Raw genomic sequence first — 57,671 nt, forward strand, 5'->3', positions numbered from 1 at the left:
TGTCCAGCGTCAGCGCCACCGGGATATTGCAGTCGTCCGACGAAATCGTCAGATGACAGAGGTGAGCCCAAAGACGAACTCGAGCTGACCAAATGGTGCGATAGGCATATTTGCTGTAAACTAGCATCGAAAAGGCATCTGGATAGAGCATGGCGTGTCGCAAATCGATTTCTGGTATTCAATTGGCAGCACTTACAGCTAACTGACCGTTATGCGGCTTCCCGAGGTCGAACGCGCGGCTGGCGTCAAGGTTCGGTGGCGTCCGTTCGATGTGCGGCACGTGATGGTTGAACAGAACAATATCCCGTTCAAAGACAAACCCGTGAAGACAGCTTACATGTGGCGCGACCTTGAACGCCGCGCGGGTCGGTATGGTCTCGCACCGCGTATTCCGGCGCCCTATCCGCTTCCGGGACTGGTACTTGCCAATCAGATTGCCACACTTGGAGCCGAAGAAGGTTGGGTCGCGGAGTATACCCGGGCCACGTATCGGCGCTGGTTCGAAAGCGGCGAGCCAGCTGGCGAGGAACCGAACATCTCAGAAAGCCTGCAAGAGATCGGTTGCGATCCAAGCCAGGTACTGGCGGCTGCTCAGTCAGAGCGGATCAAAGGTGCACTTGTATCAGCCACACATGAGGCCATGGAACTCGGTGTTTTTGGTTCGCCTACATTCGTGGTGAATAGGGAGGTTTTCTGGGGTGACGACCGTCTTGAAGACGCGTTACTTTGGTTTAACGAAGCCTGACTCACCGAAGGCAGCCTTTATCCACATTCTCCCGTTCGCTGATTTTTGCGAGTGTCCTACATCATAAAAACGACCGCTTTAGGCTGACATCAGCATTTACAATCCTTCATTTCCAGAATGCGTTTTGAGATGAGTTCAACGGGGCCGCGTAACCGATCGACGTTGATAATGATATAACCGCCAGTAACGTCGGCGGATGAGCGATGGTTCAGCAACCGCTTGAGCGCATAGTGTGGAATGTCTAGGCTCTCAGCAATCGTGATGTAAGTTCTACGTAAGTCATGCAGTGTGAAATATACGCCTGAGGCAGCGCTGACCCGTTGAGAGAACTTTTTCGGCTCGACAAGGTGACCGGCGGGTCCGTTGCCGGGAAACACCCACGGGGAAGTCCCCGCGCCTTCTCTTCGGTCCCGAAGCAAATTGAGCAGAAAGTCAGAAAGTGGAAGCATAAGCGGATCGCCGTTCTTGGTCGTCGGCAAGTGCAGCTTGCGCTCATCAAGATCGATGTTCTCCCAACGCAAACGTTGCAATTCGCCGCGCCGCATGCCTGTGAACAAAGCCATGAGCAGAAAGTCCCGCGCATAACGCGGCTCCGATAGGACAGCATTCCACCATGCGGGAAGTTGTTTGGCTTCTATAATCGTCTGGCGTCGCCGCTCCTTATTCCAAGCCCTCGCTTGGGTAAGAATACTCACCGGATTTGGCGGAAAGTCATCTTCCGTTGCCGCGATGAAATTGTAGACCGAGCGAAAATGACGAAACGAGTCGTTAGCAGTAATCTTTCCATTCTTTCGCGACATCTCTTGGTGCTTTTTCAACACCATCTGACGGGTAATCTCATTGACAGGCTTATTCGCCCAAGACTTGAAGTAAATGAACCCGGTGCGCGAATAGTTTTCTACCGTCGCGTTCGCCAGATCTGGCCTGGCTTCAAAGAATTTGTTGAAGGCCTTCTCAACCGTCATCTTTTTTACAGCTTCTTTGCGTTTCTCAGCTGTTGGATCCAAACCCTCCGCCATATCACCCAACACAACAAGCGCTTTGCGCCGCGCCGTTTCCGGCGGGAAAAGGTCTGCCCGGCCGATTGTAACCCGTTTGGTGCGACGATTTACCTGCCCTTCGACAATGTATGTTTTTGATTTTGCGCCAACGCGTACACCGAACCCCGGCAACATCGTATCTCGATAAATCACCTGCCCATGTTCGGGGTGCGGTATGTCATCAACACTGCGTCGAGTTAAGCGTAGTCCTGGCATCGTGACCCTCCTTTATGGCCACGAGTCAATATAAGCATAACTCTAGAAAAAGCTCGACTTTTCTGATGGTTATGCGATTATAGCACGCTGCGTCTGGTAAGATGAAACACCATCCAAATCCTTGGTTGCAACCATAATACTAAATAGGTCCGATCATGATCGTCTAAGCCAATTTTAGCGGTGCCGCCCAGCCTGTTTTTTACCTTGCACTATTTTGAGAACCTTGCGCTTTAAGGTTACGACTTTTCAAGCGCGAGTAAAACCGACCGGAAATTCAAAAGCCCGGCCTCCATCTCATCAATTATCTCAGCCGCAAGAACGTCTGGTTCTGGCAAATTCTCAAGATCATTCAAGCTCTGATCTTTCAGCCAAAATATGTCGAGACTAGCCTTATCGCGGCTCAAGACTTCTGCCACATCGTAGCATCTCCAACGTCCCTCTGGATGATCTTCGCTCCAAGTCTCTTTACGCGCTTGTCTTTCGCCGGGACAATAGCGAGTTACGAAGTCTCGCAAGTGCTCTTCTGTCATGGGCTTCTTTTTGAGAGTATGGTGAACGTTTGTCCTATAATCATAGATCCAGATCTGCTTTGTATGGGTTTCTTTGCTCGCTTTCTTGTTATCAAAAAACAGAACGTTCGCTTTTACCCCCTGAGCATAGAAGATGCCGGTTGGAAGTCTGAGAATCGTATGCAGGTCAGTGGCTTGAAGCAGCTTTCGACGCACTGTTTCGCCGGCCCCACCTTCAAACAGCACGTTGTCAGGCACGACCACTGCAGCCTGACCGCTAGTTTTAAGCATAGACCGTATGTGCTGCACAAAGTTCAGTTGCTTGTTCGACGTTGTAGCCCAGAAATCTTGTCGATTGTATGTAAGCTCGTCTGTTTCCTGTTCATCATCGTCATTTGTGAAGCTCATCGAACTTTTTTTGCCAAATGGGGGATTTGCAAAAACATAGTCGACGGTCACTGAAGGCGAAGAAACAAGTGCGTCCGTAGGTAAAACCAAGCTTTCCCCGTCGATCTCTCCGATATTGTGGAGAAACATATTCATGAGACACATACGTCGAGTGTTGGCGACGATTTCGTGACCATGAAATGTCTTGGACTTCAAAAACTCTTTATCCACTTTGTCAAGCTTGTGATTTTGTGGATTGTTTAAGAAATCGTAGGCGGCCAAGAAGAAACCACCAGTCCCGCATGCAGGGTCCGCAATGGTTTTACGGGGTGCTGGCCTTACGCACTCTACCATGGTTTTGATTAGGGATCGGGGCGTAAAATACTGACCTGCACCAGATTTTGTGTCTTCCGCATTTTTCTCTAAAAGCCCCTCGTAGATGTCACCTTTGACATCAACCGTTTCCATTACCCATTCAACACTGTCGACCATATCGATGAGGCGGAAAAGCTTAGCTGGGTCTTGAATTTTGTTCTGCGACTTCGTGAATATTTGGCCGAGCATGCCCTCTCGGTTCCCCAATTTTTGAAGGAGCTTGACGTAATGCTCTTCCAGAGCAGCGCCATTTTTGCTTGTCAATGAAGGCCAATCCAGTCCAGCTGGTACTCCTACGTCCCTGTTGCGCGGTGGCCGCTTGTACTCGTCGGCCATTTTCAGGAAGATCAGATAAGTCAGTTGCTCGAGGTAGTCGCCATACCCGACACCATCATCACGAAGCGTCGTACAAAAGCTCCAAACTTTGGAAATTATTGGTGCAGTATTCATGATTTTTCCTAGGCCCCCGCCACAATGACATTGACCAATTTCTTGTTTTTGTAGCCCTGCACCGTACGGATGGAGAATTTTGACAGTTCGGCCTGAGGGGAGATAGCTCGTTTTAACTCACGTACAGCTGAAGAATAAGCCTTCCTAGCTCCCACTTCGCCAGTTTGCATCCTTATCTGTGCGTCCTCGGCATCGACGACTTTCTCTAGCAAGGTAACCGCGTGTTCCATTCTGGCCTCAATCAGCTCGCTTTCATTGAGGTGATAGAACTCTATCGATTGGGCGGCACGTAGGCAGTTGAATTTATCATCTTCTTCAGCACAAGTAGGGACTGCAGAGCCATCCTTTTCGAAATCCAGAAAATCGGAATCTCCCGCAATACATGGATCCAAAAGCAATGGCTCTTCTAGAGCTTCATCAGCTTTCGATTTGGCACGTTTACCTTCGTCCAATAGCGGGAATGCGTCGCCTTTTCCAGCTGTGACACCGGTTTCTCGATCCGCGCGTCTGCTGTTGCAGAAAGTGCAGGCAAAACGATAGTTCTCAAAATCAAATGCACTCCAATGATAGTGTGATTTTGGCCTAAAGTGGTCTACGGCACCATCGGTTCGAACTGTCTTCGTTTCGCAGTAGAAGCACTTCTTGAATGAAGCCTTTCTTAACTTCTTTTTACAGCACTGCCATACGCCAGAATACTTGCTGATATTTTGCTTTCCAGCAGCTTTTGCTTTGGTAGCTTCAGGCTCGAATTTCGCTGGTGGCTTGACGAACGCAAGATCAATAAACCTCAATTTTTTGTTTCCTTGCTGATGGAAGCACGCACTTCAGTTATCAGTCTCTCTGCTGTTTCATCATCTATTTTTTTATCTTGGTTGCTCGCGGCCTTCTTCTGCACAAGCCTAAAGCGTGCATTAAGATATTCACCAAATATGGGGTCCCTCATCTGACGTCCAAACCCCATTTTGTCGAGATCTCCAGTCAGTTTTTGCAAGTGCAGCCGCTCGTCAGGACTCAAGTCCTTTTGAGCTGAAAGCACTCGCTGCTCCGCAAGTTTTTTCCGCGTTGATGTGTCGACAGAAGCGCTAAGATCAAACATCTCACTTGTCATAACCCCTGCATAGCCCATTCCCTGAGGGTCAACTTGTGGTTCTTCCGAACTAATCATCATAGTAGCCTCGTCGCGTTTCAATATTTGAACCTGCTCCTTCAGCAGCTCAGCTACCGCGATTGGATTGTGCGTGGCTAACAAGACATGGCTCGAACGCGAAGCACCCTCATCATCCTTTAGGAAGTCACGGATATGTTGGAGATATTCGACGCTCCAGCGTGGGTTGAGGTGCGTGTCTGGTTCATCCAACAAAAACAGGCTTTCTTCAGACGATGTGAACTGAAGCAAACCAAGAACTGTCAGGAGTTGTTGCTCGCCTTCGCTCAGCTCTCGAAACGTGACCGAACCATCGTTCTTTCGCAGCTTGACCCGAATGCGGACCTCATCGATCAGATCTGAAACATGTGTGCTTTCAAGGTCTCGGAAAAACGCTGCTGTTGACTTACCTTTTGCCAGTTCTCGCAGGGCATCAATGTCCTTTGCAAACAGATAAAGATATTCAAGGGTCCGCGTCCGCCGAACATCGTATTGCTCGCGGCGCGAGATACGAATTGGAGCAAGCGAAATCTCGTAAAGTTTGGCTAGGAAATCTCTGACCACGCCTTTTGAGTTCCAAAAACGCGCATCACCGTCCGTCGCTTTTTTGTTGTACCAATAGGGCTGCTTGAGCACGAACAGAACGGACTCGATGCCGCCATCTTCAAGGCCGAGCTGTTTCTGCAAGAAATCGTCCGTCTGCTTTTTGTTGTTCACGATAAACGATAGCAGCACGAAATTACTGTGCACGGGCTCTGCAAAGAACATGCGCTTGAGGCCGGGGTCTATGTTGCTGATTAGGCTGTCGTCGTAATTCTTTAGGTATTTGCGGAAAACACCTTCCAACCGGTCGCTTTCGCCGGAGTAGTAGCCGAATAAGAATTTTGGCAGGTGCGCCGAGTCTTCACCCAGTAACTGCGTTCGGCTTATTGCATCACCTTCCAAACTGGCAAAGGCATCAGTTGGATCATACGGTTTGGGGTGTTTTGTCTTACTGATCGTCTTTGCCAAATATGGGTCTTTGCGAGCGGGGTCGGCATCGATGAAAACCCAGTTGTCACCAATCTCATATGCGATGCGGTACTTGAACGATGGCACATTCTTTTTGCCGCTGCCATCCACACCCATAAGCAGGTCGCGGAAGATGATGGTCAGTGCTTCCAGCACATTTGACTTACCCGTGCCGTTGCGCCCGATCAGCACTGTGATCAGGTGGTCCTGATCGAAATCAATCGTCAGGTCCTTGAGGTTTTTGTACTTCTCCAGCCAGAGCCAATCGATCCGCATTTCAGGTGGCCTCTACCTTGGCTAAACGGAGCCAGTCTTCGTCGCCGCGTCGCTCTACTTCGATCTCGTTGGCTTCGATCCGTTCTTTGAGCTGGCGATAGAAAGCCTCGACATCATCTGACGAGGTATTATCCACAATACCCAGCCCCTGCGCTGCTTTGGACGCTGAGACCCAGTCGCCTTCCTTTTTGAGAACTTCGATCAGATCGGTCATCGTTGGTCTCCTATTCTTTGGTTTGCGAACTGGCTTTGCTTTGCGGTCGCGCTTCGCGGCAGTCTCGGCCTCGGCTTTCTCAGCTTTGATGCGTTCCAATAGTATTGAGGCAGGTTCGTCATTTGGGTCTTGGGCTACAAGTTCGCCTGCAAAGGCCCGCCTCAGGATCGATTGTCGAAGTGCCTTCGAGCGAGCTACTTGATCAATAATTTGCTTTTCAAAAGCATCCAAAGTTGAGAGCTTGGCTTCTAGTCGACTTACGATCTCAGTTTGTTCCGCCTGACTAAGCAAAGGAACAGGCAATGCCCTTAATATTGAACTGTTTAAACCGGGTCTTGTTTGGCCTTGAGCATTCTTGAACATCCCTTTTCGCGTAACCCATTCCGCCTGAAGAAGGTAATTGTAGAAGTGAGGATTCAACAAGTCTCGTTCCATCGAGATACGATAGACATGTTTCGTGATAATTGCCGTTTCGAGGTCGTCTGGCACCACACAAGATCGCCCCAAGGACGCCATCACTGTTACTAAGAGGTCTCCGGGCCTTGCGGTGTACTTTTCAAGTTCGTTGTATTTTTCTTCGCTGATGCGGTTTTGGCTTCCCATCGAAAAGGAGCCGTCCTTCACATTGTCGATACCTAAGACCAGTACGCCATCCTCAACAAACTCACTATGTTTCAGGTTGCTGCCGAATGGCCCGCTTTGCATCGCGCGCTGCTTGCCCGAAATCAATTGATCCAACGACACCCAACCCCAAGTTTCCGGTAGGTCCGGTAGCTCATCTGCTTCGTATTCTACTGGGTCCTTAGGTTTTCTCGGCTTCGCTGGCTTCTTCCCTTCTTCCTCATCATCACGCCACTTTTCCAATTTCACCTGCCAATCATCGAGGGATTGTTTGTAGCGGGCGTCGCGTTCGTTTTGGATGCGGGTGAGGAGGGTTTCAGGGTCTTCGAGTTTGTCGGGGTTGGCAGCGCGCCAGTCGGCGGTGAGGTGGCCTTCAAAAGCGTGTTTGAGCAGGGATTGCCGATACAATCCCGCCCTCGCCTTAGCAGCCTGCAAGCTCTCCCCGCCCTTGTCCAGTTCGGCGAAGAGAATTTCGATCTTTTCAACGATGCGGCGCTGCTCGTTGAGGGGAGCAACAACCAAAGGGATTTTTTTCGAAAGCTCGGTCGTCGAAATACTTGCTTGATTTACATGCTTAACGCAACGGTGCAAAAAATATCGGGCAAACCAAAGATAATGCAGCTGAAAAGCCACGAATTTGGGATCCATTAAGTGCCCAAAAGTTAATGCACTCATATGGTTCGAGAAAGCCAGGTTTTCAGCTTCCTTACCAATTATTGCTGTCTTGCCAATCAGTTCGGGACTGTTCGTATTGTTAAAAAGCACGTCGCCAGACCGAAGGCGTTTGGGATTGAAATCTGAAGGAACAAATTTGAGAGTTGAGAGGTCAATTCTCCCATCACGATCAATGTTATATGGCCGAACATGAACAACACCGATGTCTTCATCAGAGTGTTTCCCACATGCAAAACCAGATTCGGCCTTGTCCACGAACTCCCCCACGGCAGCCGAAGTCCAGGAGTGCGGCAGATCATCTAGTTTTATTGGGTAGTGCTGCCCGACATCCAAACCACTCATCCGGCGATAGCCTCATTCATCTCGGCCATCAGCGGCTCCATGTCATTTCCAAAGAGCTGATACATTCGCCCCAGACCGCCTTGCCCGTCAAAGGGGGCCATGTCCAGATCATCTGCCTCGATATGAAAGCTAGTGGCCAAGTGATCGCGCATCATACGCAGCCAATCCATCTGGGCCTCGTTGAACTTGTCGCCCTTACCAGCGTGCCGTTTCAGCACCCAGTTTTGGAAGTTCTTACGGATGCGGTCAGCGTGGGGCGTCAGCGTATCGTCCAGCCCCGCGACACGGCGGATCAGGGCAACCAGTGCTTCAAGCTCCTTGTCAGGTGCGGTGCCTTTGAATTCATCGAGATGCGCATAGGCCCGCCAGACGTTCAGCGGGGCCAGACGCGGGGCATCAGCACGTAAAGCATCCAACACCTCGCGGATCATTTCAAAGGTGATCTCTGACCGGCGCGCAGGCTGGCTGAAGTAGATCGTCAGCGCTTCTAACCTGTCGCGGTTTTCATTGAGGTAGGCTTCAAAATCTTGGCTCAGCACCTTTGCATTTTCATCGGTATCGCCAGCCCATTCTGCGCGGGTCACATGATCGAGGTTGTCGTGATCGACGGTCTGTTCCAAATCACGGCGGATGGTGTCGAGGAGGTTGATCAGCGTGCCATTCAGCGACTTTGCGGCCTGGCCAATACGTTTGGATCGTGCCTCGTCTTGCGCGGCTTCGTCCGGCTCTTGTTGACCTGTCGCCGCTTTGGCATCTTCCATGACGGCATCTGGATCGACCGAGTCAAAAAACGTCTTGATGATGTTGCGCAAAGGTTGGCCTGCGACTTCCTCGACTTTAGCCCGCTGCGTCTCATCAATCTGATGATCGATGCGCGATAGCCGTCCAGCCAACGACGACACGCTATCGATGTCGCGCGCTGCGCCCATCATGATGCCCATTGCCAAATCCTTGAGGGGTATGGATGGCTTGGTATCAAGTGGCTGGCTTGCGGTCTTAAGCGACTTGGTGACGCCGATTGCGTCAACGATCACGTAGTGTGTTTTGGCTTTTGCGGAGGGCGTGACCTTTTGCAGATCGTCGGGCTTGAGCACACGTGTCCCGCGACCTTTCATCTGTTCAAAGTAGTTTTTTGATTTCACGTCGCGCATGAACAGCAGGCACTCAAGCGGCTTTACGTCCGTTCCAGTGGCGATCATGTCGACGGTCACGGCGATACGTGGGTAGAAATCATTTCGGAATGAAGACAGGACGGACTTTGGGTCGCCTTCGGTTTTGCTCGTGATCTTCCGGCAAAAGTCGTTTCCCTCACCGAACTCAAGCCTGACCATTTGGATGATGTCGTCAGCGTGGCTGTCGGTCTTGGCAAAGATGAGAGTCTTTGGAACTTCATTCCTGCCGGGAAAAATTTCGGGGAGCTTATCGCGAAAAGCACGTACAACGGTTCTGATTTGGTCTTTGTTAACAACGGAGCGATCGAGTTTCTTGGCCGAGTAGGCTTCGTTCTCATCCTGTTGTTCCCAGCGTTTTTTGCGGGTCATCTTCTCGCGGCGTTCGACCAGTTGCTTGGCCTTCAGCTCCGCCCCTTTTTGTGTGATCTCAGTTTCAATGACATAGATTTCGTTGCCCACGTTGACGCCGTCTGCAACAGCATCTTCGTGTGTATATTCGCTGACGACGTTCTTCTGAAAGAACCCGAACGTGCGGTCATCCGGCGTTGCCGTTAGGCCGATCAAGTATGCATCAAAGTATTCGATCACTTGCCGCCAAAGGTTGTAGATGGATCGATGCGCCTCATCGATTACGATGAAGTCGAAATATTCAGGTGGGATTTTCTCGTTGTAGACCACAGGCAAGGGTTCGCGACGACGCTGCCAATTTTCAGCGGGGTTTTCGTCTTCTGACCCTTCCGGTAGCTCTTCGTCCTTGAGGATCGCGTACATCCGCTGAATTGTTGAGATGCAAACTTGGCTATCGCCCGCGATGTGTTTCGACTTGAGGCGCTGGACGTTGTAGAGCTCGGTGAACTTGCGGTTGTCGTCGTTTGGCACGAAAGACATGAATTCTTGTTCTGCCTGTTCGCCCAAGTTCTTAGTGTCGACTAAGAAGAGCACGCGCTTGGCGTCTGCATGTTTGAGCAGCCGGTAGACTTCAGTTATCGCCGTAAACGTTTTCCCCGATCCGGTCGCCATCTGAATGAGCGCGCGCGGACGATCTTCCTTCAGCGACGCCTCTAGCTTGGTTATGGCGCTGACTTGGCAGCTTCTTAGACCGCTAGCGTTGAGTCCCGGCAACCCCTGTAATGCAGTCCGAAGCGACTCAGATGCGGCGCGCCAGGACAGTAGGGTTTCGGGGCGATGAATTGCAAAAATCTCACGAGATCGCGGCTTAGGATCCTGATCATTTGTAAAGCGAGTAATTGTGCCCGTGCTCTCATAAACAAATGGCAATGGTTCGTTGTTGTTCACCCATTTGAGTTTGGCAGAGGCGTAGCTGCCAGACTGCTCCTCAACGGTCGTGATCTTTTGACCCCAAGATTCTGGCTTTGCCTCCAGTACACCAACGGCTTCACCGGCCACAAAGAGAGCATAGTCAGCTGGGCCAACTTCAGTCTGGTATTCGCGAACCGCCACTCCAAGCCCGGCGCTTAGGTCAATGGATTTGTTCGACTGAACAACCCAACCTGCACGAGCAAGTTGGATGTCGATGACATCTCTGGCTATCTGTTCTGGATTTTTGTTCGCTTGGGTCACCAGGTGCCTACAAAATAGATCAACTTTCTTAAAAGGTTATGACGTTCGCCTATTGATTGAAAGCTCTAGCGTACATCGAATTGCCTTTTATTAGTTTGACAGTAGGTCGGATCAATTGACTATCGGGCCTCTAACAAGAAGCCAAAAGCAATTGAATGAACTTCGTCTTCTATGACACCGAGACCACCGGCACGGACACAACGTTCGACCAGATCCTGCAGTTCGCAGCGATCCTAACTGATGCCGACCTAAACGAACTCGACAGCTTCGAAACTCGCTGCCGCCTGCTCCCCATGTGATCCCTGCGCCAGGAGCTTTGCTGGCTACGCGGGTCACACCGGCAATGTTGACAGACCCTAGCCTGCCCACTCACTACGAAATGATGCTTCAGATCGCTGAGAAACTGCGCACGTGGTCACTAGCAATTTTTACAGGGTACAACACCCTCTCCTTCGACGAGCCCTTGCTGCGTCAGGCATTCTACCAAACACTACAGCCCGTCTACCTGACCAATACCAGCGGCAACCAGCGCGCGGATGTGCTGCGCCTGGCCCAGGCTACAGCAGCACTTGCCCCAAATGCCATGGCTGTACCCATAAGCGCCAAGGGCAAACCGACACTGCGCCTCGACACGCTGGCACCAGCCAACGGGTTCGCCCATGAAAACGCCCATGACGCTTTGGCGGATGTTGAAGCCACCATTTATGTGGCGCGTCTGATCCGTGACCGAGCACCCGCCGTTTGGAATTCGTTGCTGCCACTGGTGGACAAGGCAGAAGTAATAGCACGCCTGAACACGAGCGAACCAAAATGCCTGGTCGAATATCATATGGGAGTTCCGTCTACGCGCGCCGTTGTCGGCTGCGGACACCATCCAAAGAATCCCACTATGCAGGCTGTGTTCGATCTCCGCCGCGACCCCGCTGAGGTTTTGGACCTGAGCGAGGAAGACCTGGTGGAAGAAACCAAGGGACCTAACCGAGCGCTGCGCACAGTTTACGCCAACAAGATGCCAGCGCTAGTCGACCCGGGTCTTGCGCCAGACCTGCTAGCCGCTGCTGGCCTGCCAATGGCTGAGATCGTCCGCCGGGCGGCTGTGGTGTCCGCTGACGGTCACTTTGCGGTGCGGGCGGGTGTGGCAATGGCACAGCGCTACCCACCCTTCGAGCCCGCCCTGGTGGTCGAGGGCCGGATGTATGAGGGTTTCCCAAGCCGAGCCGACGAAAACCGAATGCAGGCGTTCCACAAGGCAGAGTTGCCCGAACGTGCGGAGATTGCCGAAACATTCGAGGATGACAGATACCGTGAACTTGCGAGGCGGCTTGTGTTTGTAAATGCGCCCGAGGCTCTTACTGGCACGCGCCGCGCGGGATTGCAGACCTGGATGGAAAACCGACGGCATGGGCGCGACGGTGTCGAGGCCGGTCGGACTCTGGCGGATGCACTAGCCGAACTGGATGATGATACATCCGCAGACCGATCAAGTGAAAAAACCGCAATCAGATCTTGGCTTAAAAGATTGGAATAATGAGCCGCTACTTGTTCTGGACAAGAGTCCAAAGCAATGAATTGTTTGAATTTTGGGCCGGGTTTGCGGTGTTTGCAGGGTTACTTTGGCTTACGCAAACATGTGCAGCAAAACAAACCCGCAATACCCTTAAAACCAGTAGGGCGCATGCAAACCACACGCGCCCATCTGAAAGATTGAGAAAGACCTTACCCTAGAAAGGGACATCAATTGATGGTGGTTGGCCGACAGTTTCCAGACGATAGCGCTTTACTCCAGAAGGATCATCGACACACCGCAGAACCCGCCCGCCGACAACACGGTCTTTGTGTTTGCCCAGGTACCGCCCAACACTCCGGGTGTTGAACGTACCTTTGTAGGTTCTGTCAGCCAGCGCGTCGTGAAGTACTGTGACCTTGCTGTGTTGGTTGTGGACCGCAGCCTCCCCAATTTCTGCAAGCGTCGTCGGTTGTCCGCCCAGCGCATCGGCCCATAGCTCCAACAATTCTGCTAGATCACCTTTGCGCGGATCGTCTGCGATGACCCGCTCGCGGGTCGTGCATGGGTCGGCCTCTTCCAGCCACACAAGCGCTTCACGTATCATGTTCCAGCTTTCAAATGAACCCATCGGCACCATGCGGTTCGGGCGCCCAGCGGTCTCATAAGCCTGAAGGATTGTTAAACCAGCTACAACCAGGGCCGCCCGGTCAGAGCGCGCTTCCTCCACCGGGTTGAAGTCATGTTCAATTTGATCTGGGCGTTCTTCACCAGTATCGATCCAACATAGCAGTGTGCGGCGACCAAGATCCCCTAGGACTTCAAGATTGTTACCTGTTGCCATGAACACAGCGTTTGTCAGGACACGCGGCACCTCAGACTTGCCCAGTATCCTTGCCGCAATGACTTCTTGGGTCAGAGCAGAACACAGTGTGTCGCCGCCAAGGGGACGATCGCAGTTGTCAAAAACGAGAATTGGATCGCCCGCCATTAGAACGCTGGAGATACGATTTTCGTTCTCTTCATCAGTTTTGCCTTGCGAAATCATAGTTGGTTTGTGGCCTGTGGCGATGATGCCAACCGTTTCACACAACAATGACTTTCCAGATCCCGCTGTTGGTGCGTCGATAGCAAAGAGTGGAGCAGAAGGAAGAATGCGACGCACAATTGCCGTCAATGCACAGCTAAGCAGAACACTGCGATCTGCAGGGGTGGCAAACTCGAAATTACGAAACGGCGCAAAAAGAACGTCTCGTGCGCGCAATGCATCTTCACGTGTTGGTGCGTCTGGTACAGCTGGGAATTCGACGCCGTTTGGCTCGAAAAGAAGACCAGACTCGGGGTCATATCCAGGGGTTTGGAGAATGGTGCCATCTTTGCGCATGGTCGGGCTGGAAACCACACCATGCAAAACCGGCGCGTTCCATTCTCCCACGCGCGCCAAGAGTGCGGATACATGCCCACCAGGTGGATTGATCGGAATGTCCATCTCTTCACCAGGCTTGAACCAGAGCGAAGCAATCGCAAACTTTTCCTTCAACCAGGGCTGCGTCAATTCGTTGATCAACAAAACACCACCGGACCGCTTGACGCCATCTTCTCCGATACTTTGCGGAAGGCGTACAACGCGAACAAGTTTTTCACCGCGCTGATAAACACCAAGATCGGCAGCAAGCAACGCTGCTTCAGCCTGGTCAACCTCCTCAGGCGTGTGGCCAGCGCGTACAAGAATGCGTGAGCGGGTGTCACCGCTGGACGAATTGCCGTTGAGGCGCATCCATTCCCGCAGTTTGAGTTCCAACGCTTCCATACCCAAACGCTCGCAAAGCTGTGGCAACCCCCAAGTGGGTTCCTCGGCCTCAATCTTGGCGCGGGACGCCGCAGCTTTTCCACCGCGTTTTTCTGCCTCATCATCACCAGCAACAGCCGCTACAGCGATCACAAGCTTGTCTACTTCGTCATCTGACAAGTCACAGCAGACAAGCACACCGGTCAAGATAAGGCAGATTTCATCGCGTTCACCGGCCACCTTGGGATAGTGCATAGCAACGACAGACAGTGCGGCCAGCAAACCGCAACGTTTTGCAAGCTCACCGCCGTTTATTGTCGGCACTTGGTGCGGATCGTCGTGCCAGGTTACAATTTCGCCGCTTGGGTGCGTGGACGGCGGAAACATAGTCTGATGTCCATTGCCAAGAACCTCCAGCAGCATCGCACGGTCCGCGCCGATGGTTTCTGCTGCGCTAGTTGGAAGTTGGAAGACCAAGCGCCCCTTTTTCAGCTTCGCGTATGCAACGCGATGACTAAATGGAGATCCTGCGCGTCCAAAGCTTGGCAGGTCGCTAAGCACGACCTTAGCCAGTTCGGCTGCTTCTGGGCAGTCAAAATCAATGTCGATGAGGCTGCTTGAACGCTTGCCCAGCGCAATACCGATATTCACGTTGCCGCCAAATTCGGTCTTTACAGTATCGGGCGTCCATGCGCGCGGTTCTTTCCATTTTCCGCGTGGGGATTTCTCTTTGAAAGGCAGGATCAGCGGTTCCCAACCAAGTTTTGTGTATGTGAGCGCGGCTTCTGCCGCGCCCCCAATATCATGAGTAGTATTTGCAGAAGATTTTTTCATTTTTGGTCTCCCACCGGGGTGACCATATGCTCTTCAAGCCAGCGTATGACGTCGGAAAGCCAGTATAGCACGAGGTGGCCGCGCTTGATGTATTTAGGACCTTCACCACGACAGCGAAGCTTTTCCCAGTATGATTTACTTGTCTTTGTAAGGCGCGCGATTGCGCAGGTATCAACGAGTGTCTTCTCCGAATCGATAAGCATTTCTGCCTCCTTTCAAAAAGTGGAGGCTTCCCAATCATACCGAAAACGGGTTCGAAGATACGTGTTTAAATCAGGGAATTAAGTTCGCGGTCTTGATCAACCTCCGCTGAGACGGGAATTCCAAGTACCCGCAATGTCTCGGCAAGGTCGCGTACATGCATTTGAATCAAGTCTCCGTTTGTTCCACCCCAGCCAACTACGCGTCGAATGAGCTCTTCCCGCGATGCGTCGAATTTTTGTTGCAGATTTCGGAACTTCTCATCTTCGTTGTAAGGTTTGTATCCGGGATGTTGTTCTTTGCGGGCTGCGATTGCGCGCCGCGCGAGTTCGGTTTGATAACCCGCCTCCTCCTCATCGTCGTCTGAAAACCTGGGTACGTAGTCTGAATCCAGTTTGTAGTCTCCACGTTCTCGAACGTATTCTTTGGCCATGTAGACGAGCTCTGGAATGTCACGATCTTTTGGCCTGCCCCGAAAGGATTTGAATCCGAACAGGGCAGTCTTGGCATGGTTCAGACGCTTGCGTTCATCTTCTGCAGCTTCCCCCGTCATGGGCGAATGGGCTCGGATAACACTCAACAGCGCCGCATCTATAATGGCGATAATCGCTGGATTTTCACGCCAATCTTCCGCTTCAACATCGTTCTTCAAGCTACTCGGTTCCTTTGGTCTGTTTTTGGCATGGCCATTTCAATGATCTTGTTCACGGCCGCGTCGAGCAACCATCGCAAAACGCTCGGCACCGATATCAATGTAGCCTCTGGTTACATCGCCGCCAACACGGTGATCATACCACTTTTTCAACGCATGACGTGGAATGCCCAAAGCAACCGAGCAGTTAACAACATGCGCGCGCGAAGGCCCAAGTACTTGATCTCCGGCTATATACATAGTGTGGGTGCATCGTTGATTTGTGTGCGTTTCTTCTGAATGCCATCGACTGTGCTGTTGAAGACGAAAGTCCTTCGACAACAATGGCGAACCATGAGCACAGACTGCGGCGGTTGCGACGAGGCACGCCGATGCGCAGGGTGCGGTGCACTACAGCTCTGTTCCAGTGTTTTTCAGTAATAAGAAACCGATGCTGTCACCGGTAGGCTCGTCCAGATACTTAGAGGCCACCCTCCAAAGAGTGGGTAAGACCTTTCCCAACTTTGTAGATCGGGACCGCAAAATCACAATTACTTCGTTGCCGACTGATAGGTTCTCCGCAGCTTCTCGATAGCGGCCTTTATTCACTTTCGGTATGTAGGCTGTGGCTTCACCATTCTGAATTTTGTCATTCCAGACAGAGCAGACGACAAATCCATTCAGTCCGCTGTGATGGCCCCAATAGCCCCGCGCGTTTCGCGGAATATCTGTGACACCTGCAGCCTCGAAGGCTTTAGTCCAAGGTACGAATTCTGAACTGGGTTTTGCCAATGTTGCTGAGCCTCTGATGTCTGGCCGGGTGCGCTGAGCCAAAAAGATGGGTGGGGCGAATTGAATTCTTGCACTCAAATGCCGCCGCCTGGTTTCATTCTAGACGCGAGCTGACGAACTGGCTCTGAAAAAACCTCATCCATCTTTTTGTAATGATCGACCAACCATCCGATCATATCAGGCCAATTCTCTTTACTGTATCCTTGGACAGGCGTCTTGCAGACAATGATACTGACCTTTTTGTCATCCATTCTCCGCCATTCTAACTCCCCACCAAAAGCCTCTTCATACTTTTCTCTACCATCGACGAGCTGATCGAACAGCCACTTGTTCTCGTCCGGATTTGAACGGCCGAGTTGCAATTCGACCCGGACTTCATGGCGGAGAAAAATAAGCGTCAGGCCGCATCCTGAGACACCAATACTCGAATTACTCCAATGGTCTCTTGACGGTGTGATGTTTTGCCATCGCTCAAGACCAGCACTTCGGAGCGCCTCAAGTGCCTGGTCCCAGAACTCGATCCGCATTTGATGGCTCCATCGTTGAGCGCCTTTTGTGGATTTTTCTTCACTATCTTTTTCGGCCATCCGGATCATGTAGTCCGCAGCCTCAGGTGTTGGGATGACTTGTTGCAGATCGATAAAAAGCTCTTCTCCGAACTTGTAAGGCACGACCTTAATACAGCGCGCGTCTATCTGATGATCACGCAACCATAGCACGGTGGCAGTGACTTCACGTCTGAAATTCGCAGCTATGAAAACGACCCGTTGATTGGTGCCATCGTTTAAAACCACCTCATCCAAGGCATCCTCATCGAGAAATTCACATATCCTTGCCGCTGCATCGCCGCCGCCGTTGTGATCGAGATACTGCTGAAATATTGCCAATATCTCGGCCTTCTTCAGGCTCGAGCAGTAAGCCGCGTACTTGAGAGCCTGCCAGACGACATCCCGGCCAGAGTCATCAAGCTTGTTTTCGATGACAACAAGCTGCCCGCTACGGTCAAGTGCAAGCAGATCGAGCCGTTCTCGCGTACCGTCGAAGCCATCGAATTCCTTCTGGATTATAAGAAGACTATCTTGTCCTTCGCTCATTGCCTCACAAAGAGCATCCGGCATAGCTGCGAGCCATTCCTGTAGATGTTCCCGCTCTCTAAAACCGACTTCCGTGAAGGTTGTACGTTCTAGTTTGTTTAGGCGGTTGGAGGACCGGTCAATTTGAAACATAATTTGCCTGCTAAGTCGCTTTTTTGTTGATTGGCCATCACATAAGAAAGTGTCACCGTCATGGCAAAAGCCTATATTCCTGTCGATCCTCAATTGCTGCAGCTACTTATTCAAGCCTTTGAAAATTAGCGGGAAGTAGCTCTCCAGAAGTGGTGGACCGGGAGGGCGCTGACGCCCCTAGTGCCGGAAAGCCGTCGATGGGGTGGGGTTGCCCGGGTTTGCAGTGTTTAACGGGTTTGGTGCGGCCCCTGGCTATGGCGCGGCCAGCTAACATAACTGCGCTTACGCGTTTGCCCAGGTCAAAAAAGTCCAGAATCCGCTTTGAAAATAGTGCTCCCAGCAATTGGGTCTTCAGGGCATAAAGAGTGCTAGTGTGGTTTCGGAACAGGAAGGAAAAACACATGAGGGTATGCGGCTGTGAGATATCAGCAAAGGAGGTTCGGCTTGCTGTTGTCCACCTAGATGATGAAGCACGCGTGGAGATGCTTCGACTAAAAACCACACGAATAGAACTCGAAGATGACACCTCTGAAGCCGATCTACGATCATTTTTGGCAGCTCTTCACGAGTTCTCCCGCGAAAATGAAATTGATACCTTTGCAATCAAAACACGCGCCAAGAAAGGTAGAATGGCTGGTGGAGCCGTATCCTTCAAAATCGAAACGCTGATCCAACTTGTGGACGGTTGTCACACAAGGTTTGTCAGCCCGGTGGCACTCTCGCACTTTGCTAAGAAGGAAGTAGAGGCATATCCAGAAAAACTGCCTGTCTATTTGAAGAATGCGTTTCTTTCCGGCGCTTTTGTTTTGATTAGGGGTTAATAGGCGTCATGAACCTGAGGAGCAGAAGAGATTATGCCAACCGAATTCTTGGAACTCGGGCCTAGTGCAGCAAGCGCAACCATACTGCTAGCGCATGGCGCGGGTGCACCGATGGACGCACCTAGTATGACATCAATTGCCGAAGCACTGGCCGCACAAAACCTCAGGGTCGTCCGTTTTGAATACGCTTACATGGCAAAGCGCCGAACCGAAGGCATCCGGACGCCGCCGCCACGAGCCGATAAATTAAACCACGAATACCAAGCCGCGATCGAAGATCTCCATGTTGATGGCCCACTTTTCATAGGTGGCAAGTCCATGGGTGGGCGTGTCGCCAGTATGATTGCAGATGATCTGCTCGAAGCGGACCGCATCGCTGGCTTACTCTGTATTGGCTACCCCTTTCACCCCATTGGTAAACCCGAGAAGCTTCGCACTGAGCATCTGAAAAGCTTGCAAACACCGACACTGATTTGCCAGGGGACGCGAGACCTGTTTGGTTCGAAAGATGAAGTCGGCGATTACGACCTTTCACCAGCAATCCAATTGAGTTGGTTCGAAGATGGGGATCACGATCTGAAGCCTCGCAAACGTATTTCAAGCTTGACCCATGCGGACCACGTTACATCCATGAGCATGGCGGTTTCAGCATGGGTCGAGGGTCTTGTTGGTTAAAGAGCACCCAGCGCGACGGGGCTTCAGAGTTTGGTTGGCCCACCTGCAGCGTGCAGCCAGCATTTAACAAAAGGGCGCTTACGCGCACTGTTCATGCACTCCACTGGAACCTGCTCGTGCATTGATGGGTGCGACGAGCACCTCCGGCTTTACGCTTGTCGATGGCTTCCTTACCGTTGCGGTATGGATGTTTATTTCTCATTCAGTACAAGCAATAGTGGTCCCGAAAGATATTATTTTGAGGCTGTCATGAACATTGAAGATATGCTCGCGGGAGTGGGCGAAGACCGACTGAGATCGGAACTAGCTGGTTTCCTCTCAGATTTTATGAAACCGGCATTCGGATCTCTTCCCAAGCGCGAAATCGAACTACGTGTATTTGATCTTTTGCGAAATCTTGGCGTTGTAAAACGTGAGGCAACAATCTACGGCCTTATGACTGATCTAAAGGTTACTAGAACTAAAGCTTCGCAATTACTCTTTGACTTGGAAATCCGGCAGCATGGAAATGACCAAGAAAAATTAGATGAGCTCATAAAGCAAGCATTGATAAATACTAATTTTGCAAAGGATGGCGACTTTTTTGTTATGGAAGTCGAGAACCCGCTCACTCTCGCGCATTTGCGGCAAAGGATCCGTAACCTAGGTCATTTCTCGGATACATCCTTCAATTCTGCACTTGTACGAGCGCCCTTAGATACCGTTACCGATTTGATGTTAGATATTGTTCCTGACGATCAACACCAAGCGATAAAGGATGCGCTTGTTGAAGCAGGTGCACCAGATAGCAGCATTAAAGGTGTCATTAAGGGCGCTCTAAAAACACTCGGCGGGAAAGTAATCGGAGAAGCCGCAGACCAAGCGGCAGAGGGAATTGTAGATAGTTCTGCGAATTTCCTCGGACCGCTTGTCAACGCAGGGATCGATCAAATTCGTGACCAGTGGAGTGTATTATTCGCTGCTGAACAGAATGACGAATAGTGTGAAAAAACAGAAGAGAAGAAAAAAAGTAAGGCGGAGGCTCAAAGTGACCGGACTTACACAAGAGCAGAGTTTCCTCCTGGCCTTGTCGCGTATGGTCTGGACAAAACGTGATGCTGCCAAAGTGGCTCAGCTATCTTTCAGTGAAGAAACTATTACCGAAACAATACTGCTTGATCTGAAAACTCTTTACCCAGGTACTGTTAGGGTAGTTGCGTACAACAAGCCACAGGAAGCAAAAACTGGTGCAGATTGGATCTGGTCTTTCGTTAGCGCTGATCGAAGTAGATCAGCAACCATGCTAGTTCAGGCAAAAAGACTTGAAGACGCAGAACTCGAATACCCCGGCATCAAACGAAACATCGGAAATCGGACACCATCAGTCCGACAAATAGATCAGCTGCTCGATACCGCGCGGAAACTTGGCATTCCTGCAATTTATGCCTTTTATAATCACGTCTCTGACTCAAGTCGTGTGCCGCAAACATGTCGTTCGTTGAAGCCTACAGATCCAAACCAAATATTCTGCTTTGGAATCAGTCTTGCAGAAGCGTCGATCGTTGAACGTAAACTTCCAGATGAGCAGTTCGACACTCACTGCAATCACTCAATTCCCCTTCACTGCCTTCTTTGCAACGGCGTGAGCCCAAAGCGTCCTTTAGGAGGAGCACCCGACTTGGTTGCCTCTGGTCTTCGCAGACTTAGGGATCTCGCTTTTGGCGAGCAAACAGGAGTACCGGACTCTGGGGTCCGCCAAGGTCTCCATCCCGCAGTTGTTCAAGCCTTGGCATTCGAGGATCGCGAGGCGGATGAGGTAGGATCACGAACTGATCGAGAATATCCAAACATCGCCGGCGTCGTAGTTATTGAAGATAGTGAGCAATAGTCAGGTGTATTCAAGGATCGCCTGCCAGTCATCTTGCATTTTATCCCATGATGGTAATCACTAAAAACAGCGCGCCAGGCGCAATTAACGTAATGGACCTTATTGCTTTAGCCTGAATTCTTTTCTCTGCCACCCAGGCTTTGGAAGATGGTGCCGATTTCCGCCTCTAGGTGCTGGCCCCGATACACAAATGAGGTCTCGTGGCGCGCATACTTGCCGTGTCGGTCGGCGCTCATCCAATTATAAGACCCGATCGCTAAGAGGTCATCGTCAATTGCCACTATCTTGCTATGCAAACGGGGAACTTTGTGAAGTCGTACCCCAATATCGGTAAGTGCGGCTTCGGCGAGCGCCATTTGGGTTTGGCCATCCGCGCTGGTCGAATTGTTCAAAAGAGGGTCTGTGTAAACGTCTACTCTAGCTCCTCGGCCAATAGCTTTTTCAAATGCGGACAGGAAGCCAACGTTTTCCATAGTACGGGTAACAATCCAGGGACTCACGATGGAGTAGTGCCGCCCGCTTCCCTCAAGAGCTTCAAGAAGGAATGCGTCATGCTCGGCCGCGTCTCGGAGCATCTGAAGCTCGCCGTTATCGATCTGCAAATCACTTCTCGGTTCAGTCTCAAACTCAAGCGCGTTGTCTGTGGATTTGAATAGAAAATTCCCCAGCATGGCACGAGGCGACCCTGGTGCAGCCGTCGCTAGAACGTCCATATCTCCAAATACAAGGCAACTGTCTTTGGCCCGGGACACTGTTACATTGAGCATGCTGGCCGAGGCATCGATGAAGTTGCCATCGGCATGTTTTGAATAAACCGGTGAGAAGATGATTATTGGTCGTTCAGCTCCTTGAAGTGCATGAACTGTTCCGACCGTCATGCCGTCGCGCAAATCAACAGAAACTCCTCTGCTCGCCAAAGCGCTGCGTATTTCACCGACTTGTCGACCAAATGGCGTTACAACACCAACAATTTGCTCAAGTTGCGCATGGTAGCGGCTCTCCAACTCCGATCTGTTGGCCTCAAGCCATGCAGCAATGGTCCGAGCTTCCAGTGGATTTGCACGACTACTCCCAGCCCTCATAGCTCGACCGTCTACATGCAAGTAGCCCAAGCCGGGCAACTCGGCGTCAGCCGGTACCTTACCCCGCAATGGCCGTAGTTTTCCTTTGTAGCACAACGCGTTGCTGTAATCGATTATCTCGTCATAGCAGCGTCTGTGCTCAAAGAGATACAGACCCTTTTCAAGTTCGTCATATGGTGAAACCTGGCAAGCCTCTTGCGCAATGCGCATAGCACTGCCGGAGGTGGTACAAAGCCCACTTGCTGAGAGAGCATCCCAGTCTTCTTCATTTTTCAGAAGGCCGACTTCCCGCAGGTTTCCGATATCTACCGGTTTCGGCACTGAGGAGATGGGTTCAATCTGTTGAGTGTCACCAATAATGAGAGCACGCTTTGCCAGAGAGAAGCTGGCACCGGCGACTTCCGGCAAAACTTGCCCAGCTTCATCCACGATCAAAAGATCGATGAAATTGTACAGATACTCCTTCGCCCATTTGCCCCCTGTCTTGCGGCTGTAAGCTAACTTGCCTGGCAAGCTTGCGAATGTGGCAACGGCGCAAGGTGTCAACATCATGCGTCTATGCCAGCGCGGGACTATTGTTGCTTTCCCCCGCTTGTTTGAAGAGCCTGAAATGCCAGCAAGGTCCGCCTCCATCTCCAGCAGCCACCGCCCTTCCCAGTAGTGTGTGGCAAGTAAGAAAAGCTTGAAGCGGATGCTTAGATCCGCGACCTGCTCTAGCTCCGAACTTTCGACTGCCTCGCCAAGCGCGGCCTTCGCACTTTCCCACCGACTTTCGGCGCCCGCTAAAGAGGAACGAACTGTCCGCGCTTTTTCAAGTTCCTGTTCGGCTTTTCTTCTTGCCGCCTCCGCCGAACGCAAGCTGTCAGCTAAATAGACTTCGAGCTCATCCACACGCCTAAACTCACCAAGGTCAGGCATGAATTCGCGGACGGCTTGCCGGGCAAGCAAGACCCGCTTTTTCTTGATTGCCGGTAGAAAATTGAAGAGAGCCGCGAACGTAGATTCGGCCGCAAGGTGTGCCTCGAGTGCAGATTTTGCAGCTTTGCAATGTGACTCACCGCTTTGCCTCTCGCTGGTCGACTTGATCAAACCTTCTTCGGCTTCGTCCGGGTTTGAGCCAAGGAGCGCATCGACTGCTTTCTGGGCTTCTCCAAGCGCCTCAGCCGCACGATCTAATTCAGAGAGTTTCTCAGCTTCGTGCACCATCGCTCCCTGAATAGCATCAACAACGGACTTCACACTCGTTTCGGAAAGGGAAGGAAAAGCCTCCTCTGCCGCCTTAAGATACGCCTCCTTCGCGCCTGAGAAATACTCGACACTCTCGCAGGCCGTCTGAAAGTCTTCAGTCTGATACTTCTTCGCGGCTTCCAGCTTGCGGGAGTGAGATGGCAGGAAAATCCCAAAGCTATTTACATCAGGCAGCCATCGACCTGCAAAAGGCCCCTCGCCCTGAGCAAAATCCTTGCCAAACGCGTCAATGATATTGGTCACAGCCTGGTTATTCGTAGAGGCGGCAACGATGACCGGTGCATCTTCAGCCTTTAGGGCGGCTCGTATCCAAACACTTGCAACCGCGGAAAGTAGCATTGTGGTTTTGCCAGTGCCCGGTGGGCCATTCACTGCGATGACTTCTCCTGGCTCTGACAGATCAAGGTAGGCCATGACTTGTCGTTGATGCTCAGATAGTGGGAAGTTTGGGTTTGAATGGCCGAGACGGCGACCAAACTCACGCTCAATTTTGGGATCTGGGCTCGTCGTTGATTTGCCAGGCTGAGCGACCTGGCTCAAGAGGCGTGCATCTGGCTTGTCGCTGAGAAGTTTGTCGTAGAGGTCCACGATGTTGCGAATTGTGGCACTGGCATCTTCGGCCAGTTCTAGGAAACCAAAGCCCATCGACTGATAATCGTCGTCGCCGCTTGGCCAACCTTCTGCGACAGCGTCGACCATCTTGCGGCAATGACCAAGATACTCTGGCCATGAATCCTCGACGATCATTTCCGGCAAGGGGGTCTCTGTCAGAAAACTATCAAGATCGTCAACGCTGCCGATTGAAAATTCGCCAGATGGTAAGGGTGACAGCACGTCGCGCGCCAGAGCGTTGCGCAAAGGGGTAATCTGTCCGTCGCGATCAACCGTTGCTTCGCTCACTACCGGCGCGACAATCTCAGGCAATCCATCAACCAGTGCTGCGCCGTGAGAGGATTTACGAGCCATGACCAGCGGCCAGAATCGAACGGCAATGCTTTTTGCCGACTTCTGTCCTGCAAACACCCTGTCGACAACCGCCTCCGGAAGAATTCCGGAACGAACGGTTTCACCCGAAACCTCTATGAACCGCTTCCGATCCCGTTGTGTGAACTTGCCGTCTCCTAGCGCACTATCAGCCAATGAAACACGCCAATATCGGAGTACTTTTTCTAGTTCATTTTTCATATTGGCTACTGCTAATCTGCGTTGGTGCACTTGAAGTTTTAGTATGTCGGGCCGTCGAGAGAGACCAGCTGCCTATTCGAAAACCACGATTGCCTAAAACGACTAGCGCATTGTTTTGCTAAGATTATGGCGCCCAAGAATACAAAACCAGGCGAAATGCCTTTGGTAATTGCCTGACCATCGTCTGCACTCATTCGAATTTTTCACACGCCTTTAGTGGCGAACAGCTGGGATTCTGGCCTGCAATGTAGCTCGCCAACTCCTTCAGAGCGGGACACGCAGTTGGGTGGCCTGTCTCTACACCCGTCGACGGGGTGGGGTCACTAGTAGGGGATTAGTAGGGGAGCGGAGTGCAACAAGGGCTAGCCGGATGCGACACCATGCAAAATCAACTCGGGGAAAAGTCCATATAGAGCAATCTGTTATGCTACTGGAGACAATTTTATCAACTCGCGTCCAAGCCAGTCCAAAAGCTCGGAAAACACATTGGTAAGGGAGAGGTCGAGAGTTCAATTCTCTCCAGCAGCACCATATAATCTCCATTGAATAATGCACACGCTGCTCGGTTATGAGCATGGCAGTCCAGTACCCGCTTGCATGTGCCATGGGCGCATCAAGCCCCGGTAGCGCGGTTCGAATTGCGCGTGACGCATTGAGTTTACTTTGAACCATTCAGCTCAACGCCTTGTTCGCGGAGTATGAATGCAACCTTCCTCAAACGGGAGTGAGACTTGGCGTATGCAAGCCCCACTTGCCGGGAAAAACTTGAATTTGTCGATCCACTCTCCCATTGAGAAACCGACAGTGCGTTGAATTTTTTTGTCGAAATTACCCAGCGCGCGCTGGGATCCCCGGTCGCGTCAAATGCGCCGTTCCGACGCTGACAATGCGCCCGCAAGCGAGCTCTTGATCTCTGATGGGATGTCCCGACCTTGCTGATTCAGCTTTGCGGCGATCCAGCCCGCAGAATGTCCACGGCATCCGATCTTGTTCAAGCGCGCCGCGGCCGGTGTTGTCACTTCACCCTGAGCCAGGGCCATGGATGCTTCAACCTCTGTGTCCGGCAGGACCATTCTAACGGCGCTGAACACGTCCATCGAGACCTGTAAAGTTTGACGCTCTAGCCGATGGGCGGCGTTGGTCAGCAGTCGCGTGCAATAAGCCGACAAGAAATACCAACGGAACACCTGAAAAACCTGACCGTTGGACGCCGCCATATCCGGCGCGCGGTCCGCAACAGCGGTCAGTTCGGAAAAGGCAGCTTCGGCCAATTTGGCCGCATCGCAAATCTGACGCTCGCGACTGGCACGAGAAACCGCGCCGTTGGCGAAGCGGGAGTCAGATTTACCGATTTCCAAGTGCATTGATATCCTCCACCGTCAAATTGTGATGAAGATATAAAATCTGACGGCATCGCCCGCATGGGAATTGCGGTCAGAATTTCCCGATTTGTCGTCTTTTTTGGCCAACTTCAGAGTCTGTCTATACATTTCACCCTATAAGTTGGCCTGTTTTGAGCCATTTGGTCAACTGGTGAACACCGCAAACGTTAATGTTTTAAACAAAAAGCACACATATCTGACACGATCTTGTAATAGTTATGCCCACTTCGATATGTATGAATACTCAATCCTGCTGACCAGTTTACCAGTAAAGTTTTAACGAGGGGGTACGAAGCAGGATCAGGGGGTGAGCGCCTGTTCAGCCAGGCTCGCCTTAGGACAGAGACGCTCCCCCCGTCCTTATCACTTAGTCTATCTTGTTCTTTTGGGCATGTGGCGTCACACCAAAACTCGACCGGTAAACGCGCGAAAAATGTCCCGGATTTTCGAACCCGCAGGCCATAGCCACTTCGGTCACGGATGCTTCGGTCTGCAATAGCAGCTTCTGCGCGCGCTCCAGCCGAAGCTCCATAAAGTACTTCTTGGGCGACGTGTTGAGGTATTTGCCGAACAACCGTTCCAACTGGCGCGTTGAAATCCCCAGATCCCCGGCAATATCAGATGGTGAAACCGGTGCCTCAATGCAGTCCTGCATGATATGAATAGCCTTGGCGAGATGCGCGTTACGCATCCCGTTGCGCGATTGAAGAGACACACGCTGTTTAGCCGTAGCATTGCGCACGGCGTTGTAGACCATCTGGTCAGCAACCGCGATGGACAACTCTTGGCCGTGGTCCCGTTCAATCAGGTGCAACATAAGGTCGGCGGTCGCCGTACCGCCCGAGGCAGTGATATGCTTTTCATCGGCGACAAAGACGCTGCGCACCAAGTTCACCTCGGGAAAGGCTTCCATAAAGGCATCGTGGTACTCCCAGTGAATGGCGGCCTGCATCCCGTCCAGAAACCCTGCCTCGGCAAGCAACCACGCGCCCGAACACAAGGCGCCGATGGCGGTTCCCCGTGCCCGTTCGCGCCGCAGCGTTGCAAGCAGAGGGCGCGAGACATGGTTGCGCATATGAATACCCGACAGCACGAACAGCTGGTTTGTTTTTGGCAGCGCATCCAGTCCACCATGAACCAATGTCACCGACCCGTTGGAACAGACGGCCTGCTTGCTGTGTTCAGACACAAAAGACCACTCATACAGATTTTCACCACTGACGAGGTTGGCAATGCGCAGCGGCTCGACCGCGCAGGAAAAGGCGAGATGCGAGAATTCCTCGATCAGGATGAAAGTGATGTGACGGGGTTGGCGCATAAACGTCCGATTCAGTTTGACGTGGTCGACGGCCTATGCTGCACGATTCTTTTCTGTATACAACTTGTATTTTTTTAGAATACAGAGAATGAACGAATTAGCCGACACGATTCGCGCAGCGACTGTTGGAGGAACGGATGCAAGACGACGCCAAATCCCGTAAGGCAGAGTTGATGGAGCACCTGAAGGTGTCGATCCTGACGCTGCGCCTGCAACCAGGCACAGATTTGGACGAAGCGCATCTGTCCGACGCTTTCGGCTTGTCCCGGACACCGTTGCGCGAAGTGTTCCGGCAACTGGCGGGCGAAGGCTATCTGGACTTGCGCACCAACCGCAGTGCGCGGGTGTCTGAGATGTCTTATACCACCCTGCGTGACTTCTTTCTGGCTGCACCCATGGTCTATGGCGCGGTTTTGCGACTCGCCGCGCAGAACGCCACACGAACTCAGATCAACGACCTGAAAGACGCGCAACAGGCGTTCAAGGCTGCGTTGCAGTCCGGATCCGCCGAAGATCGGGCATTGGCCAATAACCGCTTTCATGATGTGACCGGAGAGATGTCAGGCAATGTCTACTTGCGGCCATCATTCAACCGGTTGCTGATCGACCATGCCCGGATCGGGATGACCTTCTATAGACCCCAATCCGCGCACAAGACCGAGAACCTGTCGGAGGCAAGTCGCCAGCATGACGCCATCATCGCCGCCATCGAGGCGGGCGATGAGGCGGCTGCTGCGCAGCTGGCCGAGGATCACTGGAACCTGTCACGCGACCAAATCGAACTGTTCGTGATGCCTGCTGCGCTGGATATCCCGATGGGTATCCCGCCCCTTTCGAAACCTGCATGAGGACGGAATGAACCCGATTTTCAGATTTGAGGGGATCTATACCCCGGTGGTCACGCCCTATAACCAAGATGGCCGCGTGAACTGGGATGCCCTGTCCCACGTGATCGAATACCTGATCGACAATGGTGTGCACGGGCTGATCTCGGGCGGGTCAACGGGTGAGAACTATGCCCAGACCGTCGAAGAACGGCTGGAACTGGCGTCGTTCACGCATAAACAGTTGAAAGGCCGGTTGCCTCTGGTTGTCGGAACCGGCGCGATGCTGACGCCGGATTCCATCGCGCTGGCCTCGGGCGCGCGAGAGATTGGCGCAGACGCAATCCTGCTGGCAAGCCCACCCTATTCTGTGCCGACCGATCGGGAAAACGCCCTGAACGCGCTGGCTATCGACAAGGCCGCTGACTTGCCGGTGATGTTGTACAACTACCCGCACCGCACCGGTACAATGATGGGGGAAGAATTCCTTGACCGCGTGGGGCGCAGCCGAAACTTCTGCGGCATCAAGGAAAGCTCAGGGGATATCAACCGGGTGCATTTGTTGGCGCGGGATTACCCGCATATCCAGCTTGGCTGCGGCATGGATGATCAGGCGCTGGAATTCTTCGCCTGGGGCGCACCGTTCTGGGTCTGCGGTGGGTCGAACTTCCTGCCAGCCGAACATGTAGCACTATATCAAGCCTGCGTTGTCGAAGGGAACTTCGCAAAGGGCCGCCGCATCATGTCCGCCATGATGCCGTTGATGCGGGTGCTGGAACAGGGCGGCAAGTTCATCCAGACCATCAAGCATGGCGTCACCATGAACGGGATCAACGCAGGCGCGATGCGGCCCCCGCTTAAGGGGCTGAACAAGGATGACAAACGCGCTTTGGAACAGGTGACGCGCGTGCTGAAGAAAACAATCGCAGATATCGTGGCGGAGGGCTAAGGCATGGAATTGCTGACACAGGACGAATACAAATCCATCGCTGCGGGCCTGACCTTGCCCACCGGGGCCTTCATCGACGGCGCTTTCCGCCCGGCTGTCTCTGGCAAGACTTTTGAGACGGTGAACCCCGCCACAGGCGAGAAACTGGCCGATATTGCCGCTTGCGACGCGGCGGATGTGGATTTTGCCGTCGAAAAAGCGCGTGAAGCGTTTGACGATGGACGCTGGTCCAGGATGCACCCCTCGGATCGCAAGGACATACTGATCCGACTGGCCAAGTTGATGAACCGCAATGCCCGTGAATTGGCAGTGATGGAGAGTATCGACAGCGGCAAGACCATCTATGACTGCGAAAACCTGGATATCCCCGAAACGATCCACTGCCTGAAATGGCATGCCGAGGCGATCGACAAAATCTATGATCAGGTCTCGCCCACCAGCGACGACCACATCGCCATGGTGGTGCGCGAACCCATCGGAGTTGTGGGGTTGGTGCTGCCGTGGAACTTCCCGCTGCTGATGCTGGCGTGGAAGATCGGGCCAGCGCTGGCGGCGGGCTGTTCCGTCGTGGTGAAACCGGCGACCGAAACCACGCTGACCGCCCTGCGCCTCGCGGAACTGGCGATGGACGCGGGCCTGCCGCGCGGCGTTTTGAACATCGTGCCCGGTGGCGGCGCTGATGTCGGTGAGCCGATTGGTCGACACATGGATATCGACATGGTCTCTTTCACCGGCTCGACCGTCACTGGCAAACGGTTCCTGACTTATTCGGCGGAAAGCAACGCCAAAGAGGTTGTGTTGGAGATGGGCGGCAAGAACCCGGCCATCGTGATGGATGACGCCGAGAACCTTGACCGCGTGGCGGCCCATGTCGTGAATGGCGCGTTCTGGAATATGGGTGAGAATTGTTCCGCCTCGTCCCGTCTGATCGTGCACAAGGACGTAAAGGCCGAGTTGCTGGAGCGGATCGCCCATCACGCGAAGCAGTGGAACATCGGTGATCCGCTGGACCCGGAAACCCGAATGGGTGCGTTGGTCAGCGAAGGCCACTACAACAAGGTCTGCGGCTACTTAGAACAAGCCGAAAACGTGGTGATTGGTGGCAATGCCAACAAGGGTTTTGTCGAAGCGACCGTGGTCGAAGTACCCGGCAATCACAGCACTCTGGCGCGCGAAGAGATCTTTGGTCCCGTTCTGTCGGTGATCGAAGTGTCTGGCTTTGACGAGGCCATCAAGATTGCCAATGACACCGACTATGGCCTGTGTGCTTCGATCTTTACGGCTAACGCCAAGCGAGCCATCCGCGGCGCGCGGGCGATCCGCGCCGGAACCGTGACGGTGAACAGCTTTGGCGAGGGTGACATCACCACCCCCTTCGGCGGCTACAAACAATCCGGTTTTGGTGGCCGCGACAACTCGGTCCATGCCCACGACCAGTACACCCAGTTGAAAACCATCTGGATTGATCTGGCCGATGACGCGGACGAGGCGATCGATTGACGGCCTATACTGCAAAACGGGTGCCACGACAGACCGGGCCGGCGGGGTGGAACGCCATCCTGCCGCCCCAAACATCGCGACCCCGACTTGAACAGAACACCTCAGCCGACGTCACAATTGTCGGTGGCGGGTTTGCCGGGCTGAGCGCCGCGCGCAGGCTGCGCCAGCTTGACCCAGCGCTCAAGGTTGTTCTGCTAGAGGCTGGTCGCTTTGCCGAAGGTTCCGCTGGCCGCAATTCGGGCTTCATGATCGATCTGCCCCATGATCTGGCCTCGGACAATTACGCCGGAGGCGGGCTGGAAGCGGACCGCGCAACCATAGCCCTAAACCGCCGCGCAATAAGATTTGCAACGAACGTGGCTGAAGAATGCGAGCTGCCGCAGGAAATGTTCGATCCCTGCGGTAAGTTCAACGCAGCCGCCACACGAGCCGGGGACAGGCACAACCGCGAATTCGCCGCACATCTGGATCGGTTGGGAGAGCCTAGCACGCTTTTTGACCGCCAACAGATGCAAGAGATCACGGGCAGCCCGCACTACAGCTCGGGCCTCTACGCACCCGGCACAGTGATGATCCAGCCCGCCGGCTACATTCGCGCTCTGTCCTCTCACCTATCGCCACATATTGATCTGTTCGAAAACTCTCCTGTTACCGGCTTTGAAAGACAAGGCGTGGGATGGCTTGTGAAAACACCTGAAGCGCAGGTTTCGACGGGCCGCATAATTCTGGCCAATAACGGCCATCTGGAGAGCTTTGGTTTCTACGAACGCCGACTGATGCACATCTGCCTTTACGCGTCGATCACCGAGCGTTTGACGCCTGAACAGATCACGACATTGGGCGGTCAATCCCGCTGGTCGGTCACTCCGGCCGATCCGATGGGCACCTCAGTCCGGCGGGTCTCAGGCAGCTATGGCGACCGGATTTTGATCCGGTCCTGTTCAACTTTTCATCCGACAATCGAGACCAGCCCAATGCGCCTGCGCAATGCAGGCTGGGTGCACGACCGCAAATTTCGCGAACGGTTCCCGCATCTGCCCCAGGTGCAAATGGAGCATCGTTGGGCCGGAATGCTTTGCCTTAGCCGAAACGGATCAGCAGCATTCGGAGAGTTGGATGAGGGTGTCTTCTCGGCCTGTTGTCAGAACGGCTTGGGAATTGCCCGAGGGACATTGCAGGGCATGGCAGTGGCGGAATTGTTCACGCAGGGCGGATCGGACATCGCGGATCATTTCCTGACCCAACCGATGCCGTCGCGCCTGCCGCCAGAGCCGTTCGCATCATTGGGTGCAAATAGCTATCTGATTTGGAAAGAGTGGCGTTCAGGAAAGGAATGACCTGTCAGGGCAGGCTGAGCTTGGTCATGCGACCGCCGTCCACGGTGTAGACCTGACCGGTGACAAAACTGGCCTCTTCAGACGCAAGAAACGCTACCACTGCCGCGACCTCCTCTGGTCGGCCAGTCCGGGCGACGGGATGAATGCGGCCAATGTCGCGGCGAAATGCATCCGGATCCGGCTGAGCGTCGATGAAACCCATGTTCAGTTCAGTGTCTATCCAGCCGGGCGCCACCGCGTTGCACCGGACCCTCTCCGCCCCGTGATCCACGGCGACGGCACGGGTCAATCCGTGCAATCCGGCCTTGGTCGCACAATAGGCCGCATGGCCAGGATTACAGCCCAATCCTTCGATTGAGCCGATATTGACGATGTTCCCTTGCGTCTGCCGCAGATGGGGCAGCGCCGCCTTGATCAGCAGAAAAGGAGCCGTCAGGTTGACTGTCAGGTTGCGCTGCCAATCCTCCAGGCTCATGTCTTCGACAAGGACTTCCTGCATCATGCCCGCGTTGTTGACGAGGATATCCAGACGCCCTGCCCGCTCAACGACCTGATTTACCACAGATTGCGGGCTGCTCGGATCACCAAAATCTGCCTCGATCTTTTCGAACCTGGGATCTTGCCCGCGCTGCGCGGTAAACACCTGCGCCCCGTCCTGACACAATCGCTCAGCAATAGCCCGACCGATCCCGCTGCGTCCGCCGGTGACAAGGACGGTTTTGCCTTCAAATCGGGTCATGATACTGGCTTGCCTCCGTTCACCTCAAGCACCGCGCCGCAGATATAGCGCGACGCATCCGAGGCCAGAAACAGGATTACATCAGCAATGTCTTCGGGTTCAGCAATTCGCCCCAAGGGAACAGTCTGCCCCAGCTTGGCGACAGCTGTGTCCGGGTCGAAGCCACGCTTGGCAAAACCGGATCGCAACATAGGCGTGTTCACCTCGTTCGGGCAAACCGCGTTGATGCGGATGCCCTGATGGGCGTGGTCCATCCCCATGCATTGAGTCAGAGAGGCAATCGCGGCCTTGGTCATGCAATAGACAGCGTGGTTTGGACCGGGGCGCAGGCCCCAGCAGGATGCGGTGTTTACGATCGCACCGCCTCCGTTGGCAGCCATAATCGGGATCGCAGCGCGGCAAATGCGAAAGGGGGCTTCGACGTTCACGCCCAGAGACAGAGACCAATCCTGATCCGAGGTTTCAGTGACGGCACCCCGCGTAATGACACCTGCGTTGTTAACAACAATGTCCAACCCGCCCAGCGCATCTGCTGCCCTTTGCGGAAGTGCATCGGCATAGGTCGGGTCCAGCAGATCACCAGGCAGATGGGCCTCGGCCTCGATCCCGTCAGTCAGGCGGTCAGCAACGGCAACCTGCGCGCCGGCGGCACTTAGGCGGCGCACCAGAGTGGTTCCGATCCCCCCTGCAGCGCCCGTGACCAAAGCTGATTTTCCCGCAAACTCCATGATATGCTCCGTCAGAAAGATGCGACCGGCCCGCCAAAGCGGGTTTCGTCGGGAACGACGCCCAACCCCGGCCCGGTTGGAACTTGGATATGCCCGCCTTCAATGCGAATTCCATTCTGGGCATCGTAATTGCCTTCGATGTATGGCGCAGCCAGCCAAACGCCTTCCAGCAGATCGGGTCGAACAGTCGCGCCGATATGTGTGCATGCTGCGGCAATAATGTCCCCTCCCCAACTGTCGTCGCAGGTATGGGGCAGATTCCGCGCCTCGCAGTGGTCTCGGAACGCGCGCATGGGCTGTAGGCCACCGATCCGCGTGACCTTCATACCGAACCCATCCACCAGACCAATGCCCGCCGCAGTGATAACCGTGTTCAGATTGGTGGCATTTTCGTCCATGTAGATCGGGTGGCTCACTTGTGACCGTATCTTTTGCAGATCTTCGATCGTATCGCAGGGTTGTTCCATGACAAACGGAATGTCCGGGCATTCGCGGCTGACACGCAACGCATCACGGGTTGTCCAGCCGCGGTTTCCGTCCACGGCCAGCCGCATGCCTGACCCGCCGATTGCCTCCCACACTTTGCGGATGGTTTCGATATCGATTTCAACCGGCCGGCCACCAACTTTGATTTGCAGGCGCAGGTAACCTTCGGCCAATTTTTCCCTGGCCAGAACGGCTATATCGTCGGGCGCCCCAACCCCCGTCGCATAATATGACGGAACCTTGTTCACTTCGGCACCGCCAAGAAGTTCCGACACGCTGATCCCAAACTGCTTGCCCAGCAGATCATGTGCCGCGATGTCGATAGCCGCCTTGGCATAGTTGTGTCCGTTCAAAAGGCCGCCCATTCGTCGGTGCAGTCCTAGCGGAGAGATCTCAGCACCCAATAGTCCTTCGGCCATCTGAGCCAACGCAGCCCGAGCGCCAGCGGCGTGGGCCTCGGCGTAAGTGGGGCCAACCGGGCAAGTCTCGCCCCATCCGACCAACCCGTTGTCGGCCACCATTTTGACCAATGTGGTGTCCAGTGCCCAGACCTCGGCATTGGCCATTGTGTACGGGCCGTTTTTGACAGGCAGATCGTGGCTATAGATGTGAATTTCAGCGATTTTCACGACTTGTGTTCCGTACTGCTATTGAAGGGACAAACCCGCCCAACTGGCCGGGCGGGTGGAATGCGGGGGAGTAACTTCAGTAACTTTGGTTCAGCTCATCAGCGGCCGGGATTCCACGCTCACGTCGGGCGATGTAGTCCAGCAAGGCCTCGTTTTTCGCCTCATCCAGTTTGGGTTCTTCATACTCGGCCAGCAACGCGCGTGCGCGGTTCAGGGCGCGCGCGGTGATTTCAATGCTGCCTTCTGCCTGCCATTGTTCGATCGAGTTGTTGTCGAACAGCTCGGGCATGAAGAACGCACTCTGGAAATTGTCCTGTGTATGGGGGTGACCAAGATAATGACCACCGGGCCCAACATCCGGAACCGCTGCGAGGGCTTGATCGAAATCGTGCCACTTTGGCCCCTCGGCCATGCGGTACGCCATCGCACATTGTTCGGCGTCGACGATAAACTTGGCCACGGAACAGTGCATCCCGGCCTCATTCCATCCGGCCGAGTGCCAGATGTAGTTGGCACCCGCATGCATGACTGCCTGCAAGGTGGTGGCAGATTCATATCCGGCCTGAGCATCAAAGGTTTTGGCCCCACCCAACGTGTTCGAAGTACGCCAAGGGACGTCATAATGCCGTGCCATCTGGCCAATCATGAAATTCATCAGGCTGATCTCGGGTGTACCCGCCATCGGAGCACCGGATTTCATCGACACGGTCGACAGGTAGTGGCCATAGATCGCCGGAGCCCCTTTGCGGATGACCTGCGTGTAGGCCAGTGCGCTCAGCGCCTCGGCATTCAACTGGGCCACCGTGGCCGGAACAGATGCGGGCGTGTTGGCCCCCCCCAGAACGAAGGGTGAGCAGAGCACTGGTTGATTGCGACGACAAAAGGCCCGCAATGCACCCAGCATGGTTTCGTCCCACACCAACGGCGAGTTGCCATTGCAGTTACCGGTGGTCACCGGGTGATCTTCAAGGAATTCCTCGCCAAACAGGATCGCGCACATATCCATCACATCTTCGGCGTTCTTGGGTGAGGTGGTCATGCCCATGAACGTTTTGTCCGAGTGTTTCATCGACGAATAGGTGATGCGCAGGTGGCGTTGACTGATCGGATGGTCATAAGGTTCCACGATGTGATGCGCCGAGGAATGCAGCGCGGGCATCATGTGGCTGAGTTTGTGGAACATCGCCAGATCTTCCAGCAACGGATTTCGGCGCACGTCGTCCAGATCGCGCAGGAATGGAGCGCCGGTCATAGGCACAAAGATCGAGTGTTTACCGCCCAGCCGCACATTCTTTTTCGGGTCCCGCGCGTGATATGTGAAATCGCTGGGTATGGTGGCAATCAACTCACGCACCAAACCACGGTCGAGGTAAACCAGCTCCCCTTCGACCTTGGCTCCGGCTTTTTTCCAGTCTTTCAGCGCAATCGGGTCGCGAAACTGAACGCCGACATTTTCCAGAATATCCATCGAAGCAGTGTCGATGCGTTCGACCTGAGCACCATCCATTACCTCACACAAGGGGATACCTCTGGTCAGGCCGGGCAGCATTTCAAAGTTCGGGGCAGTGCGCAGGGCGCGACGGGCAGAGCGTCCGCCCGAGCGTGTCGCGGTACGAATGTTCACGGGGCAATCCTCCAATCTTGCTGATCAGACTGACGGATTCGGCACCGGCGCACCTCACTGATTGCGATATCTGTTTGCAGGAAACGACACGGGAACCCGGAACGAAAAACGCCGCCCCAACTGGGGCGGCGTCTGTTTTGGCATTAAGACCTGCGCTTATTCAGCCGCCTGCGTGCTTGCATCAGCATGCTTGTCGCGCCGACCATCACGATAGAGCGCCTTGGTCAGCGAAACCATCATCAGCCCCATAACAACCGTAAAGGGCAGAGCACCGATGATCATCGCATTGCGCAACGCGTCCATCGGGTTGTTTTCACCAGCGGCCAAGATCAGCGCACCGATCACGGCGGTCAGGATAACACCCCAGATGATACGGTGCTTGACGCCGGTTTCCTGGCTGCCACCGGACATGATGGTATTCATAACCAGAATGCCCGAGTCCGCGGAGGTCACCAGGAAGGTCATGATCAGGATCACGCACATGACGTTCAGCATGGACAGAAGCCCACCGTCGATCATGTAAGACAGCGTCACGAACAGCTTGTTGGTGTTCGACGCACCGATGATCGCGCCTTCAGCTGCACCAGCCAATTCCAGATCAATCGCAGTACCACCCAGAACAGTCATCCAGGCAAAGCAAACCAGCGCCGGCGCCAGTACGCAGCCCAGAATGAACTCACGTACAGACCGACCCTTAGAGATGCGCGCTAGGAACAGGCCCACAAACGGCGAGAACGCAATCCACCAAGCCCAATAGAAGGTGGTCCAGCCCGACTGCCAGCCAAACTGACGGCCTTGCTCGCCTGCGGCGTAAACAGCCGCCAGCGTGTCGTCACTCAACTCAGCCGCAGCACCTTCAAGACCGCTCTTAAAGCCGTCAAAGCTGCCCCATGCGTTGGTTGCGCCACCTACCAGATCAGCCGCATGCGCCTGCGCTTCTGCAGGCAGAGCCGCTGCAAACGCTTCGGTCGACAACGGACCGTATGCACCAAAGCTCAGCGAGAGGAAGTGCAGCAGGTAGTCAAACAGTGCTGTGCCATAGGTCGTCATAGCGAATACGAACGAGCCGAAGATCACAAAGGTGCCCAGCAGGATGATCGACAGAACAAGGTTCAGGTTCGACAGGTATTTAACACCGCGACCAACACCCGAGACCGCCGAAATAATCGACAGACCCATGATGACAACCAGACCCGCGATCAGACCAACTTTGCTTGGCGTAGGTACTTCACCACCAAAATCCATGATCCATTCCATACCGGTGATTGCATACAGACCGTCGATGAACTGGCTGACACCAAACCCGATCGTAACGGACACACCCAGGATCGTTGCAACAACGCCCAGAACGTCAACGACGTGGCCGAGAAAACCGTTCATCAGACGACCGAAAAGCGGGGTAAGAGCCGCGCGAATGGTCAGAGGCATGTCACGAGTATAGGCGTAGTAGGCCAGCGACAGGCCGGTCACCACGTAAATTGCCCAGGCATGAAAGCCATAATGCAGGAAAGTATACCGATACGCGGATTGAACGGACTCTGGATCATTGCCTGCAACTGCACCGGCCACGACTTCGGGGTTCGATCCCCACAGGCCCAACGGTTCAGCGGTGGCAAAAACCATCAGGCCGACACCCAGACCCGCTCCGAACATCATCGAGAACCAGGAGAAGTTCGAAAACTCGGGTTTTTCGCCCGCTGTTCCCATAACCCGCTTTCCGGTCGTTGGAAGGATGGCAACAATGACGAGGAAGATGACAAACAGGCCGACAATGACCACGTAGAAGCTGTTGAAGATTTCCAGCAACTTTCCGTTCCAGCTGCCAAGTGTGCTGTTGGCATTGGCCGGGAAGACAAGTGCCCACAGTACAAGGGCAACCATGATGCCCTTACTGATTAGGGCGATTGGGACGCTGTAATTTTCATAGAATCCGGCATCGGCCGTTTCTATTTCTAGATCCGTAAAGGGTTCGGGTATCGACATGTTGCTCCTCCGTGGTGCTGTATCAATTGCGATACTGTCTCTGCACTTCTCGCTATTCGCCCAATCGCCTCGAACGATGGGGAAGGTGCTGCAGCAGACGTATCGGCTCTTTCTTGTTTCGTTTCTGTGTTTCAGAAATGCGGCACCGCCGCATGGTCTTACGCCTTCTGAGTTGCATTGAATTCAACACACCGTGCAATCAGGCGATACTCGGTCTTACCAACTGGGAATGGGTTCGCGCCTCCTTCACGTCCCCTTTCGACCTTTCCCGTTTGTCAGTTCGGGACATCATTGTGTCGCAGTACCGTCTTGCGACGCCCGGAAAATTCTCTCGAAAAGCCCGAAAAACACAACGTTTGTTGGTAGAACTGACTATAGTGGCGCTCCGTTCAAAATTCGGCCAGAACCGACGCATTGACGAAAAATGCGACATCCGCCTTTAACTTGAGCCAGAAAAACATCAAATCATCAAAAGCGCTATAGCTTTCACCTTCAAAAAAACTAAAACTGAGTTGATAAAAATTAAACTAACCCGAAAAACGATTCACCAGCTTCCATGTCCAGACGCCACTACAACCTGCCGCCGCTGACAACCTTGTCAGCTTTTGAGGCCGCCGCCCGCCACCTGAGCTTTAAGAACGCCGCCGTTGAACTGTCTGTCACACCCGGCGCGGTCAGCCACCAGATCAAGGCGCTAGAAGGCGATCTGGACACACCTCTCTTTCAACGCAAGCATCGCGGCGTTGATCTGACCGAGGATGGCAAGGCGCTTTATGACGCGCTGTCCACATCCTTCGGGCGCATCTCAAAAACGCTGAGCATGATCCGCGACCGGTCCACGGCGGGAAAGGTGACCGTAGGATCGACAACCGCGGTTGCCGCGTTGTGGTTGTCTCCGGCTGTCATTCGGTTCTGGCGGGACATGCCCGAGGTTAATGTTGATCAACTGTCACAGGATCGCCCCTTTCGCGATCGGCCTGACGTCGACTTTTTCATTCGCTATGGGCGGGACAGCGATCCCAACCTGTCACACACTCCCCTGTTTCGCGACCAGCTAGTCCCGGTCGGAAGCCCAGAAATGGCAGAAAGGCTTGCGGATGCCGGTCTTGAGGATCTGACTTCTGAACGGCTGATCCATCTGGAGTCAGAAGACCGCACCTGGACCACCTGGCCCGAATGGTTCCAGCAGTTGGGATTTAATGGCGCAGTGCCCATTGAATCCCGCGTCAACAGCTATTCAGTCGCGCTGCAGCTTGCGCGCAAGGGTGCCGGGCTGGCGCTGGGTTGGCAGCGGCTGATCCAACCCATGCTGCAATCAGGCAAACTGGTTCCTATCGGCACGCATCAAGTGCCCGCTCCGAACCAGTTTTACCTGGTCGGGCGACCGGATGAAGAACTCTCAGACAGTGCCCGCGCCCTGAAGAACTGGATCGTTCAAGAGGTTCAGGAAGGTTCGGTTTAGGTGAAATCACTCTCTGATGAGCTTTTCTGATATTGAGACTAACAGGTGCAATCCGCCAATAGGGATTAATAGCATCCAGCAAAACCTCAGGAGAGCCCGATGAACAAGCATAGCGCGCTGTCTTCCGTTCTGGCCGATGTAAACGTCGCAAATGGCCTGCCGAACGAACATTACATCGATCCGGCCGTTTTTGACGAAGAAAAGCGTTCTGTGCTGTATGCCAACTGGTCCGGGATCGGCTTCGGCAAGGATGTTCCGGAAGAAGGCGATGCAAAACCAGTCGATTTTCTGGGCATGCCGCTGCTGATTGTCCGGGACAAGGACGGCGAGGTTGGCGTTTTCCAAAACACCTGCCGCCACCGCGGGATGATTCTGGTAGACACGCCGCGCAAAATCGGCGGCGCAATCCGCTGCCCCTATCACAGCTGGTGCTACAGCCTGAAAGGTGAGCTGCGCGCAACCCCGCATGTGGGTGGTCCCGGCCAGAACAAGCACGAAGACGTCAATCGCGAAGACTTGGGTCTCGTTCGCGTACGCTCCTATGTCTGGCGGGATGTGATCTTTGTGAATGTCGATGGCAATGCGCCAGAGTTCGAAGAGGTCCACGGCCCCCTGCTGGAACGTTGGAAGGAATTTGAGAAACCCGTCTTCCACTGCGGTGAAACGTCCTCATTCAAGCTTGAGGTCAAGACCAACTGGAAGCTTGCGGTCGAGAACTATTGCGAAAGCTATCACCTGCCATGGGTGCATCCCGGTCTGAACAGTTATTCGCGGCTGGAGGATCACTACAACATCGAAGAGCGCGGTCAGTATTCGGGCCAAGGGACCCTGGTTTACCGCCAACTGACAGATCAGGACGGCGCAACCTTCCCGGATTTTGACGGGCTGAGCGACAAGTGGAACGAAGGCGCAGAGTATATTGCGGTTTATCCAAACGTTCTGTTGGGTGTGCAACGCGATCACGTATTTGCCATTGTGCTGGAGCCGGTCGATCAGGAAAACACCGTCGAACATATCGAACTGTACTACGCCAAAAGCATTGATGACACTCCGCAGCATGATGGACTGCGTGCCTCGAACGCGCAGCTGTGGAAGACGGTATTCGAAGAGGATGTCTTTGTGGTCGAAGGCATGCAAAAGGGCCGGCATGGAATGCTATTCGATGGCGGTCGGTTCTCGCCCGCGATGGACGGCCCGACGCACAACTTCCACCATTGGGTCGCGACGCAAGTTGAAAACGGCCGCGCGGAGTAACCCTTTTGGATTGTTCAGCCGCCGGGTGGCTGACCGGTTGCCCGTAGAAGGGGACGCCCATGGACAAACAGGAACTGGATCGCCTCTTGCTGGCCGCGCATGATCGAAATGATCATGCCGATCTGATCCGGTACTACACCCTGGCCGCGGATGAGCGCGAAACGGCGCTGGACATCGACGCGGCCTGTTTTTACCTGACACATGCCTTCATTTTCGCGCTGGAATCCGGCGCGCCCGAAGCTGATGCGCTGAACCAGCGGCTGGTCGAACATGATCGGGCGCATAAGCTGGATTTCTGAGTTTAGCCTCAGATTAAACTCACTCAACCCAACTTGAAATTTATGTCCGTTGCCGATGCCATTACGATGATGACACATGGCCGCGGGACCAACTTTGATACGGCAGGCTCATGAAAACGAATGCACAGGCGGTGGTGATTGGCGGCGGGGTGATCGGGTGTTCGATCCTCTATCATTTGACCAAACTGGGATGGTCGGATGTGGTTCTGCTGGAACGGGATGAACTGACATCCGGGTCCACTTGGCACGCCGCGGCGAACATCCACGGGCTGCACGACAGCACCAATGTCAGCCGCATTCAGCACTATACGATGAACCTGTACAAAGAGCTTGAAGCCGAAACCGGCCAAAGCTGTGGCGTGTTCCAGCCCGGCTCGCTTTACCTCGCGCAAACCGAAGAACGCGAACATCAACTGAAGCTGCAAGCCGCTAAGGCCAAGCTTTATGGCATGAACTTTTACGAGATCAGCATCGAAGAGGCCCAGCGACTGAACCCGCTGGTCAACTTCGATGGCATCCGCTGCGTGATGTACGAACCAGACGGTGGCAATGTGGATCCATCGGGCGTCACAAACGCCTATGCGGTGGGCGCCCGGCAACGCGGAGCCGAGATCCATCGATTTACCCCCGTCACGGCGACTGACCAGCAAGAAGATGGCACTTGGATCATACGAACACCCAAGGGCGACATCCACACCCCTTGGGTCGTCAATGCCGCCGGTCTGTGGGGGCGCGAAGTCGCCAAACTTGCCGGAATTGAGCTGCCCCTACAACCGACTGAGCACCAGTATTTCGTGACCGAAACAATGGCGGACGTGGCAGCGCGTGGCACCCGGCTGCCCTCGGTCAGTGATCGTGACGGCGAGTATTACTTGCGGCAGGAAGGTCAGGGCCTGCTGGTTGGCGCCTATGAAAAGGACATGAAATTCTGGGCCGAGGACGGCACGCCACTCGACTTCGCGCATGATCTCTTCCCCGACGATCTGGAACGGATCGAAGAGAATATGATGAACGCCATCGAACGTCTGCCCGCCGTGGGTGAAGCCGGTATCAAGCGGGTTATCAACGGGCCGATGATCTGGTCGCCCGACAGCAACGTGCTGATGGGACCAGTGCCCGAGGTCGACGGCTATTTCTGTTGCAACGGTATCATCCCCGGCTTCTCACAATCTGGCGGCATGGGCCTGATGGCGGCGCAATGGATCATCGAGGGTGAAACGCAGTACGATATGTTCGCCTGGGATATGGCTCGGTTCGATGACTGGGCGACGAAAGAGTTCACAATGGCCCGCGTTCAGGACCAGTACGCCCACCGGTTCGCGATCCACTTCCCGAACGAGGAACGCAGCGCAGGCCGCCCAGCGCGCACGCGCCCCATCTATGACACGCAAGCTCAAATAGGCGCAGTGTTTGGCCTGAACGCAGGGTGGGAGCACCCCTTGTGGTTCGCGGATACGCCAGGAACCAAAGACACTAATGGCTTTACCCGTCAGAACTGGTGGGAACCCGTGGGTGAGGAATGCCGGATGCTGCGTGAGCGCGCGGGGATCATCGATATCTCGAACTTTGCCAAATATGTCTGCAAGGGACCGGGAGGCGAGGACTGGCTGAATGCTGTTTTCACCAACACCATGCCCAAATCGGTCGGCAGGTCCTGTCTTACGCCTCTGATCTCGAAACGCGGGGGCATCGCCGGGGACTTCACTGTAACCCGTGTGGCCGATGACGAGTTTTGGATCATCGGATCCGGATTGGCCGAGCGGTATCACAAACGGTTCTTCAAACAGGTCCCCCTGCCCGATGGCACCACATTCAAAAGCCGGACCGAGGCCGTGTGCGGGTTCAACGTCGCTGGCCCAAAATCGCGCGAGTTATTGCAGCGCCTGACCAATACCTCGCTGGCCACCGAGGATTTCCCCTTCATGCGATCCGCCCAAATCGAACTGGCCGGAATCGAAGTACTGGCCCTACGGGTTTCGTTCACGGGTGATTTGGGGTGGGAGGTTCACTGTGCCACCGAAGATCAGGCCCGCCTGTATGACGCCCTGCTTCAGGTCGGTCAGGAGTTTGGCGCAGGCCCAGTGGGAAGCCGAGCACTGATGTCGTTGCGGGTCGAAAAAGGATATGGCTCGTGGAGCCGCGAATACAGCCCCGAATACTGGCCGCATGAGGTAGGTCTGGATCGGTTGTGCAAGTTCAGCAAAGACTTTCTGAACAAGAACGCAGCCGAGACCGTTTTAGCCAACCCTGCCCGCGAACAGCTTGTCCTTTTGCATCTGGATGAGGCTGACACCAGCGCGTCGAACGCCGACGCGACCGGCGGTGAGCCAGTCTTCAAAAATGGTCAGGGTATCGGCCGCGTGACCTCTGGCGCTTATGGTTATTCCGTCGGCATGTCTCTGGCGCTTGGCTTTGTAACCGATGCCAAAGCAGGGGATGAGGTCGAGGTGATGGTATTGGGACGTCCGCACAAGGCGACCATTCTGTCCGAGCCGCCCTTTGATCCAAATGGCGAAATCCTACGCGGCTGAATAAACCGTGAACGGTGCCTGACCCTACGGGAGGCTGTTCTCACGCAATCCAGCACCTATAGTCTGATCCAACCATATCGGTCGTTTTGGGAGGGACGAGCGCATGGACTATCAAACCGATATGCTGATCGTCGGCGCTGGATTTTCCGGCCTGACGATGGCGATTGAGGCCCGCAAACGCGGCATCAAGGACATTGTGATCCTTGAAAAAGCGAATGAGATTGGCGGGACGTGGCGTGAGAACACCTATCCCGGTGTCGCGTGTGATATCCCATCGCACCTCTATTCCATGGCAACGCATCTGAACCCGGACTGGAGTCGGGCCTACGCGGGCGGCGCTGAAATTCAGGCCTATCTGAAAAAGGTCTGCCTTGATGAGGGGATTTACCAGCTTTGCCATTTCGGTCAGCAGCTGAAATCTGCCCGCTGGGACGGCATGCGCTGGCAGGTGGAAACCGAAAGTGGGCAGCGCTGGTCCGCGCGGTTTCTGGTCTCGGCCATTGGGGCGCTGCATCTGCCCAGCATCCCCGATTTACCCGGTGCGGACAGCTTTCCCGGGCCTTGCTTTCACTCAGCCGAGTGGGATCACGACACGCCGCTTGAGGAAAAAAGCGTCGCAGTTGTCGGAACCGGCGCATCCGCTGTCCAGTTTGTTCCAGAAATTGCGAAAACTGCTGCACACGTCACAATCTTTCAACGCAGCGCGCCCTATGTCCTGCCCCGCCCGGATGGCCCAATCGCGCCCCGGTTACGCCGCCTTTATCGCAGCATCCCGGTGTTACCTTGGGCACGCCGGAAACTGATTTACATGGTCTTCGAGTATCGCCACCGCGTGTTCAGCGGCGAAAAACGGATGGTAAATTTTGCCATGAAGATGTGGCGCAAATCGTTGGAAAGCGCGATCGCCGACCCAGGCCTGCGCAAACAGTTGACGCCGGACTATAGGATCGGTTGCAAACGCATCCTCAGCTCGAACGATTGGTACCCGGCACTGGCGCGTGAAAACGTGACAGTTCTCCCGCACGGTGTGGCATCAATTGAGGGCGATCAGATCATTTCATCTGACGGAAGCCGAACACATGCTGACGTTCTGATCTGGGGCACCGGGTTTCATGTCACAGATGTCGTCGAGCGCCTCGACATAACGGGATCCGATGGACTGACATTGCGCCAGGCATGGTCGGACGGAATGAAAGCGCATTTGGGTACTGCCATCGCAGGTTTCCCCAATTTCTTCATCTTGCTCGGGCCACATACCGGCCTCGGTCACAACTCGGTTGTGCTGATGATCGAAGCACAGGTTCGCCACATCGGCCGAGTGCTGGACCAGATGAACCGCGACGGGTTGCAGATGATAACCCCGCGCCCGGACTACCAGGAAGCCTTCGAACAGGAGATGCGCGAGCGGCACGAAGACAGCGTATGGCAGGTGGGTGGCTGCGCCTCATGGTATCAGGATGCACAGGGCCGGAACACGACGCTTTGGCCCGGGACCGTTTCAGAGTATGAAAAGCGCATGGCGCAATCCGGGCTGGAACAATACCAACCTACCCCTTCCTCATGCGGAAAGTGATGAGATGACCACAATTCTAGTTATCGCCCTTCTGGTCGGCGGCTTCTTTGTCGGCATGAACCTGTGGACCCGGCGACTGACCCGGCAGGGGTTGCAGCGCGTCCCGCAACTTGGACAGATTGTCCCGGTGCGCGGCGGCAGCATTCATTACGTGGAAAAGGGCGACCCCACTAAGCAGACAATCATCATGATCCACGGGCTTGCGGGGCAGCTGCAGCATTTCACCTATTCTCTGATGGACCTGTTGGCGGATGACTATCACGTCATCGCAGTCGACCGCCCTGGCTGCGGATATTCGACCCGCGATAGCGCCGATCTTGGGCGCCTGCCCGAACAGGCCCGCATGATTCAAGAGTTTCTGGACACCAAAGGCATTTCCAACGCCGTTCTGGTCGGGCACTCATTGGGCGGGGCCGTATCGCTGGCCATGGCGTTGGAACACCCGGAGAAAACCAAAGCGCTCGCTTTGCTCGCCCCGCTGACGCAAAAGCTGTCGAACACGCCGCAAGTTTTCAAACCGCTGGAAATACGTACCGAGTGGTTGCGCAACTTTATCGGCAACACGATCGCTGTCCCCATATCGGCTAAGACCGCCCCGCATACATTGGGAGCCGTTTTCTATCCGGAACCCGCGCCAGATGACTTTCTGGACCGCGCCGGCGGTGCGCTGGGGTTGCGCCCTTCGGCCTTCATTACCGCGTCGCAGGATGTTGTAGGGGTGGATGAAAGTATCGGAGCCCAGGTAGACCGCTATACCGACTTGTCCGTACCCGGCGGCATTCTGTACGGGGCACAAGACACCATACTTTCACCCACCGCCAACGGTGCCCCCATGACCCGGTTCGGGCTGAGTGACGAAAAGATAGAAGGGTTGGGCCATATGATCCCGATCACCGCACCCGACGCCTGCGCGGCCTTCATTCGTAGAATTGCTGATACTGCTGGGGTCGCTGCACAACAGGCAACCAAAGCAGATTGATCGGGGCAAAAATAATCTCTGTAAGGCGGTGTTTCCCCCTTGACCCTTTCCGGCCCCTCGCTTAAATCGCCTCTCACTCATGGCGGAGTAGCTCAGTTGGTTAGAGCAGCGGAATCATAATCCGCGTGTCGGGGGTTCAAGTCCCTCCTCCGCTACCAAATCCCCATTCAAATTAGACCGTCGCAATCACAGGCCCAAACACTTCTTGTGATCTTGTCGCTGTGGCTGAATTGGGCTGCATCCCGGCGTATCAGGAAACTCGTTAGTCGGACCTTGCATGGTCGAGATATCAATTACTCTCCGAAACCATCCTCGCAAAGTTCAGTTACTTTATAAGGGCAGTAGTCATCGCCCCATCGTCGCTAACCTTCCCGCAATAGTGCGACAATTTTTTCAAGTTCCGCGCGTCGCCTCGATGGATGTGGAAGGTTTATCACCAGCGACCGGCCTGTTTCGCAGGCCTGCGCCGATACACGCACCAAATGCCCGGCCTTGAGCGCAGGTTCGATCAGACATCCATGCGCCATCAAAGCACCAGCCCCGGACTTTGCCTCTTCAACTGCAAGACCGTAAAGCGAATATTTCGGCCCTTTGTTAGGATCGCTGATGATTGTCCCCGTCTCCTCGGACCACCGCCGCCAGTCATCATGCCACGTCTGATCGTGCAGCAGCGGGGTGGATTCAAAATTGAAACTCTCGGCCAGTTCCGGCGCGCAAACCGGGAAAATGACGTCCTCCGCGATTACAATTTGATCAGCCGCCCCGTCAGGTTCGGCAATGAAGACTGAAAGATCAAACAGATCACGTGATAGGCGAGGCGATGTTTCCATGGCCGTTACCGAGAACTTCATGTCCGGCCACGTGTTTCGGATTCGCCCCAAACGCGCCGGCAGCCAAAGCTGTGCGACCGAAGGCAGGGCGGCGATGTGGATCTCAACGCTCGGGCTCAGGTTCCGCAGGTTCTGTGTTGCGGCCGCAAGCTGATCGAAAGCCAGGGTGAAATCACCGGCCAGTTGGCGCGCAGGCGCGGTCAGATCAACCCCTTGCGCGTTTCGCCGGAACAGCGGCACATCCGCCCACGCTTCAATTGTCTTTATATGTTGCGAAATCGCACCGGGAGTGACGCTCAGCTCTTCGGCAGCAGCAACGAAACTGCCCAGCCTTGCCGCAGCTTCAAAAGCGCGGAGTGCGTTAAGAGGTGGCCCTTTCGGGCGTCTTGGGAGAACAGCCATTGCCTTAGACTCAGTTTTTCTACGCCAAGAAATAGCAATTCTGATTTGCGATGTCGCCTCAATTGTTCAATCTGGTGACAAGCAGGAGGTCACAGACATGACAATCACACACCGAAACTGGGTCCCGGATCAGTGCGAATCTCGGGTTCAACAAATCGCCGTTAAGGCGTCTCAGGCCTCGTCTGATGAACTGATCAAACGGATCGATGATCTTGCGACCCGAAACCGCGAGATCCACGAGCGAGAGTGTTTCAACCTAAACCCCGCAACCAACGTGATGAACCCAAAGGCCGAGGCCCTGTTATCGTCGGGCATCGGGTCGCGGCCGTCGCTGGGCTATCCCGGCGACAAATATGAGATGGGGTTGGAGGCCATTGAAGAGATCGAAGTGATCACTGCCCAGCTCTGCGCCGAGGTCTTTGATGCCAAATTCGCCGAAATCCGGGTGCCGTCGGGCGCGATTGCCAACCTTTATGGTTTTATGGCCACCTGCAAACCTGGCGATACAATAATTGCGCCCCCAGCCTCCATCGGTGGGCACGTGACCCATCACTTAGCGGGATGTGCCGGTCTCTTTGGTCTGCGCACGATTGAGGCGCCGACGGATGCTGACGGTTATACCGTCAATCTGGATCAGCTACGCGCATTGGCTCTGAAAGAACGGCCCAAGCTGATCACTATCGGGGGCAGCCTCAATCTGTTCGAACATCCCGTAATAGAGGTCCGGCAGATCGCTGACGAGATCGGGGCCAAGGTCATGTTCGACGCTGCGCACCAATGCGGGATCATCGCAGGCAAAGCGTGGAGCAATCCACTGGCCGAGGGCGCGCATTTCATGACGATGAGCACTTACAAAAGCCTGGGCGGCCCCGCTGGTGGTTTGATCGTCTCCAATGACGCTGAAATTGCGCAAAAACTCGACGCGATTGCCTTTCCGGGAATGACGGCCAACTTCGACGCGGCCAAGTCCGCAGCGTTGGCCGTAACAATGCTGGACTGGCGCGACTTCGGCCAACAATACGCGGCCGAAATGATCTCGACGGCGCAAGCGCTCGCGGAACGATTGGACTCTCGTGGCGTTCCCGTCTTTGCGGGTCGGGAAGGGTTTACCAACTCACACCAGTTTGCTGTGTTGGCAGAATCTTACGGCGGCGGGCAAGCGGCGTCCAAAACGCTGCGCCGCGCTGGGTTTCTTGCTTGCGGAATTGGGCTGCCTGCACCCGAAGTAAAAGGGGACATGAACGGCCTTCGGTTCGGGACGCCTGAACTAGTCAGATGGGGGATGACGTCGCAGGACGCTGATCGGTTGGCGGCATTGATCACCTCTGGATTGGCGGGCGCGGATATCGCCGCCGAGGTTGCAGAGTGGCGGCAGAGTTTTTCAAAACTGCATTTCGTGCACTGACGGCACGTTGGGTGCTATCCAAGGCGCTTTCGTCGCGCCCGCATGATTGCGCCCTTTGCATCGTATATGGGCGCGGGCCGACCGTTATGGCCCGCGTTTTGGCATTTCACATTGCCAGATCCGGTTGGTTCCGAGTTATCTCATACGTTTGGGTTTGACCGGATCGGGTCACCTGCAAGATCAACGTCTGCGCATTTTCGAACCGCTCGAAATACGCAAACCGAATATTAGCCAGCGCTGTAATATCCTGGCACTGAATCAGGTAGTCGGCCAAAAAATCGCTATGTTGATCTTGATCAGCAGACTTGGTGGTATTGTCCTGCCCCAATCCTTCACCCGTAAGGGTGACATTGGCTGATGCGGTAACGCATCCGGCCTCTTCAGGCAGCACAAACAAGCCCAAAGGTTTGGACAGGTCTGAGACCGCAACCGCCACCTGCGCGCGATCGTCATCGGTTTCGGCCGGCCCTTCAAAACCAATGATGTCAGCAGAAGGCACGTTGAGGGACAAAGTAAATGCCTGATCAGAAAAGGCGATATCCACATATCCCGTACCATGTTCATGGGCAGGGCCTTGCACCTGCGATAGAACAATCGCCGGTGTCAGCATCAAAGCAATGGCTGCACATTTCATAAACAAAGCACCATCCAACAAGGAATCACGTCGTCCATTCTAATGTGATTAATACCCCGTGCAATCGCGGCTTCGGCCCACCTACCCCGCTAATTATGGGGAAAGGGTGCGACATTTATTTCCGACAATAAGACTCAGGTTGACTTAACTTACTAATTCACTCAACTTTTGGCGCATGCGCGTCGCTGAGGCGGCGCTAGTGAGTTTTTTTGACAGGAAAGTGTCACCTCCATGACCAAATTTTTTGCCGCCACCAGCGTATTGACCCTTGGGATCGCGACTGCAGCGTTTGCGGACGCCCCAGCGAAGATCGACGTTCTGACCACCTACGCGAACATCGCCGAAGCCAAATATGACGACAGCCTGATCGCGGCAAAGTCGCTGCAGGCCGCCGTAAACGCACTGATCGCTGATCCGTCAGACGCCACACTCAACGCAGCACGCGCCGCATGGATTGCCGCACGTGTTCCTTACCAGCAGACCGAGGTTTACCGTTTCGGCAACGCAATCGTCGACGACTGGGAAGGCAAAGTAAACGCATGGCCGCTGGACGAAGGGCTGATCGACTATGTGGACGCAGCCTATGGCGGTCCGACTGACGAGAACGAGTTCGCCGCGCTGAATGTCATCGCCAACCCCAGCTTTGAACTGTCGGGCAAAACCATCGACGCCAGCGAAATCACTCCGGAATTGCTGGGCGAAACCCTGCACGAAGCCGACGGGATCGAGGCAAACGTTGCCACAGGCTACCACGCAATCGAATTCCTGCTGTGGGGCCAGGATCTGAACGGCCATGGCGCGGGCGCAGGCGACCGTCCGTATACCGATTACGTTCAGGGTGACGACTGCACCAACAGCAATTGCGACCGCCGTGCACAGTACCTGAGCGCTGCAACTGACCTGCTGGTCAGCGATCTGGAATGGATGGCCGCGCATTGGGCCGAAGGTGGCGAAGCACGCGCCGCCTTGACGGCCGACGAAACCGCTGGCGTCAGCGCCATTCTGACCGGCATGGGTTCGCTGTCCTACGGCGAGCAGGCCGGTGAACGTATGCGTCTGGGCCTGATGCTGAACGACCCCGAAGAAGAGCATGATTGCTTCTCGGACAACACCCACAACAGCCACTACTACGATGGTCTGGGCGTTCAGAACGTCTATCTGGGCAGCTACACCCGCATCGACGGCACTCCGGTTTCCGGCGCATCGCTGTCGGATCTGGTTGTTGCCAACGATCCGGCTCTGGATGCCGAGATGAAGGTGAAACTAGCCAACACCATGCAGGCCCTTGGGCGTCTGAAATCGACCGCAGAGGCCGGTTTTGCCTATGACCAGATGCTGGAACGCGGCAACGAAGGCGGCGAAGTGCTGATCATGGGCGGCGTAAACGGTCTAGTTGATCAGACCAAGACGATCGAGCGCATTGTGACTGTATTGGAACTTGACCAAATCGCGTTCGAAGGTTCGGACAGCCTGGACAACCCAGACGCGGTCTTCCAGTAAACACAAGGTTTGCGCCAAACGGAGGCGGCTGTTTCACGCCGCCTCCAAATCTTGTGAGGTACCTTTGATCTGTTGCCTCTGGACGTTTCCAAATTAACTTACTAATACAGTAAGAAATACAACTCAGAGCCCTGATTGCTATGATCGTATGCCACTGCACAAACATCTCGGATCACGATATCCGCGCAGCCATCGATTGGATGCGCACGTCTGATCCTTACGCGGTCATTACCCCTGGTAAAATCTACCATGCCCTTGGAAAATCAGCAGATTGTGGCGGGTGCATGCCGCTTTTCCTAGACTCGATGCGCTCCAGCGATAAGTTGGAGGTCCCGATGCAGCTTCGCGCACTTCGCAGCGAGGTAACACAGGAGAATGCAGATGAAGGGCGACCCCAAGGTCATAGAGTATCTCAACAAATCTCTGCGGCATGAGCTAACGGCGGTCAGCCAGTATTGGCTGCATTACCGCCTGCAGGAAGATTGGGGCCTTGGCCACATGGCCAAGAAAAGCCGCGAAGAATCTATCGAAGAAATGGAGCACGCAGACAAGCTGATCGAGCGAATCATTTTCCTGGGCGGTCACCCGAATCTGCAACAACTTGACCCGTTGCGCATCGGCCAGACCCCAAAAGAGACGTTGGAATGTGATCTGGCCGCAGAGGTCGACGCCCGGGCCTTGTACAAGGAAGCGCGCGAATACTGTCAGAGCGCTGGCGACTACGTCACTATGTCTCTGTTTGAAGGATTGCTGGCGGATGAGGAAGGGCATATCGATTTCCTCGAAACGCAGCTCGACCTGCACGAAAGGATTGGCGAAGCCAATTATGCGCAACTCAACGCATCGAAAATGGACGAAGGCGAGTAAGCTTGCCCTTCTGCCGGTGGCCGCCCTTGCGGCCACCCAATCCCTGTCGGCAGAGCTGCGGGATCTTCACCTCAACTACCTTCCCAGAACCGAAGACGAACAAGAGAGGATTGCGCGGGTAACCACCGAACCTGACGATTTCAGCGCGTCGCAGCGCTTTGAAGAGTTGCCCGGTGGGGCCGCAACTGTCCGCGTGCGCACCGACGCAGATGCGTTTTCGCAGCCCTCGGGCAACCTGAGTTTCGAGCAGGAGCTTGACTTCAAAGTCGGCAACGGACTGTTCAAGAAAATCTGGGTGTCATCTCCGTCATCCACACTGGCTTCGGATGGGTTGGGGCCGCTGTACAACGCACGATCCTGCCAACGCTGTCACATCAAAGACGGGCGCGGGCATACGCCCAACGGGTCAGATGACAACGCGATTTCGATGTTCCTGCGCGTGTCCATCCCTGGTACATCCGAAGACGGGTACGCCGAGATCGAAGACTACATCGCCACCCTGCCCGAACCGAATTACGGCGGGCAGATGCAGGATCTGGCCCTTCCCGGCCACCCGGCAGAATACAGGCTGGATATCACTTACGAGGACGTTCCCGTCACGTTGGCTGATGGGGAAACCATTATCTTGCGCCGCCCGACCTACGAGGCTGCGGATCTGGGTTATGGCCCGCTGCACCCCGACGCCATGATAAGCCCACGCGTAGCCCCGCAGATGATCGGCCTGGGACTGCTCGAAGCGATCCCGGTCGAGGATTTGTTGGCGAACGCGGACCCCGAAGACGGGAACGGCGATGGAATCTCCGGCCGCCCCAACATCGTATGGGCGATTGAATATGGCGCGCCGATGATGGGCCGGTTTGGCCACAAGGCAGGCATGCCCACGATCATGGAGCAATCCGCAGCGGCCTTTGCCGGGGATATCGGCATCTCCAGCCCGCTCTACCCGGCTCCGCATGGTGACTGCACCACTTCGCAGGTCGATTGCGTGAACGCACCGCATGGTGATGGCGACGACCGGACCTTCGAAATCGATCAAACCGGCATGGATCTGGTCGCCTTCTACAGCCGGAATCTGGGTGTTCCGGCCCGGCGGAATATGAACGACGCTGACGTGTTGCGCGGCAAGCAGGTGTTCCACGACACCGGGTGTGCATCGTGCCACACGCCCTCGTTCGTGACGCATCGTATGGAAGACCGTCCCGAGCATAGCTTTCAGCTGATCTGGCCCTATTCGGACCTGCTGCTGCACGACATGGGCGAAGGTTTGGCCGATAATCGGCCCGAAGCGCGCGCCACGGGTCGTGAATGGCGCACGCCGCCGCTTTGGGGAATCGGCATGACCCAGCAGGTGTCAGGACATACGCAGTTTCTGCATGACGGGCGCGCGCAGTCGTTACTTGAGGCGATCCTGTGGCACGGCGGTGAGGCGCAGGCAGCGCGTGACGCTGTCGTCGAGATGCCAAAACCCGACCGCGATGCCCTTATCCGTTTTCTAGAAAGCCTTTGACCCATGCGCGCCTTCGTACTTGCCCTTTCCCTGACATTGCCGCTTAGCGCCTATGCGAAAGAGCGCGGCCCGATCCTGTCCGACGCCATCGAGGCGCACATCCTGCCCGGCTATGCCAGACTGACGGAGACCACCGATGCATTGGCCGAGGCAGCGCAGACAGATTGCAACCCAACCTCGGTCGCGCTTCGCACTGCTTACCACGCGGCGTTTGACGACTGGATTTCAGTCAGTCATCTGCGCTTTGGCCCATCTGAGGCAGAAGACCGCGCGTTCGCATTGGCGTTTTGGCCCGACACCAAGGGCTTTACGCCCAAAGCCCTGTCCGGCCTGATCGCTGCCGAAGACACAGCCATCCAGTCACCCGACACGTTCGCGGAAACCTCCGTGGCCGGTCGCGGTTTTTTCGCGCTGGAACTGATGCTCTACGATCCACGGTTCACCGATCTGGGCAGCGCAGAGTATCGCTGCGCGCTGATGCAGGCCATAACCGCAGATATCAACCGCAATGCCGGGGCAATTGATGCAGACTGGGCGGGCAACGCGCCCGCATTGGCAAACCCGGGCGAAAACAGCCCATACCGGTCTGAAGACGAAGCCATGCAAGAGCTTTACAAGGCCCTGATTACCGGTCTGGAATTCACGGCCGATACCCGCCTTGGTCGCCCAATGGGAAGTTTCGATCGCCCCCGCCCCAAACGCGCCGAGGCGCGGCGTTCAGAACGTTCGTTGCGCCATGTGGAGTTGTCTTTGACCGCCCTGCGTGACCTTGCCGCGCGTCTGTCTGCAGATCACCCGGACATCGCCGCCGATCTGGATGACGCATTCGCTGCTGCCATCGATCGGGCGCAGTCGCTGGACGATCCGGCATTTGCCGGGGTGGCAACCCCACAGGGAAGATTCCGCCTTGAGGCATTACAGCAATCCATCAACGATATCCGCGTCATTGCCTCGACCGAGCTTGGCCCCACACTGGGCATCAATGCCGGGTTCAACTCACTGGACGGGGATTGAACCGTGAAAAGCCGTCGAAGCTTTCTCGCTGGGTTGGCTGCCGCCAGCCTTGCGCCCATTCGTGGATGGTCCGCTGTCGGCGCACCGGATTATCTGGCCGCCGCACTGTTCCCGGATGGGACTTTTCGGCTGGCCGGGTTGGATACGGGCGGTGACATCCTGTTTTCTCTGCCGTTGCCCGCGCGCGGGCACGCGGCGGCGGCGCATCCCCACCACGCGCAGGCGGTGGCCTTTGCACGCCGTCCGGGAACATTTGCAATCGTCATCGACTGCGCGACCGGCACACAGGCCGCTGTGTTAGAGGCACCGAGGGGCCGCCATTTCTATGGGCACGGCGTGTTCTCAACCGATGGAACGCGGCTGTTCACCACTGAAAACAATTTTGAGACTGGTCAGGGCGTGATTGGTGTCTGGAACACAGATGGCTACACACGAATTCGCGAGTTCGCTTCGGGCGGTGTCGGTCCCCATGACATGCGTCTCATGCCAGATGGTCGCACATTGGTTGTGGCAAATGGCGGGATCGAAACCCACCCAGAAACAGGAAGAACCAAGCTCAACCTGCCCGTGATGCAACCGCGCCTGACCTATCTGGACCAAAATGGCGGGGTTCTTGAGCAGGTGGAACTGCCACAAGAGCTGCACAAAAACTCGATCCGCCATCTGGCGGTGCGACCTGACGGTTTGATCGGCTTTGCGATGCAATGGCAGGGCGATACATCGCAACATCCTCCCCTTTTGGGTTTGCATCGCCGTGGCGAAAAGCCCCTGCTACTCAGCGCGCCCGACACTGACCAAAGCACGTTGCAGGGATATGCGGGCAGCATCGCGTTTTCCGGTGCAGGCGAAACAGTCGCTATCACCTGCCCCCGCGGCAATGCCGTGCACCGTTTTCGGGTCGCGGACGGACAGTTTGATGGCGTCTTCCTGCACGAGGATGTTTGCGGCCTTGGCACCGCATCAAACGGGTTTGTGTTCACAACCGGGACAGGAGTCATCGGGCAATTGTCCACAAACAAGGCCCAAATATCCAACCGGGCTGATTGCCAATGGGACAACCATTTGATCCCAATTCGCACAGCTGCATGAATTCGGAAAATTCCGCCCCATAGATTACACTTGGAAGAATCATATAGCTGCCGTATTGGCGGGCGCGAAACTGGCACCCTGACTTACAAGGACTGACTTGATTGAAACACACGCCCGACGCACCGCATTCCATCTACGGAGTTGAGAAATGGGGCAAAGGTCTCATTGAGGTGACGGAGCAGGGCGAAATCGGTCTGCGCAATCCGATGGCCCCCGAGGCCGAAGCGATCAGCTTACCGGGTATTCTCAGTGATCTAGATGAACGCGGCATCAAAGCGCCGATGATACTGCGCGTCAGTTCTTATCTGGAACACGAGATTGTCCACATTAACGAGAGCTTTCGCGATGCGATTGCACGCACCGGCTACAAGGGCAGCTATCGCGGTGTTTTCCCGATCAAGGTGAACCAGCAAGCGCAGGTGGTCGACCGGATTGTCGAGTTCGGCAAGAAATACAATTATGGGCTTGAGGCCGGGTCAAAGCCTGAACTGGTGGTGGCCTTGGCGCATCGTCTGGCCAGCGAGGCGCTGATTGTCTGCAACGGCGTCAAAGATGCCGAGTTCATTCAGTTGGCCATCCTCAGCCGCAAGATCGGGTTCAACACGGTTATTGTTCTGGAAAGCCCGAAAGAGGCTGACACAGTAATCCAAGTCTATAACGAACTGGGCATCGAACCCCTGATCGGTGTGCGGGTCAAACTGACCAACCAGATCAGCGGCAAGTGGGAAGAAAGCTCGGGTGATCGATCAGCCTTTGGCATGAATACCGATCAGTTGGTCGCCACGGTGGACAAGCTGAAGGCGGCGGGCCTGCTGCATTGCCTGAAGCTACAGCACTCACACCTTGGCTCGCAGGTGCAGGACGTCAATGATGTGCGCCGCGCAGTGGGCGAGGCCTGCCGGTATTACACTGAACTGACACGCGAAGGCGTGCCGCTAACCCATCTGGACCTCGGCGGCGGTATGGGCGTGGACTATACGGGTGAGAAGAAGGCTGCCGAGAACTCGATCAACTACACGGTCGAGGAATACTGTGCCAACGTGGTCGAAACTGTGGCCTATGCCATGGACGAGGCCGAGGTGGATCACCCTACACTGGTCACCGAAAGCGGCCGCGCCGTGGTGGCAACATCGTCGATGCTGGTGTTCAACGTGCTGGAAAGCACGCTTTACGATGCGCCCAACGGCCCAGAGGTCGAAGCGGACGATCACCATCTGGTCTCAGATCTTGCGGCGATCAACGGCTATCTCAGCAGCGACCGACTGCAGGAATGCTGGAACGACGCGAATTTCTACCGCAACGAACTGCGCGCGCTGTTCCGCCGCGGCTATGTGGACCTGCGCCAGATGGCCCGCGCCGAACGGATCTATCTGTCGCTGATGGCCCGTCTCAAGGCACTGGCCGCAAGCGACGATCTGGACACGGATGTCGATGATCAGCTTGAGAAAGTGGCCGATATCTATCACTGCAACTTCTCACTGTTCCAGTCGCTGCCTGATGTCTGGGCGATCGACCAGCTACACCCAATTGTGCCCCTGCAGGGCCTGAACCAAACACCTGATCGTCGCGCGGTACTGTCCGACATCACTTGCGACAGCGATGGCAAGATTGATCGGTTCATCCTGGCCGACGGTGTCTCGCCCAGTCTGCCTGTGCACTCCCTGCCCGAAGATCGGGAATACCTTATGGGTGTTTTCTTTGTCGGTGCCTATCAGGAAACGCTGGGCGATTTGCACAACCTGTTCGGCGACACGAACGTCGTTACCATCGACCTGCGCGCGGACGGCGGCTTTGACCTACTGCACGAGCAAGAGGGCGACACGATCAGCCAGGTTCTGTCGTATGTCGAGTTCGACCCCAACGATTGTGTCGCCGCGTTCCGCAAAATGGTGGACGAGGCGATCTCGACCGGTACTCTGATGGCCAAGGACCGCAAAACCCTGATGAGCGCCTATCGCGACTCCATCAACGGCTACACCTATTACGAATAACTCCAGAGAGGAGATGACCCCCATGGGAACTTTGAGTGGCAAAACACTGGTTGTCGGCGCAGGCGGCGTATCGCACGCGGCCGTGCACAAGATGGCAATGAATTCGGATATCTTTACCGAAATCACATTAGCCAGCCGCACGAAATCAAAATGCGATGCCATCGCGAAGGCAGTGAAAGATCGCGTGGGCGTTGACATCGCCACGGCGGAGCTGGACGCCTA

Annotated in this window: 46 protein-coding genes and 1 tRNA gene (1 of these 47 only partly in view); 27 read left to right on the forward strand and 20 right to left on the reverse strand. The window is 54.9% G+C overall.

The features are described 5' to 3' along the window. The first annotated feature begins 211 nt into the window (after nt 1-211). On the forward strand, nt 212-745 hold the full coding sequence (locus tag AC2FIO_RS06400; protein ID WP_496696389.1) for a 2-hydroxychromene-2-carboxylate isomerase: 534 nt from the start codon (nt 212-214) through the stop codon (nt 743-745). Nucleotides 746-834: 89 nt separating this feature from the next. On the opposite strand, the gene AC2FIO_RS06405 is transcribed toward AC2FIO_RS06400, so the two are convergent. The 6 genes from AC2FIO_RS06405 to AC2FIO_RS06430 all read right to left on the reverse strand — a co-directional run bounded on the left by AC2FIO_RS06405 (nt 835) and on the right by AC2FIO_RS06430 (nt 10,758). After that, on the reverse strand, nt 835-2,001 hold the full coding sequence (locus AC2FIO_RS06405) for a tyrosine-type recombinase/integrase (protein ID WP_496696391.1): 1,167 nt from the start codon (nt 1,999-2,001) through the stop codon (nt 835-837). 236 nt (nt 2,002-2,237) lie between these two features. After that, nucleotides 2,238-3,722: a class I SAM-dependent DNA methyltransferase gene (locus tag AC2FIO_RS06410; RefSeq protein WP_496696393.1), complete on the reverse strand. Its 1,485-nt coding sequence runs from the start codon at nt 3,720-3,722 to the stop codon at nt 2,238-2,240. Nucleotides 3,723-3,730: 8 nt separating this feature from the next. Then, a complete protein-coding gene (locus AC2FIO_RS06415; protein ID WP_496696395.1) occupies nt 3,731-4,513 on the reverse strand; it encodes an HNH endonuclease family protein in 783 nt (260 codons plus the stop codon). Beyond that, nucleotides 4,510-6,153, reverse strand: a complete 1,644-nt coding sequence (locus tag AC2FIO_RS06420; RefSeq protein ID WP_496696397.1) for an AAA family ATPase — start codon at nt 6,151-6,153, stop codon at nt 4,510-4,512. The genes AC2FIO_RS06415 and AC2FIO_RS06420 overlap by 4 nt, the downstream gene beginning before the upstream one ends. A 1-nt stretch (nt 6,154) precedes the next feature. Further along, nucleotides 6,155-8,005 carry a restriction endonuclease subunit S gene (locus AC2FIO_RS06425; RefSeq protein WP_496696399.1) on the reverse strand — a complete coding sequence of 617 codons (1,851 nt, stop codon included), beginning with the start codon at nt 8,003-8,005 and terminating at the stop codon, nt 6,155-6,157. Next, nucleotides 8,002-10,758 (reverse strand): type I restriction endonuclease subunit R, encoded by a 2,757-nt coding sequence (locus tag AC2FIO_RS06430; protein ID WP_496696401.1) that lies wholly within the window; start codon nt 10,756-10,758, stop codon nt 8,002-8,004. Before AC2FIO_RS06430 ends, AC2FIO_RS06425 begins: the two co-directional genes overlap by 4 nt. A gap of 155 nt (nt 10,759-10,913) precedes the next feature. On the opposite strand from AC2FIO_RS06430, the gene AC2FIO_RS06435 reads away from it, so the two are divergent. Then, nucleotides 10,914-11,057, forward strand: a complete 144-nt coding sequence (locus tag AC2FIO_RS06435; RefSeq protein ID WP_496696403.1) for an exonuclease domain-containing protein — start codon at nt 10,914-10,916, stop codon at nt 11,055-11,057. Between the two features lie 83 nt (nt 11,058-11,140). After that, nucleotides 11,141-12,286 (forward strand): exodeoxyribonuclease I, encoded by a 1,146-nt coding sequence (locus AC2FIO_RS06440; protein ID WP_496696405.1) that lies wholly within the window; start codon nt 11,141-11,143, stop codon nt 12,284-12,286. A gap of 193 nt (nt 12,287-12,479) precedes the next feature. On the opposite strand, the gene AC2FIO_RS06445 is transcribed toward AC2FIO_RS06440, so the two are convergent. The 4 genes from AC2FIO_RS06445 to AC2FIO_RS06460 form a co-directional block, all read right to left on the reverse strand. Continuing rightward, a complete protein-coding gene (locus AC2FIO_RS06445) occupies nt 12,480-14,885 on the reverse strand; it encodes a bifunctional DNA primase/polymerase (RefSeq protein WP_496696407.1) in 2,406 nt (801 codons plus the stop codon). After that, nucleotides 14,882-15,088 (reverse strand): helix-turn-helix transcriptional regulator, encoded by a 207-nt coding sequence (locus tag AC2FIO_RS06450; RefSeq protein ID WP_085801648.1) that lies wholly within the window; start codon nt 15,086-15,088, stop codon nt 14,882-14,884. Before AC2FIO_RS06450 ends, AC2FIO_RS06445 begins: the two co-directional genes overlap by 4 nt. A 65-nt stretch (nt 15,089-15,153) precedes the next feature. Continuing rightward, nucleotides 15,154-15,738: a hypothetical protein gene (locus tag AC2FIO_RS06455; RefSeq protein ID WP_496696408.1), complete on the reverse strand. Its 585-nt coding sequence runs from the start codon at nt 15,736-15,738 to the stop codon at nt 15,154-15,156. A gap of 845 nt (nt 15,739-16,583) precedes the next feature. Beyond that, nucleotides 16,584-17,735, reverse strand: a complete 1,152-nt coding sequence (locus AC2FIO_RS06460) for a DUF4268 domain-containing protein (protein WP_496696409.1) — start codon at nt 17,733-17,735, stop codon at nt 16,584-16,586. 401 nt (nt 17,736-18,136) lie between these two features. Between AC2FIO_RS06460 and AC2FIO_RS06465 the strand changes: the two genes are divergently transcribed. The 4 genes from AC2FIO_RS06465 (at nt 18,137) to AC2FIO_RS06480 (ending at nt 21,098) form a co-directional block, all read left to right on the forward strand. Beyond that, entirely contained in the window at nt 18,137-18,556 is a 420-nt protein-coding gene (locus AC2FIO_RS06465) for a DUF3010 family protein (RefSeq protein WP_496696411.1), read from the forward strand. 33 nt (nt 18,557-18,589) lie between these two features. Then, nucleotides 18,590-19,231 carry an alpha/beta family hydrolase gene (locus AC2FIO_RS06470; RefSeq protein ID WP_496696413.1) on the forward strand — a complete coding sequence of 214 codons (642 nt, stop codon included), beginning with the start codon at nt 18,590-18,592 and terminating at the stop codon, nt 19,229-19,231. 183 nt (nt 19,232-19,414) lie between these two features. Beyond that, nucleotides 19,415-20,212: a hypothetical protein gene (locus tag AC2FIO_RS06475; protein WP_496696415.1), complete on the forward strand. Its 798-nt coding sequence runs from the start codon at nt 19,415-19,417 to the stop codon at nt 20,210-20,212. Nucleotide 20,213: 1 nt separating this feature from the next. After that, a complete protein-coding gene (locus tag AC2FIO_RS06480) occupies nt 20,214-21,098 on the forward strand; it encodes a DUF6615 family protein (RefSeq protein ID WP_496696417.1) in 885 nt (294 codons plus the stop codon). A gap of 107 nt (nt 21,099-21,205) precedes the next feature. Here AC2FIO_RS06480 and AC2FIO_RS06485 read toward each other — a convergent pair whose 3' ends face one another. From AC2FIO_RS06485 to AC2FIO_RS06495, 3 genes are all read right to left on the reverse strand, one after another. Further along, complete coding sequence (locus tag AC2FIO_RS06485; RefSeq protein ID WP_496696419.1) at nt 21,206-24,613, reverse strand: AAA domain-containing protein; 3,408 nt, start codon at nt 24,611-24,613, stop codon at nt 21,206-21,208. Between the two features lie 860 nt (nt 24,614-25,473). Then, nucleotides 25,474-25,977, reverse strand: coding sequence for a hypothetical protein (locus AC2FIO_RS06490; protein WP_282121125.1), 504 nt, complete (start codon nt 25,975-25,977; stop codon nt 25,474-25,476). A gap of 385 nt (nt 25,978-26,362) precedes the next feature. Further along, nucleotides 26,363-27,313 (reverse strand): GlxA family transcriptional regulator, encoded by a 951-nt coding sequence (locus AC2FIO_RS06495; RefSeq protein ID WP_496696420.1) that lies wholly within the window; start codon nt 27,311-27,313, stop codon nt 26,363-26,365. A 137-nt stretch (nt 27,314-27,450) separates the two neighbouring features. On the opposite strand from AC2FIO_RS06495, the gene AC2FIO_RS06500 reads away from it, so the two are divergent. Genes AC2FIO_RS06500 through AC2FIO_RS06515 form a run of 4 tightly spaced genes read left to right on the forward strand, consistent with a single transcriptional unit; the run spans nt 27,451 to nt 31,923 of the window. Further along, a complete protein-coding gene (locus tag AC2FIO_RS06500; RefSeq protein WP_496696422.1) occupies nt 27,451-28,161 on the forward strand; it encodes a GntR family transcriptional regulator in 711 nt (236 codons plus the stop codon). 7 nt (nt 28,162-28,168) lie between these two features. Next, nucleotides 28,169-29,086 (forward strand): dihydrodipicolinate synthase family protein, encoded by a 918-nt coding sequence (locus AC2FIO_RS06505; protein ID WP_496696424.1) that lies wholly within the window; start codon nt 28,169-28,171, stop codon nt 29,084-29,086. A gap of 3 nt (nt 29,087-29,089) precedes the next feature. Next, entirely contained in the window at nt 29,090-30,586 is a 1,497-nt protein-coding gene (locus AC2FIO_RS06510) for an aldehyde dehydrogenase (protein WP_496696426.1), read from the forward strand. Next, complete coding sequence (locus AC2FIO_RS06515; protein ID WP_496696427.1) at nt 30,583-31,923, forward strand: NAD(P)/FAD-dependent oxidoreductase; 1,341 nt, start codon at nt 30,583-30,585, stop codon at nt 31,921-31,923. Before AC2FIO_RS06510 ends, AC2FIO_RS06515 begins: the two co-directional genes overlap by 4 nt. Before the next feature lie 4 nt (nt 31,924-31,927). Here AC2FIO_RS06515 and AC2FIO_RS06520 read toward each other — a convergent pair whose 3' ends face one another. The 5 genes from AC2FIO_RS06520 to AC2FIO_RS06540 all read right to left on the reverse strand — a co-directional run bounded on the left by AC2FIO_RS06520 (nt 31,928) and on the right by AC2FIO_RS06540 (nt 38,112). After that, entirely contained in the window at nt 31,928-32,662 is a 735-nt protein-coding gene (locus AC2FIO_RS06520) for an SDR family NAD(P)-dependent oxidoreductase (protein WP_496696429.1), read from the reverse strand. Continuing rightward, entirely contained in the window at nt 32,659-33,390 is a 732-nt protein-coding gene (locus AC2FIO_RS06525; protein WP_496696431.1) for an SDR family NAD(P)-dependent oxidoreductase, read from the reverse strand. The genes AC2FIO_RS06520 and AC2FIO_RS06525 overlap by 4 nt, the downstream gene beginning before the upstream one ends. Nucleotides 33,391-33,401: 11 nt before the next feature. Continuing rightward, nucleotides 33,402-34,505, reverse strand: a complete 1,104-nt coding sequence (locus AC2FIO_RS06530; protein ID WP_496696433.1) for a mandelate racemase/muconate lactonizing enzyme family protein — start codon at nt 34,503-34,505, stop codon at nt 33,402-33,404. 76 nt (nt 34,506-34,581) lie between these two features. After that, the gene (locus AC2FIO_RS06535) at nt 34,582-36,129 is read right to left on the reverse strand and encodes a trimethylamine methyltransferase family protein (RefSeq protein WP_496696435.1); all 1,548 of its coding nucleotides are present in this window, start codon (nt 36,127-36,129) and stop codon (nt 34,582-34,584) included. A gap of 156 nt (nt 36,130-36,285) precedes the next feature. Further along, nucleotides 36,286-38,112 (reverse strand): BCCT family transporter, encoded by a 1,827-nt coding sequence (locus AC2FIO_RS06540; protein ID WP_282121115.1) that lies wholly within the window; start codon nt 38,110-38,112, stop codon nt 36,286-36,288. 556 nt (nt 38,113-38,668) lie between these two features. On the opposite strand from AC2FIO_RS06540, the gene AC2FIO_RS06545 reads away from it, so the two are divergent. The 7 genes from AC2FIO_RS06545 to AC2FIO_RS06575 all read left to right on the forward strand — a co-directional run bounded on the left by AC2FIO_RS06545 (nt 38,669) and on the right by AC2FIO_RS06575 (nt 46,368). After that, the gene (locus AC2FIO_RS06545; protein WP_496696437.1) at nt 38,669-39,574 is read left to right on the forward strand and encodes a LysR substrate-binding domain-containing protein; all 906 of its coding nucleotides are present in this window, start codon (nt 38,669-38,671) and stop codon (nt 39,572-39,574) included. 99 nt (nt 39,575-39,673) lie between these two features. Beyond that, nucleotides 39,674-40,828 carry an aromatic ring-hydroxylating oxygenase subunit alpha gene (locus AC2FIO_RS06550; RefSeq protein WP_496696439.1) on the forward strand — a complete coding sequence of 385 codons (1,155 nt, stop codon included), beginning with the start codon at nt 39,674-39,676 and terminating at the stop codon, nt 40,826-40,828. 59 nt (nt 40,829-40,887) lie between these two features. After that, nucleotides 40,888-41,127 carry a hypothetical protein gene (locus AC2FIO_RS06555; protein WP_496696441.1) on the forward strand — a complete coding sequence of 80 codons (240 nt, stop codon included), beginning with the start codon at nt 40,888-40,890 and terminating at the stop codon, nt 41,125-41,127. A gap of 110 nt (nt 41,128-41,237) precedes the next feature. Then, nucleotides 41,238-43,658: a GcvT family protein gene (locus tag AC2FIO_RS06560; protein ID WP_496696443.1), complete on the forward strand. Its 2,421-nt coding sequence runs from the start codon at nt 41,238-41,240 to the stop codon at nt 43,656-43,658. 103 nt (nt 43,659-43,761) lie between these two features. Then, nucleotides 43,762-45,231: a flavin-containing monooxygenase gene (locus AC2FIO_RS06565; RefSeq protein ID WP_496696445.1), complete on the forward strand. Its 1,470-nt coding sequence runs from the start codon at nt 43,762-43,764 to the stop codon at nt 45,229-45,231. A 4-nt stretch (nt 45,232-45,235) separates the two neighbouring features. After that, complete coding sequence (locus tag AC2FIO_RS06570; protein ID WP_496696447.1) at nt 45,236-46,210, forward strand: alpha/beta fold hydrolase; 975 nt, start codon at nt 45,236-45,238, stop codon at nt 46,208-46,210. Between the two features lie 81 nt (nt 46,211-46,291). Then, a tRNA-Met gene (locus tag AC2FIO_RS06575) sits at nt 46,292-46,368 on the forward strand. A gap of 204 nt (nt 46,369-46,572) precedes the next feature. On the opposite strand, the gene AC2FIO_RS06580 is transcribed toward AC2FIO_RS06575, so the two are convergent. After that, entirely contained in the window at nt 46,573-47,442 is an 870-nt protein-coding gene (locus AC2FIO_RS06580; RefSeq protein ID WP_282121109.1) for a LysR family transcriptional regulator, read from the reverse strand. Nucleotides 47,443-47,539: 97 nt separating this feature from the next. Between AC2FIO_RS06580 and glyA the strand changes: the two genes are divergently transcribed. Then, nucleotides 47,540-48,847: a serine hydroxymethyltransferase gene (gene glyA, locus AC2FIO_RS06585; RefSeq protein WP_496696449.1), complete on the forward strand. Its 1,308-nt coding sequence runs from the start codon at nt 47,540-47,542 to the stop codon at nt 48,845-48,847. A gap of 106 nt (nt 48,848-48,953) precedes the next feature. Here the strand turns inward: glyA and AC2FIO_RS06590 are convergent, their stop codons facing one another. Beyond that, a complete protein-coding gene (locus AC2FIO_RS06590) occupies nt 48,954-49,481 on the reverse strand; it encodes a ZrgA family zinc uptake protein (RefSeq protein WP_472722983.1) in 528 nt (175 codons plus the stop codon). 231 nt (nt 49,482-49,712) lie between these two features. Between AC2FIO_RS06590 and AC2FIO_RS06595 the strand changes: the two genes are divergently transcribed. The 8 genes from AC2FIO_RS06595 to AC2FIO_RS06630 form a co-directional block, all read left to right on the forward strand. After that, nucleotides 49,713-50,981 (forward strand): imelysin family protein, encoded by a 1,269-nt coding sequence (locus tag AC2FIO_RS06595; RefSeq protein WP_496696450.1) that lies wholly within the window; start codon nt 49,713-49,715, stop codon nt 50,979-50,981. A 140-nt stretch (nt 50,982-51,121) separates the two neighbouring features. Further along, the gene (locus AC2FIO_RS06600) at nt 51,122-51,415 is read left to right on the forward strand and encodes a (2Fe-2S)-binding protein (protein ID WP_108859208.1); all 294 of its coding nucleotides are present in this window, start codon (nt 51,122-51,124) and stop codon (nt 51,413-51,415) included. Next, nucleotides 51,363-51,848: a bacterioferritin gene (bfr, locus tag AC2FIO_RS06605; RefSeq protein WP_496696452.1), complete on the forward strand. Its 486-nt coding sequence runs from the start codon at nt 51,363-51,365 to the stop codon at nt 51,846-51,848. Before AC2FIO_RS06600 ends, bfr begins: the two co-directional genes overlap by 53 nt. Next, nucleotides 51,808-53,355 carry a di-heme oxidoreductase family protein gene (locus AC2FIO_RS06610; protein WP_496696523.1) on the forward strand — a complete coding sequence of 516 codons (1,548 nt, stop codon included), beginning with the start codon at nt 51,808-51,810 and terminating at the stop codon, nt 53,353-53,355. The genes bfr and AC2FIO_RS06610 overlap by 41 nt, the downstream gene beginning before the upstream one ends. Before the next feature lie 3 nt (nt 53,356-53,358). Continuing rightward, complete coding sequence (locus tag AC2FIO_RS06615) at nt 53,359-54,369, forward strand: imelysin family protein (protein WP_496696454.1); 1,011 nt, start codon at nt 53,359-53,361, stop codon at nt 54,367-54,369. A gap of 3 nt (nt 54,370-54,372) precedes the next feature. After that, complete coding sequence (locus tag AC2FIO_RS06620; RefSeq protein ID WP_496696456.1) at nt 54,373-55,458, forward strand: DUF1513 domain-containing protein; 1,086 nt, start codon at nt 54,373-54,375, stop codon at nt 55,456-55,458. Nucleotides 55,459-55,559: 101 nt separating this feature from the next. Beyond that, complete coding sequence (gene speA / locus AC2FIO_RS06625; protein WP_496696458.1) at nt 55,560-57,449, forward strand: biosynthetic arginine decarboxylase; 1,890 nt, start codon at nt 55,560-55,562, stop codon at nt 57,447-57,449. Between the two features lie 22 nt (nt 57,450-57,471). Next, a protein-coding gene (locus AC2FIO_RS06630) for a saccharopine dehydrogenase family protein (protein WP_496696460.1) crosses the window boundary here: on the forward strand, nt 57,472-57,671 show its start. The gene runs 1,024 nt beyond the window's last position; only the first 200 of its 1,224 coding nucleotides appear in the window; its start codon is at nt 57,472-57,474; the stop codon falls past the right edge of the window.

The organism is Ruegeria sp. CDSB086, from assembly GCF_059611065.1.

Bases quoted from the DNA above. Each gene is read 5' to 3' on its own strand.
- AC2FIO_RS06520 (WP_496696429.1), bottom strand. From the start codon at position 32,662: ATGACCCGATTTGAAGGCAAAACCGTCCTTGTCACCGGCGGACGCAGC.
- AC2FIO_RS06600 (WP_108859208.1), top strand. From the start codon at position 51,122: ATGATCGTATGCCACTGCACAAACATCTCGGATCACGATATCCGCGCA.
- AC2FIO_RS06505 (WP_496696424.1), top strand. From the start codon at position 28,169: ATGAACCCGATTTTCAGATTTGAGGGGATCTATACCCCGGTGGTCACG.
- AC2FIO_RS06510 (WP_496696426.1), top strand. From the start codon at position 29,090: ATGGAATTGCTGACACAGGACGAATACAAATCCATCGCTGCGGGCCTG.
- AC2FIO_RS06545 (WP_496696437.1), top strand. From the start codon at position 38,669: ATGTCCAGACGCCACTACAACCTGCCGCCGCTGACAACCTTGTCAGCT.
- AC2FIO_RS06525 (WP_496696431.1), bottom strand. From the start codon at position 33,390: ATGGAGTTTGCGGGAAAATCAGCTTTGGTCACGGGCGCTGCAGGGGGG.
- AC2FIO_RS06560 (WP_496696443.1), top strand. From the start codon at position 41,238: ATGAAAACGAATGCACAGGCGGTGGTGATTGGCGGCGGGGTGATCGGG.
- AC2FIO_RS06595 (WP_496696450.1), top strand. From the start codon at position 49,713: ATGACCAAATTTTTTGCCGCCACCAGCGTATTGACCCTTGGGATCGCG.
- AC2FIO_RS06435 (WP_496696403.1), top strand. From the start codon at position 10,914: ATGAACTTCGTCTTCTATGACACCGAGACCACCGGCACGGACACAACG.
- AC2FIO_RS06445 (WP_496696407.1), bottom strand. From the start codon at position 14,885: ATGAAAAAATCTTCTGCAAATACTACTCATGATATTGGGGGCGCGGCA.
- AC2FIO_RS06440 (WP_496696405.1), top strand. From the start codon at position 11,141: ATGCTTCAGATCGCTGAGAAACTGCGCACGTGGTCACTAGCAATTTTT.
- AC2FIO_RS06410 (WP_496696393.1), bottom strand. From the start codon at position 3,722: ATGAATACTGCACCAATAATTTCCAAAGTTTGGAGCTTTTGTACGACG.
- AC2FIO_RS06470 (WP_496696413.1), top strand. From the start codon at position 18,590: ATGCCAACCGAATTCTTGGAACTCGGGCCTAGTGCAGCAAGCGCAACC.
- AC2FIO_RS06540 (WP_282121115.1), bottom strand. From the start codon at position 38,112: ATGTCGATACCCGAACCCTTTACGGATCTAGAAATAGAAACGGCCGAT.
- AC2FIO_RS06400 (WP_496696389.1), top strand. From the start codon at position 212: ATGCGGCTTCCCGAGGTCGAACGCGCGGCTGGCGTCAAGGTTCGGTGG.
- AC2FIO_RS06580 (WP_282121109.1), bottom strand. From the start codon at position 47,442: ATGGCTGTTCTCCCAAGACGCCCGAAAGGGCCACCTCTTAACGCACTC.
- AC2FIO_RS06550 (WP_496696439.1), top strand. From the start codon at position 39,674: ATGAACAAGCATAGCGCGCTGTCTTCCGTTCTGGCCGATGTAAACGTC.
- AC2FIO_RS06450 (WP_085801648.1), bottom strand. From the start codon at position 15,088: ATGCTTATCGATTCGGAGAAGACACTCGTTGATACCTGCGCAATCGCG.
- bfr (WP_496696452.1), top strand. From the start codon at position 51,363: ATGAAGGGCGACCCCAAGGTCATAGAGTATCTCAACAAATCTCTGCGG.
- AC2FIO_RS06610 (WP_496696523.1), top strand. From the start codon at position 51,808: ATGCGCAACTCAACGCATCGAAAATGGACGAAGGCGAGTAAGCTTGCC.
- AC2FIO_RS06475 (WP_496696415.1), top strand. From the start codon at position 19,415: ATGGATGTTTATTTCTCATTCAGTACAAGCAATAGTGGTCCCGAAAGA.
- AC2FIO_RS06490 (WP_282121125.1), bottom strand. From the start codon at position 25,977: ATGCACTTGGAAATCGGTAAATCTGACTCCCGCTTCGCCAACGGCGCG.
- glyA (WP_496696449.1), top strand. From the start codon at position 47,540: ATGACAATCACACACCGAAACTGGGTCCCGGATCAGTGCGAATCTCGG.
- AC2FIO_RS06425 (WP_496696399.1), bottom strand. From the start codon at position 8,005: ATGAGTGGTTTGGATGTCGGGCAGCACTACCCAATAAAACTAGATGAT.
- AC2FIO_RS06615 (WP_496696454.1), top strand. From the start codon at position 53,359: ATGCGCGCCTTCGTACTTGCCCTTTCCCTGACATTGCCGCTTAGCGCC.
- AC2FIO_RS06465 (WP_496696411.1), top strand. From the start codon at position 18,137: ATGAGGGTATGCGGCTGTGAGATATCAGCAAAGGAGGTTCGGCTTGCT.
- AC2FIO_RS06405 (WP_496696391.1), bottom strand. From the start codon at position 2,001: ATGCCAGGACTACGCTTAACTCGACGCAGTGTTGATGACATACCGCAC.
- AC2FIO_RS06485 (WP_496696419.1), bottom strand. From the start codon at position 24,613: ATGAAAAATGAACTAGAAAAAGTACTCCGATATTGGCGTGTTTCATTG.
- AC2FIO_RS06555 (WP_496696441.1), top strand. From the start codon at position 40,888: ATGGACAAACAGGAACTGGATCGCCTCTTGCTGGCCGCGCATGATCGA.
- AC2FIO_RS06500 (WP_496696422.1), top strand. From the start codon at position 27,451: ATGCAAGACGACGCCAAATCCCGTAAGGCAGAGTTGATGGAGCACCTG.
- AC2FIO_RS06460 (WP_496696409.1), bottom strand. From the start codon at position 17,735: ATGTTTCAAATTGACCGGTCCTCCAACCGCCTAAACAAACTAGAACGT.
- AC2FIO_RS06590 (WP_472722983.1), bottom strand. From the start codon at position 49,481: ATGAAATGTGCAGCCATTGCTTTGATGCTGACACCGGCGATTGTTCTA.
- AC2FIO_RS06420 (WP_496696397.1), bottom strand. From the start codon at position 6,153: ATGCGGATCGATTGGCTCTGGCTGGAGAAGTACAAAAACCTCAAGGAC.
- AC2FIO_RS06565 (WP_496696445.1), top strand. From the start codon at position 43,762: ATGGACTATCAAACCGATATGCTGATCGTCGGCGCTGGATTTTCCGGC.
- AC2FIO_RS06570 (WP_496696447.1), top strand. From the start codon at position 45,236: ATGACCACAATTCTAGTTATCGCCCTTCTGGTCGGCGGCTTCTTTGTC.
- AC2FIO_RS06495 (WP_496696420.1), bottom strand. From the start codon at position 27,313: ATGCGCCAACCCCGTCACATCACTTTCATCCTGATCGAGGAATTCTCG.